Source organism: Inquilinus limosus DSM 16000 (genome assembly GCF_000423185.1).
GTDB lineage: Bacteria > Pseudomonadota > Alphaproteobacteria > DSM-16000 > Inquilinaceae > Inquilinus > Inquilinus limosus.
Window position 1 is genome coordinate 1 of the sequence record NZ_AUHM01000021.1, and the last position, 55,949, is coordinate 55,949.

Below are 55,949 nucleotides of genomic sequence, written 5' to 3' on the forward strand. Positions count from 1 at the left end.
AGCGGCTGGACCGGACGCCGGACGCCATGCGCGTCCGCCGACAGACGGCCGAGCACCCGTTCGGCACCCTCAAAGCCTGGATGGGCGCCACCCATTTCCTGACCCGAGGATTACAGCGGGTCAGCACCGAGATGAGCCTCCAGGTCCTCGCCTACAACTTCAAGCGCGTGATCTCGATCCTCGGCGTCGGCGGCCTGCTCCAGGCGATCCGGGCCTGATATCCGATCTGCCCAATCTGCTTTGCCGGTAGCACGCCGACACCCCCACCTGCCCTCACCAAACACGCGTTTCCACACAGCCTCGGTCGTTCCAGTACGTCACGCTGATCGGCGGCCAGCTGCTGGCGACGCTGGTCGTGGTGATGCTGGAGCTGAGCCTGTCCGAGGGCGAGATCCGGGCCTGGGGCTGGCGGATTCCCTTCGTGATCGGCGCCGCGGCGGCCGTCATCGCCTTCTATCTGCGCCGGTCGCTGGTCGAGACCAGCAGCGAGGATGTCCGCAGATCCCAGGATGCGGGCACGATCCGCGCCCTGTTCCAGCATCCGCGGGCCTTCCTGACCGTGCTGGGCTTCACCGCCGGCGGGTCGCTGATCTTCTACACCTACACCACCTACATGCAGAAATACCTGGTCAACACCGCCCATCTGGACACGAGGACGGTGAGCCTGGTGATGGCCGCGGTGCTGTTCGTCTACATGGTGGCCCAGCCGGTCTTCGGCGCCCTGTCCGACCGCATCGGCCGGCGCAGCAACATGCTGATCTTCGGCGCGCTGACGACGCTGACCACGGTGCCGCTGCTGCGCGCCATCGGCACGGTGGCGAGCCCGGTCGCGGCCTTCGGGCTGATCCTGTGCGGCCTGGCCGCGGTCAGCTTCTACACCTCGATCAGCGGGCTGGTGAAGGCCGAGCTGTTCCCGATGGGCGTGCGCGCCCTGGGCGTCGGCCTGTCCTACGCTATCGCCAACGCCGCCTTCGGCGGCAGCGCCGAATATGTGGCACTGTGGCTGAAGGATATCGGCGTCGAGGGCTGGTTCGCCTGGTACGTCACCGGTCTCTGCGCCATCGCCTTCGTCGTCGCCATCCTGATGCCCGACAATCGCCGCGAGAGCCTGATCGAGGACCAATGATCCACCGGCCGGCGGGAAAACCCGCCGGCCCTCGAGAAACGGGGAGGAACGAAGATGCATCGACGCCACGTCACCGCTGCGGCGCTGGCCGCAGCCTTGCTGGCGGCCCTGCCGGCCGCGGCGCAGGACACGGTCAGGATCGGCCTGATCCTGCCGATGACCGGCCCCTCCGCCTCCACCGGGCGGGAGATCGAGGCCGCGGCGCGCCTCTACATGCAGCAGAACGGCAGCCAGGTCGCCGGCAAGACGGTCGAGCTGATCGTTAAGGACGACACCGGCACCGCCGACGTCACCAAGCGCCTGGCGCAGGAGCTGGTGGTGAAGGAGAAGGTGTCGGTGCTGGCCGGCTTCGGCCTGACTCCGCTGGCCGCGGCGGCGGCGCCGATCGCCACCCAGGCCAAGGTGCCGCAGGTGATCATGGCCGCCGCCACCGCCGTCACCACCGAGGCCTCGCCCTTCATCGTCCGCACCAGCTTCACCCTGCCGCAGGTCACCGTGCCGCTGGCGGATTGGGCCGCCCAGAACGGCATCAGGACCGTGGTCTCGCTGGTCACCGACTACGCCCCCGGCCTGGACGCGCAGAAGGCCTTCGCCGAGCGCTTCGGCAAGGCCGGCGGCCGGGTGGTGGAGCAGCTGCAGGTGCCGCTGCGGAACCCGGATTTCGCGCCCTTCCTGCAGCGCGTCGCCGACGCCAAGCCGGACGCGCTGTTCGTCTTCGTGCCCTCGGGCCAGGGCGCCATCTTCATGAAGCAGTTCGTCGAGCGCGGGCTGGACAAGTCCGGCATCCGCCTGATCGCGACGGGCGACGTCACCGATGACGAGCTCTTGGACAAGATCGGCGACGTGGCGCTGGGCACCATCACCACCCATCACTACTCCGCCGCCCATGACAGCCCGGAGAACAAGGCCTTCGTCCAGGCCTTCCTGGCCGCCAGCGGCGGGATGCGGCCGAACTTCATGGCGGTCGGCGGCTATGACGGCATGCACCTGATCTACGAGGCGTTGAAGAAGACCGGCGGGTCGACCGACGGCCAGGCCCTGGTCGACGCCATGAAGGGCATGAGCTGGACCAGCGTCCGTGGTCCGGTCACGATCGATCCGGAGACCCGCGACATCATCCAGAACGTGTATGTCCGGAAAGTCGAGAAGCGGGACGGCGCGCTCTGGAACGTCGAGTTCGCGACCATCGAGGCGGTGAAGGACCCGGTCAAGGCGGCGAAGTAGCGCCATGGGGACGATCCTGTTCGACGGCATCGCCTACGGCATGCTGCTGTTCGTGCTGGCCTGCGGCCTGTCGGTGACGCTGGGGCTGATGAATTTCATCAACCTGGCGCACGGCGCCTTCGCCATGCTCGGCGGCTATGTCACCGCGATCCTGATGAACCGCTGGCAGGTGCCGTTCTTCCTGTGCCTGCCCGCCGCCTTCGCGATCGCGGCCCTGGCCGGGCTGGTGCTGGAGCGGACGCTGTACCGCCCGCTCTACCGCCGCAGCCACCTGGACCAGGTGCTGTTCTCGATCGGGATCGTCTTCATGGCGGTGGCCGCCGCCGACTACCTGATGGGGTCGGAGCAGCAGATCATCCGGCTGCCCGACTATCTTCGCGGCCGGGTCGAGGTTCTGGGCGTCGGCATCGGCATCTACCGCGCCCTGATCATCGCGGTCTGCGGCGTGCTGGTGCTGGCGCTGCAATGGGTGCTGGCCCGCACCCGCTTCGGCAGCCGGCTGCGCGCCGCGGTCGACGACCCGCGCGCCGCCCGCGGCCTGGGCATCCGGGTCGACACCGTCTTCGCCGTCACCTTCGCCGCCGGCAGCGGCCTCGCCGGGCTGGGCGGCGCGCTGGGGGCCGAGATCCTGGGCGTCGACCCGACCTTCCCGCTGAAATACATGATCTACTTCCTGATCGTGGTGACCGTCGGCGGCACCTCCAGCCTGACCGGACCGTTCCTGGCGGCGCTGCTGCTCGGCATCGCCGACGTCGCCGGCAAATACTACGTCCCCGCCTTCGGATCCTTCGTCATCTACACGGTGATGATCGTGGTGCTGATCCTGCGGCCGCAGGGGCTGTTCGCCCGCGGAGGGACCAGGTGACCGCCGCCCCGCTCTCCTCAGAGGCGGCGCAGATCCGCCCGGCAGCATCGCGCGCCCGCTGGCGGCTGCCGGAGCTGCTGTTCTGGCTGGCGGCCCTGGCCGCGCTGTTCCTGCTGCCGGACCAGCACCTGATCCTGAACGAGATCGCGATCCTGGCGCTGTTCGCCCTCTCGCTCGACCTGATCCTCGGCTATGCCGGCATCGTCTCGCTCGGCCACGCCGCCTTCCTCGGCCTCGGCGCCTATGTCGCCGGCCTCCTGACCATCCATGTCGACGGCGAGCCCGTGCTCGGCCTCATCGCCGCCGCGGCGGCGGGCGCCGCGCTGGGTTTCGCCACCGGCTTCCTGGTGCTGCGCGGCTCCGACCTCACCCGCCTCATGGTCACGCTCGGCGTCTCGCTGCTGCTGTTCGAGATCGCCAACCAGGCGGCCGGGCTGACCGGCGGGGCCGACGGGCTGAACGGCATGCTGGTCGGCCCGATCCTCGGCCTGTTCGAGTTCGACCTGTTCGGCACCACCGCCTATGCCTACAGCCTGGCGATGCTGTTCGTGCTGTTCCTCTTCGCCCGGCGCCTGGTGCATTCGCCCTTCGGCCTATCGCTCAAGGCGATCCGCGACAACCGGCTGCGCGCCGCCGCGGTCGGGGTGCCGGTGGCGCGGCGGCTGATCGGCATCTACACGCTGTCGGCTGCCTATGCCGCCGTTGCCGGCGCGCTGCTGGCGCAGACCACGCAGTTCGTCTCGCTCGACGTGTTCGACTTCCACCGCTCGGCCGATGTGCTGCTGGTGCTGGTGATCGGCGGCGCCGGCTATCTCTACGGCGGGCCGATCGGCGCCGTGCTGTTCCGCTTCCTGCAGGACTGGATCGCCGGCATCACGCCGCAATACTGGTCCTTCTGGCTCGGCGCCTTCCTGGTGCTGCTGGTTCTGGTCGGGCGCGACCGGCTGGTTCAGGGCCTGCGCCGGCCCTTCGCCTTCCTCCTCTCCCGCATCGGAGCCGGGCGATGACCGCGGCGCTTGAGACCATCGGCCTCGTGAAGCGCTTCGGCGGCCTGGTCGCCACCAGCGACGTGTCGCTGCGGCTCGAGGTCGGGGCGCGGCACGCGCTGATCGGCCCGAACGGCGCCGGCAAGACCACCTTCGTCAACCTGCTGACCGGCGTGCTGGCGCCGAGCGGCGGCCGCGTGCTGCTGGGCGGCGAGGACATTACCGGCCTGAAGCCGCATCTCCGCGTCCGGCGCGGCTTGGCGCGCACCTTTCAGATCAACCAGCTGTTCCCGGAGATCACGCCGCTCGACACCATCGGCCTCGCCGTCGCGGAACGCATGGGGCGCGGCGGCGACTGGTGGCGCGTGGCCGGCGGCAAGGCCGAGGTGATGGACGAGATCCTGGCCGTCGCCGAGCGCTTCCGCCTGACCGACGTGCTGCAGGCGCGCACCGCCACCCTGCCCTACGGCAAGCAGCGCCTCTTGGAGATCGCCACCGCCTTTGCCTGCCGGCCCCGCGTCCTGCTGCTGGACGAGCCGGCGGCCGGCGTGCCGGAGGCGGAGCGGCACGAGCTGCTGGCCACCATCGCCGAGCTGCCGCCGGATGTCTCGGTGCTGCTGATCGAGCACGACATGGACCTGGTGTTCAGCTTCGCCGACCGGATCTCGGTGCTGGTCAACGGCGCCCTCCTGACCGAAGGCCCGCCGGACGCCATCGCCACCGACCCGCAGGTCCGCGCCGTTTATCTGGGGGAGCCGGTGGATGGCTGAGCTGCTGGCCCTGAAGGATCTGGTCGCCGGCTATGGCGAGGCCGTCGTCGTCTCCGGCGTGTCGCTGACCCTGGCCGAGGGCGAGGCCTTGGCCCTGCTGGGCCGCAACGGCACCGGCAAGACCACGCTGCTGAACAGCATCATCGGCGTCACCCGCCGCTTCGGCGGCACCGTCGCCCTGGCCGGGCGCGACCTGACCCGGGCGCGGCCGGAGGACCGGGCCCTCGCCGGGATCGGCTGGGTGCCGCAGGAGCGCAACATCTTCAGGTCGCTGACGGTCGAGGAGAACATGACCGCGGTGGCCCGCCCCGGCCCCTGGACGCCGGAGCGCGCCTACGCCCTGTTCCCGCGGCTGAAGGAGCGGCGCGGCAACCTGGGCAGCCAGCTGTCGGGCGGCGAGCAGCAGATGCTGGCCATCGCCCGCGCTTTGATGCTGAATCCGAAGCTGCTGCTGCTGGACGAGCCGACCGAGGGCCTGGCGCCGATCATCGTCGAGGAGCTGCTGGCCGCGCTGAAGCGAATCCTGCGCGACGAGGGCGTGGCCGCGATCGTGGTCGAGCAGCACGCCCAGAAGATCCTGTCCGTCACCGACCAAGCGGTGATCCTGGAGCGCGGCGCTATCGTCCACGCCGCGCCCAGCGCCGCCCTCAAGGCCGACGAGGCCGCGCTGACCCGCCATCTCGGCGTGACCCGCAAGGAATCGATCCATGCTGCGTCGTAGCATCTCTCTTCATTGTCATTGCCGGGCTTGACCCGGCAATCCAGGGGCCACGGAGATCCGCTCTGGCGGTCCCTGGATCCTCGGGTCAAGCCCGAGGATGACAGTTCAAGAAAACTGCCATCTGAGGAGGAGCATTTCATGCCGCGCCAGACCCCGCCGTTCCGCGCCGACATGGTCGGCAGCCTGCTGCGCACCGCCCCCCTGAAGGCCGCGCGCGCCCAGCACGAGCAGGGGGCGATCTCTGCCGGCGAGCTGCGCGCGGTCGAGGATGAGGAGATCCGGAAGATCGTCCGCCGGCAGGAGGAGATCGGTCTGCAGGCCGTCACCGACGGCGAGTTCCGCCGCGCCTTCTGGCACTACGACTTCCTCGAGCATCTCGACGGCGTCGAAGGCTTCTGGATGGACCATGGCGTGCAGTTCCAGGGTGCGCAGTTGAAGCCCAAGGGCATCCGGGTCACCGGCAGGCTGGGCTTCACCGATCATCCGATGCTGGAGCATTTCCGCTTCCTGAAGGCGAACACCAGCCGGGTGCCGAAGATGACGATCCCGTCGCCCAGCATGCTGCACTATCGCGGCGGCCGGCAGATGATCGACGCCACGGTCTATCCCGAGATGGAGGAATTCTACGCCGATCTCGGCCGGGCCTATGCCGGCGCGGTCGCCGCCTTCGCGGCCGAGGGCTGCCGCTACCTGCAGCTCGACGATGTCAGCTTCGCCTATCTCTGCGACCCGGAGCAGCGGCGGATGCTGGCCGAGCGCGGCGACGACCCGGTGAAGCAGCCGGAGATCTATGCCGGCATGCTGAACGCCGCCATCGCCGGGCGGCCGAAGGATATGACCATCACCATGCATCTCTGCCGCGGCAATTTCCGCTCCACCTTCATCGCCTCGGGCGGCTACGAGCCGGTGGCGGAGCGGCTGTTCAACGAGATCGGCGCCGACGGCTATTTCATGGAATGGGACACCGAGCGCGCCGGCGGGTTCGAGCCGCTGCGCTTCCTGCCCAAGGGCAAGACCGTGGTGCTGGGCCTCGTCACCTCCAAGACCGGCACACTGGAGAAGAAGGACGACATCAAGCGCCGGATCGACGAGGCGGCGAAATTCGTCGATCTCGACCAGCTCTGCCTCAGCCCGCAATGCGGCTTCGCCAGCACCGAGGAAGGCAACGTCCTGGCCGAGGACGAGCAATGGGCGAAGCTGGCGATGATCGTGGAGATCGCAAGGGAGGTTTGGGGGTAAGTCCCTGCCTCCGCTCCCCCTTGTTGTCATGCCCGGGCTTGACCCGGGCATCCAGAGAGTGTCGACACCTTCTGGATTGCCGGGTCAAGCCCGGCAATGACAGAAAGGGGAATACGGCGGCCAAGAGCATTAACCAAGCCATTCCTTCCAAAACCCTCTTGACCTGAACCGCACTTGAACTTGTACCGATGGAGGCTCCCGACGAGAGGAGCATCCATCATGCCTATCGACACCGATCTGCGGCGGCTGCGCGTGGCGGTCACCGGCGGCACCTCCGGCCTCGGGCTGGCGCTGGTTCGGCTCTTGACCGCGATGGGCGCGCGGGTCGCCTTCGTCGCCCGCGGCGCCGAGGCCGTGGGCCGCACCGCGCGGGAGACCGGCGCCCAGGGCATCGTCGGCGACGTCGGGCGCAAGGAGGACGTCCATCCGATCGCGCTGCAGGTCACGGCCGGGCTGGGCGGGCTCGACGTGCTGATCAACAACGCCTCCAGCCTCGGCCCGGTCCCGCTCGCGCTCCTGGCCGACACCGAATGCGAGGACCTGGAACAGGCGCTGGCGGTCAACCTGGTCGGCCCGTTCCGGCTGACCAAGGCCCTGCTCGGCGCCCTCGCCGCCTCCGCCCGCGAGGGGCGCGGCGCGGTGGTGATCAACATCTCCAGCGACGCCGCGGTCAACGCCTATGCCGGCTGGGGCACCTACGGCGCCAGCAAGGCGGCGCTGCGCCATCTGACCGCGATCTGGGCCGAGGAGGCCAAGGCCGAGGGCGTGCGCTTCCTGTCGATCGATCCCGGCGACATGGACACGCCGCTGCACACGCTCGCCGTTCCGGATGCCGACCCATCGACCCTGAAAATGCCCGAGGCGTCCGCCGCCGAGATCGTGCAGGCCGTGCTGGCCGCCCTGCCGCAGCGTGCCTCCGAGCAGCGGGTCGGAGGGGCCGCATGATCGCCGCCGACCGACCCGACCGTCCCGCCGCCCGGCTCTGCGCCATCGACGCCGAAGGCCGAGTGCGGCATCTGCCCCGCGCGACCCTGGCGACGCTGCTGGCCGCCGGCGACCTGGTCGTCGCCAACGACGCCGCGACCCTGCCGGCGAGCCTCCATGGATTGCACGCCGCCACCGGTAGGCCGATCGAGATCCGGCTGGCCGGCTGGGTCGCGCCCGGCGACCCGACCCGCTTCGCCGCCATCGCCTTCGGTGGCGGCGACCACCGCATCCGCACCGAGGACCGGCCGGCGCCGCCGCCGCTCGCGGCCGGCGACCATCTCTCGCTCGGCCCGCTGAACGCCGTGGTCGAGCGCCGCCTCGGCCATCCGCGGCTGGTCCGGCTGCGCTTCCTCGGCCGCCGCGAGCAGGTCCTGGCCGGGCTGGCCCGGCACGGACGGCCGATCCAGTACGCGCATGTGCCGGAGCCGCTGGCGCTGTGGGACGTCTGGACCCGCATCGCCGCCGACCCGGTGGCGTTCGAGCCGCCCTCGGCCGGCTTCGCGCTGGACTGGGCGCTGCTCGCCGCCTGGCGCCGGAACGGCGTCGGCTTCGCCACGCTGACCCATGCCGCCGGCGTCTCATCGACCGGCGACCCGGCGCTCGACCGCCGCCTGCCCTTCGACGAGCCCTATCGGATCCCGGGGCAGACCGCCGCCGCGATCGCCTGGACGAAAGCTAGAGGCGGCCGCGTCGTCGCCATCGGCACCACCGTGGTCCGCGCCCTCGAAGCCGCGGCCGAGGCCGACGGCACGGTCCGGGCCGGCGACGGCGTCGCGACCAACCGCATCGGGCCCGGAACCCGGCCGCGCGTGGTCGATGCCCTCCTCACCGGGATGCACCAGCCGGGCGAGAGCCATTTCGAGCTGCTGCGCGCCTTCGCCCCGGACGAGGTGCTGGATCGGCTGCCGGCCGCCCTCGCCGCGGAGGGGTATCGCGGCCATGAGTTCGGCGATGTGATGCTGCTGGAGCGGCAGGCCCGCGCCGCGGGATCGATCGCGGCCGCCTGCGTGGCCTGAACGGCCGGCTCTCCCCCTCACCCTCCCGTCGCCTTCGGCGTCGGCCCCTCCCTCTCCCCGAGGAGAGGGGAATATGAGCCGGGCCTCCACACCTCTCCTTGGGGAGAGGTCGAAATCGCGAAGCGATTTCGGGTGAGGGGCGGCGCAGGTCGCGCCGTCACCCTGCCGCCGGCCAGGTCTCGATCGTCTCGACGAAGCGCGCCAGCCAGGCGTTGGTCTGGGCGCCGTCGAGGGCGCGGTGGTCGATGGTCAGCGAGACATAGGCCATCGGCCGGATCAGCATCGCGTCGGCGCCGTTCACCTCGCGCACCACCACCCGCTTCTCGACCTTGCCGACGCCGAGGATGGCGACCTGCGGCTGGTTGATGATGATCGGCGCGGCAAACAGCGAGCCCGAGACTCCGTGGTTCGAGATGGTGAAGGTGCCGCCCTGCACATCGGCCGGCGCCAACCTGCCGGCGCGGGCCAGCGCCGTCGCCTCCTGCAGCCGCGCGGCGATGCCGAGCAGCGACAGCGACTGCGCCCGGTGCACCACCGGCACCACCAGGCCCTTATCCCCCAGCGCCGTGCCGATGCCGATGTTGACGTCGTCGAACACCTCCAGCGCGTCGTCATGCCAGCGGCTGTTGACCGTGGGCACCGCCTTCATCGCCGCGACGCAGGCCTGGACCAGATAGGCGGTGACGGTCAGGGCCACGCCCTGGCGCTCGAACGCCGCCTTGTGCGCCTGGCGATGCGCCAGCACGGCGCCGAAATCCGCCTCGAAGACGGCGGTCACGTGCGGCGCCGTGGCGACGGACTGCGCCATGTGCTCGGCGATGCGCCGGCGCATGGAGTCGTGCGGGATGCGGTGGGAGCGAACAGAAACGCTCGGTTGCGCCTCGGCCTGCCGGCGGGCGACCTCCTGCTCGACATCCTGCCGGGTCAGCCGCCCGTCCTTGCCGCTGCCGGTCAGCCCGGCGGGATCCAGCCCGGTCTCGACCAGCAGCTTGCGCACCGAAGGCGACAGCCGCAGCGCCGGGTCGAAATCGGCGATGGATTTCCCGGCGGAACGGACGTCCACACCGCCTCTCCCGCTCGCCCCATCCGAGTCCCCCCTCCCCTCGCGGGAGGGGGGTAGGGGGTTGTCGCCGTCGGAGCCGATGCCGGGTTGATTCGATGAATCGAGGTTGTCGGCCTCTCGCGCGCGGACGCGCGCAGCCCCCTCCCCCTGCCCCCCTCCCGCAAGGGGAGGGGGGACCAACGAAGAGTCAGCGGCGGCAGCCCCGATCCGCCCCAGCACCGCGCCGGGCGCCGCATCCTGCCCGACCGGGACCAGGATCTCCGCCAGCGTGCCGGAGGCCGGGGCCGGGACCTCGACCGTAACCTTGTCGGTCTCCAGCTCGACCAGCGGGTCGCCTTCGCGCACCGCGTCGCCGACCGCCGCGAGCCAGCCCCGCACCGCCGCCTTGCTGCCTTCCTGCTGGACCGGCGCGAGCACGTCGACCGTGGTCGCCTCGATCGTGTCGGTCATGTCAGCCCCGCTGCTGTTCGCTTGCTTCATAAGCCTTGGAGGCGTTCCCCTTACTGTCATTGCCGGGCTTGACCCGGCAATCCAGTGGGCCTCGACATCCTCTGGATGCCCGGGTCAAGCCCGGGCATGACAATCTGGGGAAAAGCCCCGGCATCGCTATCAGAACCCGGTCAGCTCGAGGATCTTGTCACGGATGCGGTCGACCGACGGCACCGCGGCCTCCAGCAGCACCGGGCTGTGCGGGCTGGGGATGTCCGGCATGGTCAGCCGCGCCACCGGGGCGTCGAGGTCGAGGAAGGCCCGGTCCGCCACCACCGCCGCGATCTCCGCCCCGAAGCCGCCGGTGCGCAGGTCCTCGTGCACGATCAGGCAGCGCCGGGTGCGGGCGACCGAGGCCAGCACGGCCTCGCTGTCCCAGGGCATCAGCGTGCGCAGGTCGATCACCTCGACCGACTTGCCGCTGCTCCGCGCCGCCTCCTCCGCCCGCTCGACCATGGCGCCCCAGGTGACGATGGTGAGGTCCCGGCCCTCCATCGTGGTCCGGGCGCGGCCGAAGGGCAGCACGTAGTCGTCGCCCGGATAGGGCCGGCGGGCCCAAGCGGCGTCGAGCATGGCGCGATGCTCCAGGACCATCACCGGGTCGTCGCCGCGCAGCGCCGCCCGCAGCAGGCCGACCGCATCCTCGGCGTTGGACGGCACCGCCACCTTCCAGCCCGGCGCGTGCACGAACTGCACCTCGTTGGTCTGGCTGTGCCAGGGATCGCCGCATTTCAGGAAGCCGACCGGCATGCGCAGCACGATTGGCGCGGCGAAGCGGTTGCCGGTGCGCCAGCGGATCGTGCCGCAATCGTTGATCTGCTCCACCGCCGGATCGGCGTATTTGCGGAACTGGATCTCCGGCACCGGCAAGAGGCCGGCCAGCGCCATGCCGACGGCACGGCCGACGATGCCCTCCTCCGACAGGCTGGTGTCCATCACCCGGGCGGCGCCGAACTTCTCCTGCAGCCCCAGCGTCACGGCATGGACGCCGCCCTTTGCCCCGATGTCCTCGCCCAGCACCACCATCCGCGGATTGACGGACAGCTCGTGGTCCAGGGTGCGGCGGATGGCGGTGACCATGTTGATCCGCGGCCCCTCCGGCTGCGGCGTGTCGCTTCCGGCGGGCGGGACGATGCCCAGGCTGCGCAGCCCGCCCATGGCCGGCGGCTCGCCCTCGAAGAAGACATGGCGGGTCACCGCGGCGGGGTCGGGCAGCGGCCGCACCTCGGCCCGGGCCCGCGCCGCCTCCGCCGCCGCCTCGGCCTCGGCGGCCAGCGCCTGCCACTCCGCCTCCTCCAGCACCGCCGGGACCAGGAAATGCTTCAGCTTGGGCAGCGGGTCGCGGGCCCATTCCGCCGCCACCGTCTCGGCCGGCTTGTAGGCCTGGGTGTCCTGGAAGCTGTGGCCCTCCAGCCGCGGCACGCTGAGCCGCAGGAGGCAGGGGCCGCGGCTGTCGCGGACATGGGCGACGGCGGCGTCGATCAGCCGTGCCGCCTCGGCCGGATCGGTGCCGTCGCCGGCCATCACCTCGAGGCTGCGGAAGCTGGCGAGGTTGGCGGCGATGTCGCCGCCCGGGGTCTGGAACCGCGACGGCACCGAGATGCCGTAGCCGTTGTCCTCGATGAAGAACAGCAGCGGCAGGCGCTGGGTGGTGGCGATGGTCAGGGCCGACCAGAAGCCGTTGGTGGCGACCGAGGCGTCGCCGCCGAGCGCGACGGCGATGGCGCGGTCGCAGGCCGGGTCGTGCAGCACGGTGCGGCCGTATTCGATGGCCTGGGCCCAGCCGGCGGCCGGGGTGTACTGGGTGCCGACCCCGCCGCACATCGGCAGGGCCGAGGGGCCGGACGGGTTCGGGAAGTTGAACACCACGCCGATGTCGCGGCCGGCGGAATAACCCTGGTCCCGGGCCATCGAGGAGCCGAGCGCGTCGGCCGGGTCGACGCCGAGCGTCAGAAGGATCGGCCGCGACCGGTAATAGCCGGAGATCGCGTCGCGCGGGTCGGTCAGCCTCGTGCCCAGCAGGATCTGCGCCAGGTCGTGGCCGCGGGCGGAGAACTGGTAGAGCACCTTCTTCTGCGGCGCCAGCACCGTCTCCTCCAGCGCGTCGAGGGCGCGGGAGAGGTGCAGGAGCTGGGCGACGCGGCGCCAGTCGAAGCCGGGATCGGGCGCGTTCGCCAGCGGGCGCCGGGGCTGCGGAAAGGCGAGAGCGGTCACGGGGTCGTCCTTCTGCTGGGGGTTCCGACCGGACGCGCAGGGGCGCATCTCCAGAAGAAGGATGCGCCCGATCCGCGGAAAAGTTTTGCCGAAGTCGGCTCGGATCGCAGCCGCCTGAGGTATGATTTGCCCAGATTGCGAAGATCAAGGGGGATTCATGCCCACGGACGCCGAGACCCTGGACCGGTTCGAGCGCGCCATCCTGGAGGCGCTGCAGCGCAACGCCCGGCAGAGCGTGCAGGAGCTGGCCGACGCCATCGGCCTGTCGACCTCGCCGACCTGGCGGCGGCTGAAGGCGCTGGAGGAGCGCGGCGTGATCAAGGACTACGTCGCCCGGGTCGACCCGGCGAAGCTGGGTTACGGCGAGACCGCCTTCGCCCATGTCACCCTGGCCAAGCACGACGCCGAGCAGATCGCGGCCTTCGAGCAGCGGATCGCCGAGCGGCCGGAGGTGCTGGAGTTCTATTCCATGACCGGGTCGGCCGACTACATCCTCAGGATCGTGACCCGCAGCCCGCTTGACTATGAGAAGTTCCTGAAGGAGGTGGTGTTCACCAGCCCGGCGGTGCAGCACATCAGCTCGAACTTCGCCCTGCGCGAGATCAAGAACAGCGTGGCGATCCCGGTGTAGGCCGCCCTTGCCCGCCCGCCCGCACCAAGGCATCGTGGCGGCCGCAGCCTGACGGGAGGAGCGCGGCCGTGAGCATCGAGTTCCTGATCACCTCGTTCATCATCGTCGCCTCGCCCGGCACCGGCGCACTCTTCACCATCGCGGCCGGGCTGACCCGCGGGTCGCGTGCCAGCATCGTCGCCGCCTTCGGCTGCACCCTCGGCATCGTGCCGCACATGGCCGCGGCGATCCTGGGCTTGGCCGCCCTCCTCCACACCAGCGCGCTGGCCTTCGAGATCTTCAAGTATCTCGGCGTCGCCTATCTGCTGTGGATGGCCTGGAACACGCTGCGCGAGCACGGCGCGCTGAAGGTGGAGAAGGAGGTCGGCGGCCGCTCGGCGCTGCAGGTCACGGTGACCGCGGTGCTGATCAACATCCTGAACCCGAAGCTGTCGATCTTCTTCGTCGCCTTCCTGCCGCAATTCGTCAGCGCGAACGAGGCCTATCCGCTGGCCCGGATGCTGGAGCTGAGCGGCGTGTTCATGCTGATGACCTTCCTGGTCTTCGCCGCCTACGGCCTGTTCGCCGCCGCGATGCGCGACCACGTGATCTCGCGCCCGCGGGTGCTGACCTGGATGCGCCGCAGCTTCGCCGCCGCCTTCGTCGCCCTCGGCGCCAAGCTGGCCCTGGCCGAGCGGTAAGCCGCATCTCGGCCCGGCGGAACGCCGCCGCTCCCCCTGCCGTTCGATCTTAGAGGTCCGGTGTCGGTTGGGGAGCCCGATGACGACGTCGCCGTCGACGGAGGACAGGCACGGCCGCGGCGCGCGCTCGCCGCCCGAGATCCCGCGGCGCGGCTGGCTGGACATCCTGTGGCGGGTCTGGGCCGAGATCGACGACGACCGCGTCTTCGCCCTCGCGGCCGGCGTCGCCTATTACGCCCTGCTGGCGCTGTTCCCCGCGATCGGCGTGATCGTGTCGCTGTACGGCTTCGTGGCCGACCCCGCGACCGTCGAGCGGAACATCGCCGACCTCGCCTTCATCCTGCCGAGCGGCGGGATGGAGGTGATCGGAGAGCAGCTGCACCACATCGCCGGGCAGCCCCGCCAGTCCCTCGGCATCGCCTTCTTCATCGGCCTCGCCATCTCGCTGTGGAGCGCGAATGCCGGGATGAAGGCGCTGTTCGACGCGCTGAACGCCGTCTACGACGAGACGGAGAAGCGCGGCTTCTTCCGGCTCAACGCCGTCTCGCTTCTGTTCACCGCCCTTGCCCTGGTCTTCGTCGTCCTCGCCCTGGTCGGCGTCGTGGTCGTGCCGGTCGTCCTCAACTTCGTCGGTCTCGGATCCGTGGCCGGCACGCTGGTCTGGCTGCTGCGCTGGCCGGCGCTGCTGGTGCTGACGATCGTCGGGCTGTCGCTGCTGTACCGCTTCGGCCCGAGCCGCCGGGAGGCGCGCTGGCAGTGGATCAGCTGGGGCAGCGCGGTCGCGGCCCTGGTCTGGATCGGCGGCTCGATGCTGTTCTCCTGGTACGTCGCCCGCTTCGGCGACTACGACGCCACTTACGGGTCGCTCGGGGCGGTGATCGGCTTCCTGACCTGGATCTGGCTGTCGACCGTAGTCTTCCTGATCGGCGCCGAGCTGAATGCCGAGATGGAGCACCAGACCGCCCGCGACAGCACCGTCGACGGCGAGAAGCCGATGGGCCGGCGCGGCGCGGTTATGGCCGACACGCTCGGGGCGACCAAGCCCTGGCGCCGTGATTCATCGGAACAGGACCGCCCCACCGGCGGCGACGCCTCGGGCATTCATTGATCGAACGCTCAGAGAATTCTTGATCTGCGGCGGCGATGCCCTAAGGCTGGTCCGGTTGACGACTCGCGAACGGACCGGAGGTCATGGCCCGCACCCGCGCCCATGATTACGACGACAAGCGGCGGGCGATCCTGCATCGGACGGCGGAGCTGTTTGCCCGGCACGGCTTCACCGGCGCCTCGATCACCAAGATCGCCGAAGCCTGCGGCATGTCGAAGGCGCTGCTGTACCACTACTACCGCGACAAGGACGCGGTGCTGTTCGACATCCTGGACGACCATCTGTCGATGCTGGTCGCGGTGGTGGAGGAGGCGGCGGCCGCGCCCGCCGGCGCCCGCGACCGGCTGCATGCCATCGTCGCCGCGCTGCTGGACGCCTATCGCGACGCCGATGCCGAGCATCAGGTGCAGATCACCAGCCTGAAGCTGCTGCCGCCGGACCGGCAGGAGCAGCTGAAGGAGCTGGAGCGGAGGCTGGTGCGGATCTTCGCCGACGCGCTGGCCGCGGCGGTGCCGCCATTGGCCGCCGACCGCACCCTCTTGATGCCGCTGACCATGTCGCTGTTCGGCATGCTGAACTGGCACTATCTCTGGTTCCGCGAAGGCAAGGGGCTGAGCCGCGCCGACTACGCCCGGCTGGCGACCGAGCTGATCCTGTCCGGCGCCGCGGATGCGCTGGCGGCGGTGCAGGGCAAGGCCGCCCCCAGCCGGCGGATGGAAACCGCCTGACCGGCGCCGTCATGCCCCGCACCGCCCTGCGCCGGGCCCTGGAGAGCCTGAAGGCCGAGCCGTCGCGCACCTGGTCGATCATCATCACGGTCTACGGCGACGCGATCGTGCCGCGCGGCGGGTCGCTGTGGGTCGGCACGCTTTCCACCTTCCTGCATGCGCTCGGCATCGGCGACGGGGTGGTGCGGACGGCGATGTCGCGGCTGGCGGCCGATGGCTGGCTGGAGCGCAGCCGGATCGGCCGCAACAGCTTCTACCGCCTGGCCGAGCGCGGGCGGGAGACGTTCCGGACCGCCACCGAGCACATCTACAACGCCCATCCTCCGCCCCCGGGCGGCGGCTTCGTGCTGGTGCTGCCGGGCAATGGCGAGAACCGCGAGACCGCGCGCGTGGCCCTGCAGGCCGCCGGTTTCGGCAGTGCCGCCCCGGGCGTCTGGGTGGCGCCGGCCGGCGCCGCGATCCCGTCGGAAGCGGCCGAGGCGCTGCGCCTGGAGGCCTCGGCCGATGCCGAGACCCGGCGTCGGCTGGCGGCGCTGAGCTGGCCCCTGGACCGGACCGCCGCCGCCTATCGCCGTTTCCTCGAGACCTTCGAGCCGCTGCGGGCGGCGCTGGCCGCGGGCGGCGCGCTGTCGGACCTCGACAGCTTCATCGCCCGCATCCTTCTGATCCACGCCTGGCGCCGCATCGTCCTGCGCGACCCGGTGCTGCCGGCCGACCTGCTGCCGCCGGACTGGCCCGGCACCGCCGCCCGTGCGCTCTGCGCCGATCTCTACCACCGGCTGCTGCCGGCCTCGGAGCGCTGGCTGGACGAGAACGGCCAGGCCGAAGCCGGCCCCCTGCCCCCGCCGGGGCCAGAGCTCCGGGCGCGGTTCAGGTAAGGACGGCCTTCTCGATTCGTCATCGCGAGGACCCCGGCCTTGAGCCGGGGGACGTGGCGATCCAGGGCCGCTCGGGCTGCCCTGGATCGCTTCGCCTTCGGCTCGCGATGACGATGAAGGACGCTTATATATGTTACAAAAATCATTGACCGAGAATTTTTCTGTCACATATTATTTGAAGGCCAAGGGAGGCTGGACGCCATGTACACGCAGGCCCTCAACACCACCGATACGGCCCGCCCGGTCGAGGACGCCGCCCTCGCCGCCCGGTTCCAGGAGCGGATCGACGCCGAGGAGCGGATCGAGCCGAACGACTGGATGCCCGAGGCCTATCGCAAGACCCTGACCCGCCAGATCTCCCAGCACGCCCATTCCGAGATCGTCGGCATGCTGCCGGAGGGCAACTGGATCACCCGGGCGCCCACCCTGCGGCGCAAGGCGGCCCTGCTGGCCAAGGTGCAGGACGAGTGCGGCCACGGCCTCTATCTCTACGCCGCGGCGGAGACGCTGGGCGTCACGCGCGAGGAGCTGGTCGATCAGCTCCTGACGGGGAAGGCGAAGTACTCGTCGATCTTCAACTACCCGACCCTGACCTGGGCCGATATCGGCGCCATCGGCTGGCTGGTCGACGGCGCCGCGATCATGAACCAGATCCCGCTGTGCCGCTGCTCCTACGGGCCTTACGCCCGCGCCATGATCCGGGTGTGCAAGGAGGAGTCCTTCCACCAGCGCCAGGGCTACGAGATCATGGTCACGCTGGCCCGCGGCACGCCGGAGCAGAAGGCGATGGCGCAGGACGCGCTGGACCGCTGGTGGTGGCCCTGCCTGATGATGTTCGGCCCGCCCGACGCGGCGAGCCAGCACAGCGACACCTCGATGAGGTGGAAGATCAAGCGCTTCTCCAACGACGAGCTGCGCCAGAAATTCATCGACGCCACCGTGCCGCAGGCCCAGTTCATCGGCCTGTTCCCGCCCGACCCCGACCTGAAGTTCAACGCCGAGACCGGCCATTGGGAGCACGGGGCCATCGACTGGGACGAGTTCAAGCGGGTCCTGGCCGGCAACGGCCCGTGCAACCGCGACCGGATGGCGGCGCGGCGCAAGGCGCATGACGACGGCGCCTGGGTGCGCGAGGCCGCGCTGGCCTATGCCGAGAAGCGCCGCGCCCGGGCGGCGGCGTGATGGAGGACATGCCATGACCGGCCAGACCTTTCCCCTCTGGGAAGTCTTCATCCGCAGCCGCAACGGGCTGGCGCACAAGCATGTCGGGTCGCTGCACGCGGCGGATGCGACCATGGCGCTGCAGGCGGCGCGCGACCTCTACACCCGCCGCGGCGAGGGGCTGTCGATCTGGGTGGTGCCGTCCAATGCCATCACCGCTTCCGACCCCGCCGACAAGGGCATGATGTTCGAGCCGGCGGCGAGCAAGATCTATCGCCACCCGACCTTCTACGACGTGCCCGACGAGATCGGGCATATGTGACATGACCGCCGGCTCCATCACCGTCGCCGAGACGCCGCTGGTCCGCTATCTGCTGGCGCGGGCCGACGACGCCCTGATCCTGGGCCACCGCCTGTCGGAATGGTGCGGCCACGCGCCGATGATGGAGGAGGACATGGCGCTGGCCAATATCGGGCTCGACCTGATCGGCCAGGCCCGCGCCCTCTACGGCTATGCGGCGGAGGTCGAAGGCGCCGGCAACGACGAGGACCGCTACGCCTATCTGCGCGACGTGCGGCAATACCGCAACCTGCTGCTGGTCGAGCGGCCGAACGGCGACTTCGCCCACACCATCGTGCGGCAGCTGTTCTATTCCGCCTTCGCCGATCCCTATTGGCGGGCCATGACCGGCTCCGCCGACCCGACCTTGGCGGCGATCGCCGCGAAGTCGGAGAAGGAGAGCGCCTATCACTTGCGCCATGCCGCGGAATGGGTGATCCGCCTCGGCGACGGCACCGAGGAAAGCCATGACCGGGCGCAGGCGGCGGTGGAGGAGCTGTGGCCCTACACCGGCGAATGGTACGAGCCGGACGAGGGCGAGCGCGCGCTGATCGCGCAAGGCATCGCGGTCGATCCCGAGAGCCTGCGCGAGACCTGGTCGCGCACCGTGGCCGAGATCCTGGCCGAGGGGACTCTGGCCGTCCCGCCCGCCGGCTGGGCCCAACGCGGCGGCCGCGACGGAAGGCACAGCGAGCATCTCGGCCATCTGCTGAGCGAGCTGCAAGCCCTGCAGCGGACCTATCCGGGGGCGAAGTGGTGACGGCGCGGATCCATCCCCCTCACCCTCCCGTCGCTTCGCGCCGGGCCCCTCCCTCTCCCCAAGGAGAGGGGAATAGGAGCCGCGGCCTTCACACCTCTCCTTGGGGAGAGGTCGAAATCGCGCCAGCGATTTCGGGTGAGGGGGTGGCCCCGGCCTCGGCCGATGCCGAGACCGAACCCCTCCGGCAGCGCGCCTGGAACGCGGCCGCCGCGGTCGCCGATCCGGAGCTGCCGGTGCTGACCATCGCCGATCTCGGCATCCTGCGGGACGTCACGGTCCAGGACGGACGGGTCGAGGTGGCGATCACCCCGACCTATTCCGGCTGCCCGGCGATGAGCGCGATCGCGCTGGAGGTCGGGCTGGCGCTGGAGCGCGCGGGGATCGGCGGCGCCCGGGTCCGTACCGTGCTGTCGCCGGCCTGGACCACCGCCTGGCTGACGCCGGAGGGGCGGCGCAAGCTGGCGGAATTCGGCATCGCCCCGCCGCAGGACGGCGCCGGCCGGCGCGCCCTGTTCGGGGCCGACACCGTGCCCTGCCCGCATTGCGGGTCGACCCGCACCGAGCGCCTGTCGGAATTCGGCTCCACCGCCTGCAAGGCGCTGTGGCGCTGCACCGACTGCCGCGAGCCCTTCGACTATTTCAAATGCCACTGACCACCCCGCCGCGCTTCCACCGCCTGACCGTCCGGGACGTGCGGCGCGAGACCGCCGACGCCGTCTCGATCGCCTTCGACGTGCCGCCGGATTTGGCCGCCGATTACCGCTTCGATCCGGGCCAGTACCTGACCCTGCGCGCCACCGTCGACGGCGAGGATCTGCGCCGCTCCTACTCGATCTGCTCCGGTCCCGAGGACGGCGAGCTGCGGATCGCGGTGAAGCGGGTCGAGGGCGGCGTCTTCTCCGACTGGGTCAACCGCGCGCTGCGGCCCGGCGACGCGATCGAGGTGATGACCCCGACCGGCCGCTTCGGCGCGCCCCGCGTCCCGGACCGGGCGCGCGTCCATGTCGGCTTCGCCGCCGGGTCGGGCATCACCCCGGTGCTGTCGATCCTGCGCGGCGTGCTGGCGCGCGAGCCGGAGAGCCGCTTCTTCCTGTTCTACGGCAACCGCTCCACCGGGGAGATCCTGTTCCGCGAGGCGCTGGAGGAGCTGAAGGACCGCTTTCTCGGCCGGCTCTCGGTGTTCCACGTGCTGTCGCAGGAGGAGCAGGACCTGCCGATCCTCAGCGGCCGGCTGGACGGCGACAAGGTGCGGCGCCTGCTGCGGCTGGTGGTGCCGGCCGAGGCGGTCGACGAGGTCTATCTCTGCGGCCCGGAGGGGATGAGCCGGGAGATTCAGGCGGTGCTCACGGAACTCGGCATCGCTCCGGAGAAGGTGCATGTCGAGCTGTTCGTCTCCGCCCTCGGCGGCCGGCCGCGGCCGAAACCCGCGACGCCCGCCCCGGAGACGCCGAGCCGCACCGCCGTGCTGACCGTCGACGGCAAGCGTCGCGAGGTGCCGGTGGCGGACGGCGAGAGCATCCTGGACGCGGCGCTGCGCGCCGGCATGGACCTGCCCTACGCCTGCAAGGGCGGCATGTGCTCGACCTGCCGTGCCCGGCTGGTCGAGGGCGAGGCGGCGATGGACCTCAACTACTCGCTGGAGCCCTGGGAGCTCGAAGCCGGCTTCATCCTGACCTGCCAGTCCCACCCGAAGACCGAACGGGTGGTGGTGGATTACGATCAGGTGTGAGGGCGAGGAGCCTTCTTCCTCTCGATTGCCGGCCTAGGTCCGAGGCGCATCCTTCGCCAGATGTTCCACCAGCCGCCGGGCATGCGCCGGCAGCGCGTCGAGGCGGCGGACGCAGATCGACAGCCGGCGCAGCGCCCAGGGGTCGGACAGCGGCACCGCCCGGATCGCCATGCTGCGGCGGCAGCGCCGGGCCGCCGTCTCCGGCACCACCGCCAGGCCGACGCCCTGCTCCACCATCCGGCACACCGCGTCGAAGCCGCCGAGCCGGACCCGCAGCTTGAGCGGCCGCCCGGCCCGGGCGGCGTGGCGGGCGAGGTGGTCCTGCAGCGCGCTGCCGGGGCCGAGCCCCACGAAATCCTCGCCCAGCACCTCGGCGAAGGCGACGCGGCGCCGGGCCGCCAGCGGATGGCCGCGCGGCACCGCCAGCACCAGCCGGTCGATCCGGAACGGGAGGCTCTCCAGGCCGCCGCTCTCGATCCCGCCGCCATCCGCCGCGTCGGCGACGATGCCGAGATCGGCCAGGCCGGCGGCGACAGACTCGACGATGGCATGGCTCGGCCGCTCCTCCAGGTCGATGTCGATCCGGGGATGGGCGGCGAGCCATTCGGCCAGCGGCCCGGGCAGGAATTCGGTGAGGGCCGCGGTGTTGCTGAGGATCCGGACATGGCCCTTGAGGCCGCGGGCGTAGTCGCCGAGCTCGCCGCGCATCCGCTCCATCTGCTGCAGCACCAGCCGGGCATGGTGCAGCACCGCCTGGCCGGCCGGGGTCGGCGCCACGCCGCGGCGGCCGCGCCGCAGCAGCGCCGTGCCCGCCGCCGCCTCCATGCCGCGGATGCGGGCGCTGGCCGAGGCCAGGGCCAGGGCGGCCCGCTCGGCGCCGGCGGTGATGCTGCCGGCCTCCGCGACATGCAGGAACAGGCGCAGATCGGTCAAATCGAAACGCATCGACGGTCCCTTCCGGAGCAGCCACAGCCTTCGTCCGGGCCGAAGGCTGGCTCCGCCACTCCCACATTGTGACGCAGGCCGGCGCCGGGCAAGGTCCGCCCATGACCGATCCGCTCCTTCTCGTCGCCCTCACCTTTCTCCTCGCCGGCTTCGTCAAGGGCGTGGTCGGGCTCGGCCTGCCGACCGTGGCGATGGGGCTGCTCGGCCTGGTCATGGCGCCGGCCCAGGCGGCGGCGCTGCTGGTCGTGCCGTCGCTGGTGACCAATTTCTGGCAGCTCTTCGCCGGGCCGCGCTTCGGCGGCCTGCTACGCCGGCTGTGGCCGATGATGGCGGGGATCTGCCTCGGAACCTGGGCCGGGGCCGGCCTGCTGACCGGTGCCGATGCCGGGCGCGCCACCATCGCCCTCGGCACGGCGCTGGTGGCCTACGCCGTGTTCGGCCTCGTCGGCCCGCGCTTCTCCGTGCCGCCCCGGGTGGAGCGCTGGTGGTCGGCCCCGGTCGGCGCCGCCACCGGCCTCGTCACCGCCGCCACCGGGGTCTTCGTCATCCCGGCGGTGCCGTTCCTGCAAGCGCTGGGGCTGGAGAAGGAGGATCTGGTGCAGGCGCTGGGCCTGTCCTTCACCGTCTCCACCCTGGCGCTGGCCGCCGGGCTGGCGCGGGACGGCGCCTTGCCGCTGGCCGCGGCCGGCACCTCGCTTCTGGCCCTCGCCCCGGCGCTGGCCGGCATGGCGGCCGGGCAGTGGCTGCGCCTCAGGGTGCGGCCGGAGGTGTTCCGGCGCTGGTTCTTCATCGGGCTGCTGCTGCTCGGCCTCGACCTGGCGCTGCGGCCGCTGCTGTGACGCAGCCCGTCACAGCGGCAGGTTGTCGTGTTTCTTCCAGGGGTTCTCCAGCTTCTTCTCGGCCAGCATCGCCAGCGCCTTGCAGATCCGCCGCCGGGTGTTGTGCGGCATGATCACGTCGTCGACATAGCCGCGGGCCGCGGCGACGAAGGGGTTGGCGAATTTCTCGCGGTACTCCTCGGTCCGTGCCGCGATCTTCTCGGCGTCGCCGAGATCGGCGCGGAAGATGATCTCGACCGCGCCCTTCGGCCCCATGACCGCGATCTCCGCCGTCGGCCAGGCGTAGTTGACGTCGCCGCGCAGATGCTTCGACGCCATCACGTCATAGGCCCCGCCATAGGCCTTGCGGGTGATCACCGTGACCTTCGGCACCGTCGCCTCGGCATAGGCGAACAGCAGCTTGGCACCGTGCTTGATGATGCCGCCGTATTCCTGGCTGGTGCCGGGCAGGAAGCCGGGCACGTCGACGAAGGTGACGATCGGGATGTTGAAGGCGTCGCAGAAGCGGACGAAGCGCGCCGCCTTGCGGCTGGAATCGATATCCAGGCACCCGGCCAGCACCATCGGCTGGTTGGCGACGATGCCGACGGTGCGGCCCTGCATCCGCGCCAGGCCGATGACGATGTTGCCGGCGAAGGCCGGCTGCAGCTCGAAGAAGTCGCCCTCGTCCACCACCTTCCCGATCAGCTCCTTCATGTCGTAGGGCTTGTTCGGGTTGGCCGGGATCAGGGTGTCGAGCGACATCTCCGGCCGGTCGGCCGGGTCCTCGGTCGGCCGGATCGGCGCCGGCGCGCGGTTGGAGGACGGCAGGAAGCCGACGAAGTCGCGCAGCCGCAGCAGCGCCTCGACATCGTCCTCGAAGGCCAGGTCGGCGACGCCGGACCTGGCGGTGTGGGTGACGGCGCCGCCGAGATCCTCGGCCGTCACCACCTCATGCGTCACCGTCTTCACCACGTCCGGGCCGGTGACGAACATGTAGGAGCTGTCCTTCACCATGAAGATGAAGTCGGTCATCGCCGGGGAGTAGACGGCGCCGCCGGCGCAGGGCCCCATGATCAGCGAGATCTGCGGCACGACGCCGGAGGCCAGGACGTTGCGCTGGAACACCTCGGCATAGCCGCCGAGCGAGGCCACCCCCTCCTGGATCCGGGCGCCGCCCGAATCGTTCAGGCCGATCACCGGGGCGCCGACCTTCATCGCCTGGTCCATGATCTTGCAGATCTTCTCGGCATGCGCCTCGGACAACGAGCCGCCGAACACCGTGAAGTCCTGGCTGAAGACGAAGACCAGCTTGCCGTCGATGGTGCCGAAGCCGGTGACCACGCCGTCGCCCGGCACCTTCTGCTCGGCCATGCCGAAATCCGCCGAGCGGTGCTCGACGAACATGTCCCATTCCTCGAAGGAGCCGGGATCGAGCAGGACGTCGAGCCTTTCGCGCGCCGTCAGCTTGCCCTTGGCGTGCTGGGCCTCGACCCGCTTCTTGCCGCCGCCGAGGCGCGCCGCCGCGCGCTTCTTCTCGAGCACCTCAAGGATCTCGCGCATTCTCTCCCCGCGGATGTCCGCACAGCGTCATCCGTCTGCAATAGCACGCGGAGCGGAGCCGGGCGAGATCGGGGCTTGCCAGCCGGGTGGGCCTTGGGTCCTGATATCGTCTGACATTCCGCGCGAAGGACCAGCCATGAAGATCGATCCGATGATCGCCGGCTTCGCCGACGAGCTGACCGCGTGGCGGCGCGACATCCACGCCCATCCCGAGCTGGGCTTCGAGGAGAACCGCACCAGCGCCCTGGTGGCGGAGCGGCTGCGCGCCTTCGGCTGCGAGGTGGCGACCGGAATCGGCCGCACCGGCGTGGTCGGCACCCTCCGGGTCGGCAACAACCCGCGGGCGATCGCGCTGCGCGCCGACATGGATGCGCTGCCGATGCCGGAGGCGAACGGCTTCGGCCACCGGTCGCAGACTCCCGGCGTGATGCATGCCTGCGGCCATGACGGCCACACCACCATGCTGCTGGGCGCGGCCCGCTACCTGGCGACGACGCGGAATTTCGACGGCACGGTGCATTTCATCTTCCAGCCGGCGGAGGAAGGCCGCGGCGGGGCGCAGGCGATGATCGCCGACGGGCTGTTCCGGCAGTTCCCCTGCGAGGCGGTGTTCGGCATGCACAACTTCCACACGCTGGAGGCCGGCCGGGTGGGGGTGCGTCCCGGCCCGGCGATGTCCGGCGGCGGCGTCTTCGATATCGAGATCGCCGGCCGCGGCGCCCATGGTGCGCTGCCGGAGACCGGCGTCGACCCGGTGCTGATCGCGGCGCATCTGGTGACGGCGCTGCAGAGCGTCGTCGCCCGCAACGTCTCGGCGCTCGACTCCGCCGTGGTCAGCGTCACCCAGATCCATGCCGGCGACGCCTACAACGTGATACCGGACACGGCGGTGCTGCGCGGCACCTTCCGCGCCCTGCGGCTGGACGTGCTGGAGGCGGTCAAGGCCCGGATCGAGACGATCACCCGAGACGTCGCCGCCGCCTTCGGCGGCCGGGCCGAGCCGAAGGTGCAGATCCGGGTGATCCCGCTGGTCAACGACGCGGCCGAGGCCGCCTGGGCCGCCGGCGCCGCCGCCGAGGCGCTGGGCGGCGACGCGGTCGAGCCCGACCCCGGCATCATCATGGCCTCGGAGGATTTCGCCTATATGCTGGCGGAGAAGCCGGGCGCCTTCCTGTTCATCGGCAGCGGCAAGGGCAGCGTGCCGGTGCACAACCCGCATTACGACTTCAACGACGACATCCTGCCGGTCGGCGCCACGCTGTGGGCCCGGCTGGTGGAGGCCCGGCTGAAGAAGGCGGAGTGATCCCGCTTCCGGACGCCGGGTTCCCCCAACTCGTCAGATCAGCAGGACGGGGCGTGGAGGCGAGAGCAGATGGCCTCTCCCGCCTGCGGGAGAGGTCGGGCTCGCGAAGCGAGACCGGGTGAGGGCAGGATACGGTCTCACCGAAAATCCGGCTTTGCTGCAGGCGAGCAAATGATCTGCTCGATTTCCGAAGCTATGGCTCCTGTCATCGGGGCCGTTGGCCCTCACCCGGAGCCGCTGACGCGGCTCCGACCTCTCCCGCAAGCGGGAGAGGCATCGGACTGCACTGGGGAGAAGTGTAATGCCGTAGCGCGCTTCCGAGAGGATGCGACCCGGGCATCACGGGCCGTCGCCGCCGATGTTGCCGTGTGAGGCGCGGATCTCGAGGATCTGGACCCGGTCCGGCAGCTCGATCAGGAATTCCGGATCGCGGTCCAGATGATGGATGCGGGTCGGGTCGCCGCCCGTGAACCGCGACATCGCCTCGATGCTCTCCCAATAGGAGATCGTGACGAACTCCGTCTCGTTCTCGCGATCCTCGCGCAGGGTCTGGACGCCCATCGCCTTCTCGATCAGGGGCCTGATCCCGACCTCGTAGTTGTAGGCCTCGTATTCATCCGCCCGTGCCCGCGTCGTGCGGCCGCGCCAGATCCGGGCGATTGCGGGTCGCTTGGCGTTGTCGCTCATCGTCTTCCTCCTCACGCGCCATGCACGCGGCCGAGAAAGTCCCGCGCCAGGGCCGCGATCTCGTCGAGATTGGTTTCGAGCGCCCAATGCCCGCCGTCGAGCAGGTGGAGCTCCGACTCCGGCAGGTCGCGCAGATACGCCTTCGCCGACGCCTCCGGCATGTAGCCGTCCTGCGGGCCCCAGGCGATCAGCGTCGGCGGCCGGTGCTCGCGCAGATAGGCCTGGTATCGGGGGAACCAGCCCAGATTCTCCTTCAGCCCCTCCATCAGCCCGACCGCGATCCCGCGGCGCTTGGGCGTGCCCATCAGCGACCAGTGCAGCTTCCACAGATCCGGCGGGATGCGCTCGGCGAGATCGTCGCGGACGTCGTTCAGGAACTCGTCGCGGAACCCCTCCTCGCTCACCGCTGCGACGAGCCTGGCGCGCGCCCCGGCCGTCGGGTTTGCGAAATAGCCCGTCAGATAGGCGTATTTCGGCCCGAGCGCGTCCTCGTAGATATCGCCGTTCTGGATGATGAGGGCCGCGATGCGGTCCGGCCGCCGGATCGTCAGGCGCAGGCCGATCTGCGAGCCGTAGTCGTGCAGATAGAGGGCGAAGCGGTCGAGCTTCAGCGCCTGCGTGAACCGCTCGAGGAACGCAGCATAGCCGTCGAAGTCATAGGCGAATCCCTCGGGCGTGTCGCTGTAGCCGAAACCGGGGAAGTCCGGCGCGACGAGGCGCCAGCGGTCGGCCAGCGCCGCCATGAAATTGCGGAACTGGTACGAGGAGCAGGGATAGCCGTGCGGCAGCAGCACGGCGGGCGCGTCCGCCCGGCCCGCTTCGCGATAGAAGATGCGGATCCCGTCGATCGCGACGTGCCGGTGCCGGACGCTCCGGTCGGCGGATGGTGGTATCTGGGACATGGCAGCCGTCTCCATCGAAGAGGGGACGAGGCGCGGTCTTCCGCACCGCTTGCCGAGAGCTAGGCAGCCGCGGCGGCCCCCGCTTGCAAAAACTTGCTCATCTGCCGCAGCCCGGGGCCTCGCAGCGCCTCGCGCAGCGCGCTCGGGGTCGTTCCGAAGGTCTTCCGGAACGATCCGGTCATATGGCTGTGGTCGGAGAACCCCGTCCGGACGGCCAGGCCGCTGAGATCGGCCGCACCGTCGGCCAATTCCTCCAGCGCGACGGCGAGGCGAAGCCGCAAGCGGTACTGGCGGATCGTCATGCCGGTCTCGCGCCTGAACAGCCGCGCCAGGTGGAAGGGCGAGCAGGCCGCGGCATCGGCGACGGCCTCGAGGCCGTGATCGGCCGCCGGATTTGCGGCGATGAAAGCACGTGCCCGGGCGACGCGTCGGCGCGCCGCGGCGGTGGCACGGCGGTCGTCCGGCAGAAGGTCGAAATCGCCCGCGACCGCCCGCACGAGGCCGACCGCCACCTCCTCGGCGGCCAGCCGCTCCCGCCCGTTCGCCGCGATCTCGGACATGACCCGCAGGTTGAGCGCCTGGGTACGGGGGCGGAGATGGGTCCCGAGATCGCGCGCCAGCGGCTTCGGGCCGAAGGCCTCCTCCAGCAGCCCGGGACCGAACTCGATGCAGGTCGACCGGTCCGGCGCCTCCCGGTCGTAGGGATGGCTCAGGCAATAGGCCTCGCCGCTCCGGTAGAGCAGCGCCAGCCCCGGCTCCGCCAGCGCCGTGGTTCCGCGCGCATGGTAGGCATGGACGCCCCGGCGCACGATGGTGATCGACGACAGCCGGCCGCAATGCTCGCAGCCCCGCCCGGATTTCGGCGTGCGGCAGGTGACGTCCGCGACCGTCAGAAGCGGAGAGGACAGCAGGACGCGCGAGGTTGCAGCCATGGGCTTGTCCCGATCTGACTCGTCGTCAGCCGGACAAGATAGATCGCCTGTCCAGAGGCTCCAGTCAGCAGGCCGCCAACTCGACCAGCCGCGCGGCTGCCTGCAGCTCGGCCCTGAGCGTCGCGCGCCGGGCCGCGGCCTCCGCATCCTCGCCCCAGCGCTCGATCTGGAAGCTGGCGTCGAGCTCCGCCAGCTCGAAGGCGGTGTCGGCATCGATCCGGCCGGCCAGCAGGGCCAGGCCGAGCACGAGCGATCCGGTCAGCGCCGTCGCCTGGTGCAGCGCCGTCAGCCGCCAGTCGTCCTGCGCCGCCACCGCCGCGCGCAACGCCGCCAGGCTCGAGTCCGGCTGGGCCTGGTGGACGATGCCGGAGGTCGCGGTGAGCGGCGCGTCGAGTGCGGTCATCGCCCAGTCGAGCAGCGGCTGCCAGGCGGCCTTCTGCCGCTCGGCCAGCGCCGCCGGCGCCTCGGCGCGGTAGCACAGCAGGTCGGTGCCGCCGTAGCCGGCGACGGTGTCGACGATGTGCTCGCGATTCGGCGCCACCCGGTCGATCGCCGTCGCCGCGAGCTGCATCAGCGGCATGGTCGCGGGCACGACGTCGTCGGCCTGCGCCGCCCATTCCGCCGCCACCGCGTCGGCCAGGGCGCGGCTGGGCAGGACGAACCCGGCCTTGGCCGGGCTCCGGATCGGCTTGCCGTCGAGCGCGACACCGAAGCCGTCACCCACCGGTACCACCGTCACCGTCTTGTAGAACCGCTTCATGCTCCGCCCCCTTCCCGCGTGGCGCCGATATCGGCAATCGCGGCCGCGGATGCAACCCACCTTCCGTCGGGGCCGCGGGAATGCTACCGCGGTGCCGCGATGCAGCTCGACCTGACCAACACCCTGATCATCCTGGCCGTCGCCACGGCGGTGGTCGCCGCCATGGCGGTGATGGACCGGCGCAAGCCGCCGCCGGGCGAGGTGCGGCTGTTTCCGGTGATCCCGGTGATGATGGCGGCGGCGCTGGTCGTGATCCTGATGCTGGCGCATCTGGTCTCGCTGCTGACCGGGCAGCCGTTCCAAGGCCGCGGGTTCTGAGCCCGCGGCCCGGTGCCGTGGTTACTGCCCGTTCCAGGGCGTCAGCGCCTCCATCTTCAATCGCCGCTGCTCCTCCTTCGGCAGCTTGTAGTCGCCCTTGTAGGGCGCCGATTCGAAGGAGCCGTAGGTCGGGTTGGCGATCGCGATCCAGTCGCGGCCCCAATGGTCCTTCGCCGCCTCGAACGCCTTCTGCCGCTCCTCCAGCGAGCCTTTGTAGGCGTCGGTGAAGTCGCCGAAATTGTCGCCGATCAGCAGCAGGATCCGGTAGTCCTTGGCGATGAAGGCGCGGCGCGTGCCCTTGGCCGAGCTCCAGTCCGGCTGCTCCTTGGCGCTGAGGAAGGTGTCGACATTGTCGCCCATCGGGAAGCCCAGCGCCTTCATGTGCTCGACCGTCGCCGGCTCCTCCTCCTTGGTGCGGTTGGTGACGTAGAACACCTTCACGCCCTTGGACGCCGCGTATTGGGTGAACTCGACCGCGCCGGGGATCGGGGTGTCGATCTTGGCGTTGACGTATGTCGTCCAGGTCTTGGGGTCGAAGCCGGTGCCCTCGATCACGTTGCGGGCCTGGTAGGGCGAGGTGTTCAGCACCGTGTCGTCGACATCGAGCACCACCGCCGGCGGCAGGTTCTTGAAGTCGCCGGTCTGCTCGGCCGGCGCCGCGGTGCGGGACGCATCCGCCAGCGCCTCGTCGAGCCGGATCCGGGCCAGCGCATAGGCGCCGAGCGCATTGGCCTGAGCTTCGACCGAGGTCTGGTCCCACAGCACGGCGTTGAGATTGTCGTCCGGCTCGGGGCCCTGCTGCGCCTGCGCCGCGCCCGCCAGCGCCATCACCGCAAGGGCCGGGGCCCATCCGTACCGCATCATCCGAAGCCTCCGACTGTTACAGTTTCTTGACAGCATTTGAGCAAGCCCGGCCGGGCCGCCGCAACCCCGTTCGCACCGGATGTCGCGCGCCGCTGCGGCGTGTTAGGAGTGCCAGGCGCGACGAAGGGGAAGACCGATGTACACGCTCTACGCCACCTCGCTCACCGGTTCGGCGATCACCGAGATCATGCTGGCCCTGGCCGGCGTGCCCTACCAGATCAAGTCGATCGATCCCTGGGAGAACGAGGCCGACCGCGAGGCGCTGCGGCGGCTCAATCCCCTGACCCAGCTGCCGGTGCTGATCCTGCCCGACGGCACGGTGATGACCGAGAGCGGGGCCATCACCCTGCACCTCGCCGATGTGGCGCCGCAGGCCGGGCTGGCGCCGCCGCCCGGCCATCCGGACCGGCCGGCCTTCCTGCGCCGGCTGGTCTTCCTGGTCGCCGCGCTGTATCCGACCTGGACCTTCGGCGACGACCCCGGCCGCTGGGTGTCCGGCGATGAGGCCAAGGCCGAGCTGCGTGCCTCGACCGACGAGCACCGCAAGGTGCTGTGGCGGCAGATGGAGGCGGTGGCGGGCGCGCCCTGGTTCCTGGGCGAGACGCGGTCGGCCATCGACATCTATATCGCGGTGATGAACCGTTGGCGCCCGGGCAGCCAATGGTTCCGAGACGAGTGCCCGAAGCTGTCCGTCATCGCCGAAAGACTGCGCGCCGACCCCGCCCTGGCCGCGGTGTGGCAACGAAACGAAGCCTGAGCCGTTCTTCCTCCCGATCCCGATCTTCCGACCGAGGCCCGACGTGAAGAAGCTGATCAACAATCCGCGCCATGTCCTGCGCGAGATGCTGGAAGGGTTCGTCGACCTGCATTCCGGCCTGGCGCTGCTGGAGGAGGCCGTGGTGGTCCGCGCCGACCTGCCGGTGCCGGCGTCGCGCCCGGTCGCCATCCTCTCCGGCGGCGGCAGCGGGCATGAGCCGGCCCATGCCGGCTATGTCGGCCCCGGCATCCTGGCCGGCGCCGTGGCCGGCGACGTTTTCACCTCGCCCAGCGTCGACGCCGTGCTGGCCGGAATCCGCGCCGCTGCCGGCCCGGCCGGCGTGGTGCTGGTGGTCAAGAACTACACCGGCGACCGGCTGAACTTCGGCCTGGCCGCCGAGCTGGCGCGGGACGAAGGCATCCCGGTCGAGATCGTGGTGGTGGCCGACGACGTGGCGCTGCGCGACACGGTCGAGCCGGCGCGCCGCCGCGGCATCGCCGGCACCGTGCTGATCCACAAGCTGGCCGGCGCCGCGGCGGCGGCCGGCAGGCCGCTGGCCGAGGTCGCCGCCATCGCCCGCGCCGCCGCCGCCGATCTCGGCACCATGGGCGTGGCGCTGGACGGCTGCACGGTGCCGGCCAATGGCCGCCCCGGCTTCACCCTGGGCGAGAACGAGATCGAGCTGGGCCTCGGCATCCACGGCGAGGCCGGGGTGCGGCGCGGGCCGATGCAGCCGGCCGACGCCCTCGTGGCCGAGATGCTGGAGGCGATCGTGTCCGACCGCGGCCTCGGCCAGGGCGACCGGGTGGCGCTGCTGGTCAACGGCCTTGGCGCCACGCCGCCGATGGAGCTGTCGATCGTCGCCCGCGCCGCCCTGGCCGACCTCGCCGCGCGGGGCATCACGGTGGAGCGGGCCTGGGCCGGCAACTTCCTGACCGCGCTGGACATGCCCGGCTGCTCGCTGAGCCTGCTCAAGCTCGATGACGAGCGGCTCGCCCTGCTCGACGCGCCGGCCCAGGCCCCTGCCTGGCCGGGCGGCGGCCGGATCGGGCCGAAGCGGCGAATCCACGCGCCGGAACCGGCGCCGGCGGCCCAGGCCGAAGCCGCCCCCTCGCCGCTCGCCCCTGCCCTGAAGACCGCCGGTCTCGCGGTGGCGGAGGCGCTGGTCAAGGCCGAGCCGCATCTGACCGATCTCGATTCCCGCGCCGGCGACGGCGACCTGGGCGCCAGCATGGTGCGGGCGGCTGAGGCGATCCAGGCCCTGCCCGACACCGCCTGGGCCGACCCGTCACGGGCGCTGGCCGCGATCGGCGACGCGCTGCGCCGGGCGATCGGCGGCAGCTCCGGCCCGTTCTACGCCACGGCCCTGCTGCGCGCGTCGCGGCGGCTGGCCTGCGACCCGGCCCCTGCCCCGGCCGCCTGGGCCGAGGCCTTCACGGTCGCCGTGCAGTCGATCGCCGAGCTGGGCGGCGCCAAGGCGGGCGACCGCACCATGCTGGACGCGCTGCAGCCGGCGGCCGAAGCCTTCTCGGCCGGCCTGGCGGAAGGCAAGTCGCCGGAGGAGGCCTGGGCCGCCTGCGTCGCCGCTGCGGCCGCCGGCACCGACGCCACGGCGCGGATGCTGCCGCGCCTCGGCCGGGCCAGCTATCTCGGCGAACGCGCCATCGGCGTCCCCGACGCCGGCGCCGCCGCCGCCCTGGTCTGGCTGCAGGCGCTGACGCCGTCAATCCGATAGAGCCGTCGTTCGTTACCTCTCCCGCCTGGCGGGAGAGGTCAGGCGTCCGCCAGGACGACCGGGTGAGGGCTGGCCCAGGCCTCGACGGGCTCCCCTCACCCGGAGCCGCTTCGCGTCTCCGACCTCTCCCGCAAGCGGGAGAGGCCGTGTCAACTTCAGCTCAGCCCGCCCGCCTTCTCGATGAAGGACGCGATCTCCGCCACGCCGTCGCCGCTGCGCACCCGGGCGAAGACGAAGGGGCGCTCGCCGCGCATCTTGCGGGCGTCGCGGTCCATCACCTCGAGCGAGGCGCCGACCAGTGGCGCCAGGTCGGTCTTGTTGATCACCAGGAGGTCGGAGCGGGTGATGCCCGGTCCGCCCTTGCGCGGGATCTTGTCGCCGGCCGAGACGTCGATGACGTAGATGGTGATGTCCGCCAGCTCCGGGCTGAAGGTGGCGGCCAGGTTGTCGCCGCCGGATTCGATCAGCACCAGGTCGAGGTTCGGGAAGCGGCGCCGCATCTCCGCCACCGCCGCCAGGTTGATCGAGGCGTCCTCGCGGATCGCGGTGTGCGGACAGCCGCCGGTCTCCACCCCCAGGATGCGGTCGGAGGACAGCGACCCGGCGCGGTTCAGGAACTCCGCATCCTCCTTGGTGTAGATGTCGTTGGTGATGGCGGCGATATCGTAGCGGTCGCGGAAGGCCTTGCAGAGCGCGTCCATCAGCGCCGTCTTGCCGGAGCCGACCGGGCCGCCGATGCCGACGCGCAGGGGTCCGTTCTGGGTCATGTTCGGAACAACCTCGTATACTGGGTCTCGTGCTGCATCGATGCGATGTCGGCGGCGACCGCCAGACCGCCGCATTGGCTGAAGGGGTCGTCGTCGGACAGTTCGGCCGCCCGGGCCGCCGTTGCTTCCACCGCCGGCATCAGCGCGGCGATGGCGCGCTGGCCGTCGGTCTGGCCCAGCGGCACCAGGCGCTGCGCCGCCGACACCAGATTGGCGGCGACGGCGTGCAGGAAGGCGGTCAGCGCCGGGCCCAGGGCGATGCCGTGACCGGCGGCGCAGGCGGCGACCGCGACCGGGTAGGCGACGCTCTCGCCGATGCGGGCGGCCAGCCGCTCCAGCCCCGGCACCGGCCAGGCGGCACGGGAGATGGTCAGGAAGGCCGTGCCCTGGGCCAGGGTCTCGACCTGCCGCTCGCGCGAGGCCGCCAGCGCCGCGGCGAGGTCGGCGACCTCCGCCAGCCGGTCGTCGTCCCCTGCTGCGGCGGCGCGGTGGGCGTGGACGAACAGCACGGCGTCGTTCCAGCCGGCGCCGTTCGCCAGCGCATCCTCGATCCAGGCGACCAGGCACGGCCGGTCCGTGACCCAGCCGGCCTCGTTCGCCCATTCCAGCCCGCTGGAATGGCTGAAGGCGCCGACCGGGTAGGAGGGCGACAGCCAAGCCATCAGCCGGTAGAGCGCCGCGTCAGCCATGGTGGTGATGGTGTCCGTGCACCGCGCCATGGCCATAGGCGCCGCCCTCGGGGTCGAAGGGCGCCTCGATGGCAGTGATCGTGCCGCCGAGGCCGCGCACCATCTCCTCGATCACGTGGTCGGCGCGGATGCGCAGCGCGTCGGGCAGAAGCTGGGTCGGCAGGTGCCGGTTGCCGAGATGCCAGGCGATGCGGATCAGCTCCGCCTGGCTGCCGGCGCGGATCTCGACCAGCCGCTCCGGCGCCGCCCGGACCAGGACCAGGCTGCCGTCCTCGCCCTCGAGCGCATCGCCGTCGCGCAGATGCGCCGCCTCGGACAGGTCGAGCAGCACCACCGTCCCGGCTTCGCCATACAGCACGATGCGGCGGCGATGGCGGGAGTCGTAGTCCAGCACCACCTTGTCGGAGACGGCCGCCGGATCGAAGCTCCCGACCGGGACGACGGCGGTGAAGCGCTTCATGGCCGGGTCCCGTTGTAGGTTGGGTTCGCCGTCGGCGAACCCAACATTGGGGCCGCATCACCGGCATGTTGAGTTCGCATCCGCGAACCCAACCTACGAAGTCTGTGCGACGTCGTGATCACAGCCATCTCAGAACAGGAAGTACCGCTGCGCCATCGGCAGCACCGCCGCCGGTTCGCAGGTCAGGAGCTCGCCGTCGGCGCGGACTTCGTAGGTCTCGGGGTCGACCTCGATCAAAGGCGTCGCGGAATTGTGGATCATGTCGGCCTTGCCGATGCTCCGCGTGCCTTCGACCGCCACCACCTCGCGCGCCAAGCCCAGGCGCTCGCCGATGCCGTCCTCCAGCGCCGCCTTCGACACGAAGGTGATGGCCGAGGCCGGCATGGCACGGCCGAAGCCGCCGAACATCGGCCGGTAGTGCACCGGCTGCGGCGTCGGGATCGAGGCGTTGGGGTCGCCCATCAGGGCCATCGAGATGGTGCCGGCCTTCAGCACCAGGTCCGGCTTCACCCCGAAGAAGGCCGGCGACCACAGCACCAGATCGGCCAGCTTGCCGGGCTCGACCGAGCCGACATGCCGCGACAGGCCCTGCGCGATCGCCGGGTTGATCGTGTATTTGGCGACATAGCGCTTGGCCCGGACATTGTCGTTCTGCCCCGTCTCCTGCGCCAGCCGGCCGCGCTGCAGCTTCATCTTGTGGGCAGTCTGCCAGGTGCGCAGGATCACCTCCCCCACCCGGCCCATGGCCTGGCTGTCGGAGGAGATGATCGAGAAGGCGCCGAGGTCGTGCAGGATGTCCTCGGCCGCGATCGTCTCGCGGCGAATCCGGCTTTCAGCGAAGGCCACGTCCTCCGGGATCCCGGCATCGAGGTGATGGCACACCATCAGCATGTCGAGATGCTCGTCGAGCGTGTTGACGGTGAAGGGCCGGGTCGGGTTGGTCGAGGACGGGATGACATTGGCCAGGCCCGCCACCCGGATGATGTCCGGCGCATGGCCGCCGCCCGCGCCTTCGGTGTGGAAGGCGTGGATGGTGCGGCCCTTGAAGGCGGCGATGGTGTCCTCGACGAAGCCGCTCTCGTTCAGCGTGTCGGTGTGGATCATCACCTGCACGTCCATCGCGTCGGCGACGGCGAGGCAGCAGTCGATCGCGGCCGGCGTCGTGCCCCAGTCCTCGTGGAGCTTGAGGCAGGAGGCGCCGGCGCGGATCTGCTCGATCAGCGCGTCCGGCCGGCTGGCATTGCCCTTGCCGGCGAAGGACAGGTTGACCGGCAGCCCCTCCGCCGCCTGCAGCATCCGGGCGATGTGCCAGGGGCCGGGCGTGCAGGTGGTGGCCTTGGTGCCGGTGGACGGGCCGGTGCCGCCGCCGACCAGGGTGGTGACGCCGCTGGCGATCGCCTCCTCCACCTGCTGCGGGCAGATGAAGTGGATGTGGCAGTCGATGCCGCCGGCGGTCAGGATCTTGCCCTCGCCGGCAATGATCTCGGTGCCCGGGCCGATGACGATGTCGACGCCGGGCTGGATGTCCGGGTTGCCGGCCTTGCCGATGGCGGCGATGCGGCCGTCGCGGATGGCGACATCGGCCTTGACGATGCCCCAGTGGTCGAGGATCACGGCGTTGGTGATCACGGTGTCGGCCGAGCCTTCGGCCCGGGTGGCCTGGCCCTGGCCCATGCCGTCGCGGATCACCTTGCCGCCGCCGAACTTGACCTCCTCGCCATAGATCGTGTGGTCGCGCTCGATCTCGATGAACAGCTCGGTGTCGGCCAGGCGCAGCCGGTCACCGGTGGTCGGGCCGAACATGTCGGCATAGGCGGCGCGGGAGATGGAAACGGGCATGCTCTCGGCCTCCTCAGCCCTGGACCGGATCGAGCGGCCCCATGACCGCCTGGCGGAACCCGACCGCGACGCGCGCGCCGGACAGGGGGATGAGGCGCACCTCGCGGCTCTGTCCCGGCTCGAACCGCACCGCGGTGCCGGCCGGGATGTCGAGGCGCCGCCCCCGCGCGGCCGCCCGGTCGAAGGACAGGGCCGGGTTGGTCTCGAAGAAATGGTAGTGGCTGCCGACCTGGACCGGCCGGTCGCCGGTGTTGGCCACGGTCAGGACGATGCTGTCGCGCCCGGCGTTCAGCTCGATCTCGCCCAGCGCCGGAATGAGTTCGCCCGGGATCATGCTGCGGCTCCATCGCTCTTTTTGAGTCCCCCCTCCCCTCGCGGGAGGCGGGCAGGGGGAGGGGGTTCGCGCAGCGAGAACCGGCGAAGAGAAACAGCAGAGACGTGGTCATCGAACACGGATCTGCGTCGACGGAGTCCTTCGATCGACAACCCCCTCCCCCTACCCCCCTCCCGCGGGGGGAGGGGGGACTCGTGAGGCTTGGCGGTGGAGTGTTGCATCCCCTTCCTCCTCACCTGATCGGCTGATGGACGGTCACCAGCTTGGTGCCGTCGGGGAAGGTGGCCTCGACCTGGACGTCGTGGATCATCTCGGCCACGCCCTCCATCACCTGGTCGCGGGTCAGCACCGTGGCGCCGGCCGCCATCAGCTCGGCCACCGGGCGGCCGTCGCGGGCGCCTTCGGTGACGAAGTCGGAGATCAGCGCCACCGCCTCCGGATAGTTCAGCTTCACGCCGCGCTCCAGCCGCCGGCGCGCCACCATCGCGGCCATGGCGATAAGGAGCTTGTCCTTCTCCCGCGGGGTCAGGTTCAAGGGGTGTCCTCCCGGTCCTTCGTCAACAGTGCCAGACGCGCGGCAGCGGGCGCCCCGCCCGCAGCACGCCGAGCGCCGAGATCAGGTCGCGCCGCAGCACGGCGCCGTCCGGCGCGGCGAAGCGGGCGACCAGGATGCCGTTCCAGGCGCTGGCGCCAGCCAGTCCTTCGGCCTCGGCCAGGACCGCGCGCAGCGGTTCCACCAGAGCCTCCGCCTCGGGCGCGGCATGGAGCAGCGTCGCCACCGCCCGGGCGCCGCGGCCGAGGCCCGGCCGGTCCAGCGCCGCCGCCGGATCGCCGTCGACCGCCAGCGCATCGGCATAGACCAGCCGGCCGTCGCGCCGGACCCGCCAGGCGTCGCGCAGAGTGCCCTGCCGCACCACCTCGCCCATCGCCGCCCGGCCGAACACGATCGCCTCGACCCCGAGGAAGGCCGCATCGCCGCGCAGATCCACCTGCAGGTCGCGGTCGAGCCGGGCGCGGTCGAACAGGATCGTCTCCTGCGGCAGCCATTCCGCGGCGGCGCCGGGCTCGACCACCAGCCGGCTCTCGATCCGCGCCGCGTCGCCGAGCGAGCGGTAGATCCGCTCCGCCGCCTGCCCCGCCACTGTCGCCGCCGTGCCCTCGCCCCAGCGGATCGCCTGGCGCAGCCGGTCGCCGCCAGTCAGCCCGCCGGCGGTGTTCAGCAGCACGGCGCCGGTGAAGGCCCCGGCCTCGCGCCGCGGGAAACGCGCCTTGGCGCAGCCCTCCTGGAACAGGGCGGCCAGCACCGTCTCGGCCCCGCGCCGCTTGAAGCCGAGGTCGAGCCGGCCGCGGGCGCGCGCCAGCGGCACGGGCGACACCGCCGGCTCCGCAGGGGCCGGGACATCAGACCGTAAGGTGACGACGGACGCTGTCTTCATCGAGTGCGGTCTTGTCCCCGTCCAGCACCACCTCGCCGCGATCCATCACGACGAGGCGCTGGCCCAGCGCATGGGCGAAATCGAAATACTGCTCGACCAGCAGGATCGCCATGGTGCCGCGGTCGCGCAGTATCGCGATAACGCGGCCGATGTCCTTGATGATCGATGGCTGGATGCCCTCCGTCGGCTCGTCCAGGATCAGGAGGCGCGGCCGGGTCACCAGCGCCCGACCGATCGCCAATTGCTGCTGCTGGCCGCCGGACAGGTCGCCGCCGCGCCGTCCCAGCATCGACTTCAACACCGGGAACAGCTCGAAGATCTCCTCCGGAATCTTCCGCTCGCGCCGCGGCAGCACGGCGAAGCCGGTCTCCAGATTCTCCTTCACCGTCAGCAGCGGGAAGATCTCACGCCCCTGCGGCACGAAGGCGATGCCGCGCCGCGCCCGCTCCGCCGTCGGCAGCCGGGTGATGTCCTCGCCCTCCCACAGGATCTTGCCGGCGGCCACCGGCTGCTGGCCGACGATGGCGCGCAGCGTGCTGGTCTTGCCGACGCCGTTGCGGCCCATCAGGCAGGTCACCTGCCCCCTGCCGACGCCGAGCGAGACCCGGCGCAGCGCCTGGGCCGCGCCGTAGAACAGATCGATGCCCTCGACCGACAGCATCGCCTAGCGCCCCAGATACACGTCGATGACACGCGGATCGGCGCTGACGACGTCGAGCGGCCCTTCGGCCAGCACCGAGCCCTCGTGCAGCACCGTGACCTTGACGTCGAGGGCGCGGACGAAATGCATGTCGTGCTCCACCACCACCACGGAGCGGGTCTTGTTGATCTCGCGCAACAGGATCGCCGTCTCCTCGGTCTCGGCGTCGGTCATGCCGGCCACCGGTTCGTCCACCAGCAGCAGCGCCGGCTCCTGCGCCAGCAGCATGCCGATCTCCAGCCACTGCTTCTGGCCGTGCGACAGCGCCCCGGCCAGCCGGTCGCGATGCGCCGTCAGCTTGGTCGTCGCCAGGATCTCGTCGATCCGCTCCGCCGTGTCGGCGCGGGATCGGCCGAACAGCAGGCTGGTCGGCGATCGCGGGCCGGCCAGGGCGAGGAGGAGATTGTCCCCGACCGTGTGGCTGTCGAACACCGTCGGCTTCTGGAACTTTCGTCCGATGCCGAGGCCCGCGATCGCCGTCTCGTCCAGCCGGGTCAGGTCGTGGGTGCCGCGGAACAGCACCTCGCCCTGGTCCGGCCGGGTCTTGCCGGTGATGACGTCCATCATCGTCGTCTTGCCGGCCCCGTTCGGGCCGATGATCGCCCGCATCTCGCCCGGCTCGACCACCAGCGACAGGGCGTTGAGCGCCCGGAAGCCGCTGAAGGTGACGGTCACGCCGTCGAGATAGAGCAGCGCCTGGGTGGCGGCGTCGTGCGCAGTCATCGCGGCGTCTCCGTCGCCACTTCGGCCGTGCGGCGGCTGGGGCGGACGCGCCGGGACCGCCAGGCCGCCTGCACCGCGCCGACGATGCCCTTGGGCAGGACGAGCGTCACCAGGATGAACAGCCCGCCCAGGGCAAACAGCCAGAATTCGGGCAGCAGGTTGGTGAAGACGGTCTTGCCGAGATTGACCGCGACCGCGCCGATGATCGGCCCGACCAGCGTGCCGCGGCCGCCGACCGCGACCCAGATCACCGCCTCGATCGAATTGGCCGGGGCGAATTCGCCCGGGTTGATGATGCCGACCTGCGGCACGTAGAGGGCGCCGGCCACGCCCGCCATCATCGCCGACAGGGTGAAGACCACCAGCTTGTAGGATTCGACCCGGTAGCCGAGGAAGCGGGTGCGGCTTTCGGCGTCGCGGATCGCCACAAGCACCTTGCCGAAGCGCGACCGGGTGATCGCCCGGCAGAGCAGGAAGGCGGCGGCGAGGGCGACGGCGCTGGCCAGGAACAGCCCGGCGCGGGTGGCGTCCGCCTGCAGCGAGAAGCCGAGCAGGTCCTTGAAGTCGGTCAGGCCGTTGTTGCCGCCGAAGCCCATGTCGTTGCGGAAGAAGGCCAGCAGCAGGGCGTAGGTCATGGCCTGGGTGATGATCGAGAGGTAGACGCCGGAGACGCGGCTGCGGAAGGCGAACCAGCCGAAGACGAAGGCCAGCGCGCCCGGCACCACCAGCACCATCAGCGCCGCGAACCAGAACTGGTCGAAGCCGTGCCAGTACCAGGGCAGCTGCTGCCAGTTCAGGAACACCATGAAGTCCGGCAGCACCGGGTTGCCGTAGACGCCGCGCGGGCCGATCTGGCGCATCAGATACATGCCCATGGCGTAGCCGCCGAGGGCGAAGAAGGCGCCGTGGCCGAGGCTGAGAATGCCGACATAGCCCCAGACCAGATCGATCGCCAGGGCCAGCAGCGCGTAGCACAGATACTTGCCCATCAGGCTGACGGCGTAGCCGGGCACGTGGAACGGCGACTCCGGCGGCAGCGCCAGGTTGGCCAGCAGCACCAGCACCGCCACGGCGACGAGGCCGAGGGCGAAGGCCGGGCCGCCGGAGGCGCGGAGGAGACGGGCCGTGATCATGACTCCACCGCCCGGCCCTTCAGCGGGAACAGCCCGCGCGGCTTGCGCTGGATGAACAGGATGATCCCCACCAGGATGGCGATCTTGCCCAGCACGGCCCCGGCGAAGGGCTCCAGCAGCTTGTTGGCGACGCCGAGCGACAGCGCGCCGACCAGCGTGCCCCAGAGATTGCCGACGCCGCCGAACACCACGACCATGAAGCTGTCGATGATGTAGCCCTGGCCGAGATTGGGGCTGACATTGTCGATCTGGCTGAGCGCCACCCCGGCGATCCCTGCGACGCCGGAGCCGATGCCGAAGGTCAGCATGTCGACCCGGCCGGTGCGGATGCCCATCGCCGCGGCCATGCGCCGGTTCTGCGTCACCGCCCGCATCTGCAGGCCCAGCGCCGTGTAGCGCAGCACCGCCATCAAGGCGGCGAAGACCAGCAGGGCGAAGACGATGATCCAGAGCCGGTTCCAGGTCAGGGTCAGCCCGCCCAGGTCGAAGGCGCCGGCCATCCAGCTGGGGTTGCCGACCTCGCGGTTCGACGGGCCGAAGCCGGTGCGCACCGCCTGCTGCAGGATCAGCGACAGGCCGAAGGTGGCGAGCAGCGTCTCCAGCGGCCGGCCGTAGAGGAAGCGGATGATGCCGCGCTCGATCGCGACGCCGGCCAGGGCCGCGACCAGGAAGGCCAGCGGCAGGGCCACCGCGAGCGAGTAGTCGAACAGGTTCGGTGCCCAGCTGCGGAACGCCTCCTGCACCATGAAGGTGGTGTAGGCGCCGAGCATCACGATCTCGCCATGCGCCATGTTGATCACGCCCATCACCCCGAAGGTGATGGCGAGGCCGATGGCGGCGATCAGCAGCACCGAGCCGAGGCTGAGCCCGTAATAGAGGCTCTGCACCCCGTTCCAGACCGCGAGCCGGGTGTCGATCCGGCCGATCGCGGCCTCGGCCGCGGCGGCCACGGCCGGGGACGGGGTCGGAATGCCGGACAAGAGCGCCCGCGCCTCCTGGTCGCCGCGGGCAGCGACGATGTCGATCGCCGGCAGCAGCGCGTCGTCAGCGCCGCCCTGGGCCAGGAGGATGGCGGCGCGGGCCTCGGCGAAGGCTTGCTTCACCGCCGGATCGGTCTCACGCGCCAGCGCCGCCTCCAGGGCGGGCAGCGCCTTCTCGTCGCGCGACTTGAACACGGCCGATGCAGCGGCGAGGCGCTTGCCCGGGTCGGGCGCCAGTAGGGTCAGCGACCCCATCGCCGCGTCGATCGCCCGCCGCACCCGGTTGTTGACCCGGACCGGCTTGCCGCCCGCCGGCGCTGCGGTCAGCGCGGCCCCGGTCGCGGCATCGGCATAGCCGGCCTCGGTCTTGATCGCGACCGCTCCGCCCGGCGCCGCGATCAACCGGCCGGCCGCCAGCGCCTCCAGCACCGCCGGCGCCTGCGCATCGCCCGAGGCGGCGACGCCGTCCACCCCCGCGGCGATGTCGTCGTAATTGGTCGAGGCGAACCGCGCCAGCACCTCCGCCGGGATCTCGGCCCGGGCGGAGAGCGGAAGGAGGATCAGGAGGAAAGTTACAGCAGCGAGGACAGATGGAGTCCCCCCTCCCCTCGCGGGAGGGGGGTAGGGGGAGGGGGTTGCCGCAGCAAGGACCCAAGCTGGCCGTCGCGCTCCGAAGACACGGAGACGGATAAGCCTGCACATTCCGACGAGGGTCCGTTCGGGCTGCACAAACCCCCTCCCCCTATCCCCCTCCCGCGGGGGGAGGGGGGACTTGTTTGTGTTGTCCGCCCTATGCTCTGCGACCATTCGAAACCCGATTATCAACGCCTGCGATTGAATGCCGGGAGGCGCCCCCCCGGCGCCTCCCGGCCTCCCCTCCATCCCGCGGTCAGGAGCCGGAGCCGCCGCACTTGCCGGTCTTGACGTTGAAGTTCCCGCAGGCCAGCGGCTTGCGCCAATCGGCGATCAGGTCCTTCGAGCCGTCGAGGTAGTCCGACCACTCGTCGCCCACGACCTCGGGGGTCTCCGAGACCGTCTGGATCTGGCCGTCGGCCTGGATCTCGCCGATCAGCACCGGCTTGGTGATGTGGTGGTTCGGCATCATGGTGGCATAGCCGCCGGTCAGGTTCGGCACGGTGACGCCGACCATCGCGTCGATCACCTTGTCGGGGTCGGTGGTGCCCGCCTTCTCGACCGCCTTCACCCACATGTTGAAGCCGATGTAATGGGCCTCCATCGGGTCGTTGGTGGTGCGCTTGTCGTTCTTGATGAAGGCGTGCCACTTGGCGATGAAGTCCTGGTTCGCCGGCGTGTCGACGCTCTGGAAGTAGTTCCAGGCGGCGAGGTGGCCGACCAGCGGGCCGGTGTCGAGCCCGGCCAGCTCCTCCTCGCCGACCGAGAAGGCCACGACCGGGATGTCGGTCGCCTTGATGCCCTGGTTCGCCAGCTCCTTGTAGAAGGGCACGTTGGCGTCGCCGTTGATGGTCGAGACCACCGCCGTCTTCTTGCCGGCCGAGCCGAAGGCCTTGATCTTGCCGACCTCGGTCTGCCAGTCGGAGAAGCCGAACGGCGTGTAGTTGACGACGATGTCCTCGGGCGCCACGCCCTTGGCCTTGAGATAGGCCTCGAGGATCTTGTTGGTGGTGCGCGGATAGACGTAGTCGGTGCCTTCCAGCACCCAGCGCTCCACCCCCTCCTCGTTCATCAGATAGTCGACCGCCGGGATCGCCTGCTGGTTCGGCGCGGCGCCGGTGTAGAAGATGTTGCGCGAGCTCTCCTCGCCCTCGTACTGCACCGGGTAGAAGAGGATGCCGTCCAGCTCCTCGAACACCGGCAGCACCGATTTGCGCGACACCGAGGTCCAGCAGCCGAAGGTGGCCGCGACCTTGTCGACCGAAAGCAGCTGCCGCGCCTTCTCGGCGAAGAGCGGCCAGTCGGACGCCGGGTCGACCACCACCGGCTCCAGCTTCTTGCCGAGCAGCCCGCCCTTCTTGTTCTGCTCGTCGATCAGCATCAGCATCACGTCTTTCAGCGTGGTCTCGCTGATCGCCATGGTGCCGGACAGGGAATGGAGGATGCCGACCTTGATCGTGTCCTCGGCCCGGGCGGCGCTGGTGACGCCCAGCCCCATGGCCACCGCCAGCGCGGCGCCGATCACCCAGTGTTTTTGCGACAATGCCATCGTGAGCTCCCCGTTCGCGCTCGTTTGCGTCCGCATCCCCGATCGCTAGGCAAGTTCCGGGCCAGTGGCGGAACTCCGCCATCGGCCTCTGCCCAAGAGGGCAGCAGATGCCTCCCCTGCCCATTCCCTGCGCAGCGGCCCCATATCTGATGTGGTCCGGAACTTGCTGAGGCCCGATCAGTCCCGCTGCCCCTGTTGTCCCGCGAATGGTCCTGCGCATCCTCCTGGTCGATGAGAACGCCGAGCGCTGCCGCGTGGTCGAGGCGGCGCTGACCGCGGCCGGCCACGGCGTGGTCGCGACCGCCAGCGGCACCGAGAACCTGCTGGCCCGGGTGCGCGAGATCGAGCCGGATGTGATCATCGTCGACCTCGACGCGCCCAACCGCGACGCGCTGGAGCATATGCGCAGCGTCAGCCGCGAGCGGCCGAAGCCGATCGTGATGTTCGTGGACCAGAGCGACGACGCCGCGATCGGCGAGGCGATCCGTGCCGGGGTCAGCGCCTATGTCGTCGATGGCCTCAGCCCGCATCGGGTGAAGCCGGTGCTGGAGGCCGCGATCGCCCGGTTCCAGGCCTTCCAGGCGATGCGCGACGAGCTGGAGAAGACCCGCGCCACGCTGGCCGAGCGCAAGCGGATCGAGCGCGCCAAGGGCATCCTGATGCAGCAGCGCGGCATGACCGAGGACGAGGCCTATAAGGCCCTGCGCAAGCTGGCCATGGACCGGGGCAAGCCCCTGGCCGAGATCGCCGAGCAGGTGATCAGCATCAGCGAGCTTCTGACCAAAAATTAGGCATGCCTATTTTCGCCGCTTTCTTGTGCATTGCACAACAGGCGGGCAGAGTCATGCTGCGCTGCAACGGCCCGGTTCCGTCCTCCTCCGAACCCTGAATCGGGCCGCACCGCTCCATCTCCGATGTCCAGACCGGGCAGTCAGGCAGTTGGCACGCCGCTTGCGTATCATTTGAGTGACGACGGGCAATGGCGTCCGTCCGACCATATTTCTGGCGGCCCGATGCTGGGCCGTCGAACCGGGCAAAGGCGTCCGAGGGTTGCGGATCTTCCGCAGGCTCTCGGACGCCTTTTCGTTTTGGAGCACCTGATGACGGACCAGACGGACCGCACAGATCTGACCCTCGGCTTCGTGCCGCTGGCCGACTGCGCGCCCCTGATCGTGGCGGAGCGGAAAGGCTTCTTCCGCGAGGAGGGGCTGTCGGTCCGGCTGTCGCGCGAGGCCAGCTGGGCCAGCCTGCGCGACAAGCTGGTCTGCGGCCTGCTCGACGGCGCCCATATGCTGGCGCCGCTGCCGCTGGCGATCTCGCTGGGGCTGAGCGGCCCGAAGACGCCGATGCTGGTCGGCCTGTCGCTGAACCTGAACGGCAACGCCGTCACCGTCTCGCGCGCCCTGGCGGCGGAGATGGCGGCGGCCGACCCGGAGGGCACTGCCGCCGGGTCCGCCACGGCGGTCGCGGCTGTCGTCGCCGCGCGGCGCCGCGCGGGGGCCCCGCCCTTGGTCTTCGCCATCGTCTTCCCGGTGTCGAGCCATCACGACCAGCTGCGCTACTGGCTGGCGGCCGGCGGGGTCGACCCGCAGCGCGACGTCCGCATCGTCGTGGTGCCGCCGCCGCAGATGGTGGCGCATCTCTCGGCCGGCCGGGTCGACGGCTTCTGCGTCGGTGCGCCCTGGGGCGATGTCGCGGTCGACCAGGGCGTCGGCGTCATGGTCACCACCGGCTGGCGGATCTGGAACAACGCGCCCGAGAAGGTCTTCGCCGTCACCCGCGCCTGGGCCGAGGCCCGGCCGGACGCCTACCGCGCCCTGCTGCGCGCCCTGATCCGCGCCGCCGCCTGGCTGGACCGGCCGCGGCACCGGCCGGAGGCGGTGGCGATGCTGGCGACGCCGGAGGTGCTGAACGCCCCGGCCGCGTCGATCGCCGCCAGCCTGATCGGCCGCCCGGGCGAGCTGATGATCGACGGGCTGCCGGCGCGCGGCCCGGTCTATCACCGCCGCGCCGCCGGCCTGCCCTGGCGGTCCCACGCCGCCTGGTTCCTGGCCCAGCTGCGGCGCTGGGGCGAGCTGCCGGACAGCGTCGACATCGCCGCTGCGGCCGCCGCCGTCTACCGGCCGGAGCTGTACCGGGAGGCGGCCTGGGACCTCGGCTATCCGGCCCCGGCCGCCGACAGCAAGACCGAGGGCGATCACGACGCCCTGTGGGTGCTGGCCGACGCGGCCGGCGGCGTGGCGCTGGGCGCCGACCACTTCTGCGACGGCAGGATCTTCGATCCCGCCGGGATCGACACCTATCTCGCCGGGCTCGGCCTCACCGCCGAAGCCGGCGCAACCGCCGCGGCAAAACGCGGCTGACGGAACAGAAGGGGGCTTTCATGACCGGACGCGACCGCACCACCACCACAGCGATCAGCCGCCGCGACCTGCTGCAGGGTACGGCGAAGCTGACCGGCGCCGCGGCGACCATCGCCGCGATCCGCGCCGCCTTCCCGTCCGGCGCCTTCGCCCAGGGCGCCGGGCCGGAGACCGCCAAGGCGATGCTGGGCTTCATCGCCCTGACCGATTCCGCCCCCCTGATCATCGCCAAGGAGAAGGGGCTGTTCGACAAGGTCGGGCTGACTGAGATCACGGTATCGAAGCAGGCCTCCTGGGGCACCACCCGCGACAACCTGGTGCTCGGCTCGGCCGGCGGCGGCATCGACGGCGCCCACATCCTGACGCCGATGCCCTATTTGATGACGCTCGGCACCATCACCGCCGAGAACAAGCCGCTGCCGATGCAGATCCTGTGCCGGCTGAACACCAACGGCCAGGCGATCTCGGTGGCCAAGGACCTGATGCCCGCCGGCGCCACGGTCGACGCCAGGCCGCTGAAGGCCGCCTTCGCCGAGATGAAGGCGAAGGGGCAGGAGGTGAAATGCGCCGTCACCTTCCCCGGCGGCACGCACGACCTGTGGATGCGCTACTGGCTGGCGGCGGCCGGCATCGACCCGAACAAGGACGTCAGCACCATCGTGGTGCCGCCGCCGCAGATGGTGGCCAACATGAAGGTCGGCAACATGCAGGCCTTCTGCGTCGGCGAGCCGTGGAACGACCAGCTCGTGCACCAGGGGATCGGCTATTCCGCCTGCGTCACCGGCGAGCTGTGGAAGGATCATCCGGAGAAGAGCCTGGCGCTGCGCGCCGACTGGATCGACGCCCACCCGAAGGCGGCGGAAGCGCTGCTGCAGGCGGTCCTCGAAGCCCAGCGCTGGGCCGACAAGCCGGAGAACAAGGAGGAAATGGCCCAGATCATCGGCCGGAGGGCATGGTTCAACGTGCCCCCGGCCGACATCCTGCCGCGCTCGCTCGGCACCATCGACTACGGCGACGGCCGCAAGGTCGAGAACAGCCCGCTGCTGATGAAGTTCTGGCGGGATTTCGCCTCCTATCCGTTCCAGAGCCATGAGCTGTGGTTCCTGACCGAGGACCGCCGCTGGGGCTTCGTCGCCCCCGACGTCGACCTGAAGGGCCTCATCACACGGGTCAACCGCGAGGATCTGTGGCGCCGGGCCGCCCAGGCGATCGGCGTGCCGGCCGAGGAGATCCCGGCCGGCACCTCGCGCGGCCGGGAGACCTTCTTCGACGGCAAGGTCTTCGACCCCGACGCCCCCGACGCCTACCTCGCCAGCCTCGCCATCAAGACCGTCGCCTGACGCCCGACGACAGCCAGCCGGAGCCAGCCTCGTGCCTCAGACAGCCCAGATCATATCCAAAGCGCCCGCCCCGGCCGGCGGGCCGAAGCCGGCCGGGCAGGTCCTGTCCCTGCCGGTGGCGCGGGCGCCGCTCGCCCCCATCCTCGTCCGCCTCGCCACCCAGGCCGCCGCCCGGGTGATCCCGCCGCTGATCGTGCTGGCGCTGCTGCTGCTGGCCTGGCAGCTGCTGTGCTCCAGCCCGACCTCCAGCCTGCCGTCGCCGCTCAAGGTGCTGGACGACACCTGGGAGTTCATCATCGACCCGTTCTACGACAATGGCGGGGTCGACAAGGGCGCCTTCTGGCAGATCGCCACCAGCCTGTCACGGGTGGCGATGGGCTTCGCCCTGGCCGCCGTGGTCGGGGTCGCGCTCGGCGTCCTGATCGGCCAGAGCGTCTGGGCGATGCGCGGGCTGGACCCGATCTTCCAGGTGCTGCGCACGATCCCGCCGCTGGCCTGGCTGCCGATCTCGCTGGCCGGGTTCCAGCAGGCGGAGCCGTCGGCGATCTTCGTGATCTTCATCACCTCGATCTGGCCGATCGTGATCAACACCGCGGTCGGGGTGCGCAACATCCCGCAGGACTATCGCAACGTCGCCGCGGTGCTGCGCCTGTCCTGGTGGGAGGTGTTCACCAGGATCACCCTGCCCGCCACCGTGCCCTACATCTTCACCGGCCTCCGGATCGGCGTCGGCCTGTCCTGGCTGGCGATCATCGCGGCCGAGATGCTGATCGGCGGCGTCGGGATCGGCTTCTTCATCTGGGACGCGTGGAACAGCTCGCGCATCAGCGACATCGTCGTGGCCCTCGTCTATGTCGGGCTGGTCGGCTTCGTCCTCGACCGCCTGATCGGCATCGCCGGCGCGCTCGTCGCCCGCGGCACCGCGGCCTGAGGAGGCGGTCATGGACAGCTATCTCTCGATCGAGCAGGTCGGCATGCGCTTTGTCCGCGGCGGCGCGGTCAGCGAGGTGCTGGTCGACGTCAACCTGGGCATTTCCCGCGGCGAGTTCGTGTCGATCATCGGCCATTCCGGCTGCGGCAAGTCGACCCTGCTGAACATCGTCGGCGGCCTGGTCCGCTCCACCACCGGCGAGGTGCTGCTGGACGGCCAAGTGGTCGACAGCCCGGGCCCGGACCGCGCCATCGTGTTCCAGAACCATTCGCTGCTGCCCTGGCTGACCGTCTACGGCAATGTCCGGATCGCCGTCGACAAGGTGTTCGGCCGGGCCAAGAGCGCGGCCGAGCGGCACGACTGGGTGATGCACAATCTGGCGCTGGTCCACATGGCGCATGCCAAGGACAAGCGGCCGGGCGAGATCTCGGGCGGCATGAAGCAGCGCGTCGGCATCGCCCGGGCGCTGGCGATGCAGCCGAAGCTGCTGCTGATGGATGAGCCCTTCGGCGCGCTCGACGCCCTGACCCGGGCGCATCTGCAGGACTCGGTGATGGAGATCCACGCCGCGCTCGGCAACACGGTGCTGATGATCACCCATGACGTCGACGAGGCGGTGCTGCTGTCCGACCGCATCGTGATGATGACCAACGGCCCCAGCGCCACCATCGGCGAGGTGCTGGAGATCCCGCTGGAGCGGCCGCGCCGCCGCCTGGCGCTGGCCGGCGATCCGACTTACGCCGCGTGCCGGGTGCAGGTGCTGCGCTTCCTCTACGAGCGCCAGCGCTTCACCACCGCGGCCGCCTGAGGGGGGAGGGAAGGATGCCCGAAGGAAGCTGGGGCCCGAAGGAGAGCCTCGTCGTCATCGGCAACGGCATGGCCGGGATGCGGGCGGTGGAGGAGCTGCTGGCCCGCGCGCCAAGCCGCTACGCCGTCACCGTGTTCGGCGCCGAGCCGCAGGTGAACTATAACCGCATCATGCTGTCGCCGGTTCTGGCGGGCGAGAAGCGGTTCGACGACATCGTCATCAACGACCGCGCCTGGTACGACGCCAACGGCATCGACCTGCGCGCCGGCGTGCGGGTGACGGCGATCGACCGCGAGGCGCGCGAGGTGGTCGCCGCCGACGGCAGCCGCTGCCGCTACGACCGGCTGCTGCTGGCCACCGGGTCGGACCCGATCGTGATCCCGGTGCCGGGCCGCGACCTGCCCGGCGTCGTCACCTTCCGCGACATCGCCGATGTCGAGGCGATGCTGGCGGCGGCGCGCGAGGGCCGCACCCGCGCCGTGGTGATCGGCGGCGGCCTGCTCGGCCTCGAAGCCGCCAACGGCCTGCGCGCCAACGGCATGGAGGTCACCGTCCTGCACCTGATGCCGGTGCTGATGGAGCGGCAGCTCGACCCCGCCGCCGGCTACCTGCTGAAGCGCGAGCTGGAGCGGCGCGGCTTGACCGTGCTGACCGAGGCCGACACCGCCGCGATCGAGGGCGACGGCAAGGTCGAGGCGGTGCGGCTGAAGGACGGGCGGGTGATCCCGGCCGATCTGGTGGTGATGGCGGTCGGCATCCGCCCGGCCACCGCGCTGGCCCGCGAGGCCGGCCTCCTGGTCGAGCGCGGCGTCGTGGTCGACGACCGGATGATCACCTCCGACCCCTGCATCCTGGCGGTCGGCGAATGCGTCCAGCACCAGGGCCGGACCTACGGCCTGGTGGCGCCGCTCTACGAGATGGCCCGGATCTGCGCCGACCAGCTGGCCGGCACGGCGGAGAGCGAATATCGCGGCTCGGTCACCTCAACCAAGCTCAAGGTCACCGGCATCGACGTGTTCTCGGCCGGCGACTTCCAGGGCGGCGAGGATTGCGAGGACATCGTGTTCCGCGACGCCGCCCGCGGCGTCTACAAGCGGCTGGTGCTGAAGGACAACCGCATCGCCGGCGCCGTGCTGTACGGCGACACCGCCGACGGCGCCTGGTTCTTCCAGATGCTGCGCGAGGCCCAGGACGTCACGCCGCTGCGCGACGGGCTGATCTTCGGCCAGGCGCTGGCCGCCGCCGGAGGTGCGGCGCCGGACCCTAAGCAGGCCGTTGCCGCCCTGCCGCCGGAGGCGGAGATCTGCGGCTGCAACGGCGTCTGCAAGGGCACCATCGTCCAGGCGATCGGCGAGAAGGGGCTGACCAGCCTCGACGCGGTGCGGGCCCACACCAAGGCCTCGTCCTCCTGCGGCTCCTGCACCGGGCTGGTCGAGAGCCTGCTGGCGGTGACGCTGGGCGACGGCTACGAGGGCGGGCCGAAGATCAAGGCGGTCTGCGGCTGCACCGATTTCGGCCATGACGAGGTGCGGCGGCTGATCCTGGCGCGCGAGCTGCGCTCGATCCCTGCGGTGATGCAGGAGCTGGGCTGGCGCACGCCGCAAGGCTGCGCCAAGTGCCGGCCGGCGCTGAACTACTACCTGCTCTGCGCCTGGCCGGGCGAGTACCGCGACGACCAGCAGTCCCGCTTCATCAATGAGCGGGCGCACGCCAACATCCAGAAGGACGGCACCTATTCGGTGGTGCCGCGGATGTGGGGCGGCGTCACCACCGCCAAGGAGCTGCGGGCCATCGCCGACGTGGTCGACCGCTACCAGATCCCCTCGGTGAAGGTGACCGGCGGCCAGCGCATCGACCTGCTGGGCGTGAAGAAGGAGCAGCTGCCGGATGTCTGGCGCGACCTGAACGCCGCCGGCATGGTCTCCGGCCACGCCTACGGCAAGGCGCTGCGCACGGTGAAGACCTGTGTCGGCTCCGAATGGTGCCGCTTCGGCACCCAGGATTCGACCGCCATGGGCATCGCCATCGAGAAGATGACCTGGGGCGCCTGGACGCCGCACAAGGTGAAGATGGCGGTCTCCGGCTGCCCGCGGAACTGCGCCGAGGCGACGATCAAGGATTTCGGCGTGATCGCGGTCGACAGCGGCTGGGAGCTGCATGTCGGCGGCAATGGCGGCATCAAGCTGCGCGGCACCGACTTCCTGTGCAAGGTCGAGACGCCGGAGGAGGTGCTGGAATATTGCGGCGCCTTCCTGCAGCTGCATCGGGAGGAGTCACACTATCTCGAGCGCACGGCGCCCTGGATCGAGCGGGTCGGCCTCGACCACGTCAAGCGCCGGATCGTCGAGGACGCGGATTCGCGCAAGCGGCTCTACGCCCGCTTCCTGCACGCGCAGCAATTCGCCCAACAGGACCCCTGGGCCGAACGCGCCGCCGGCGCCGAGGCGCATGAGTTCCGCCCACTGGCCGCGGTGGAGTGACGAGGATGAGCTTGCCGCTTTGGATCGATGTCGGCGGGATCGAGGACATCCCGCCGATGGGCGCGCGGGTGGTGAAGAGCCCGGAGGGCGACATCGCCCTGTTCCGCACCGCCGACGACCGCGTCTTCGCCCTCTACGACCGCTGCCCGCACAAGGGCGGGCCGCTGTCTCAGGGTATCGTGCACGGCACCAGCGTCACCTGCCCGCTGCACGCCTGGGTGATCAGCCTGGAAACCGGCGAGGTCGAAGGCCCGGACGAGGGCTGCGTCCACCGCATCGCGGTCGAGCTGCAGGGCGGCCGCATCCGCCTCGGCCTGCCCGCGCCGCAGCTGGTCGCCAATGGCTGAGCCGGTCCGCACCACCTGCCCCTATTGCGGCGTCGGCTGCGGCGTCGCCGCGGTGCCGGACGGACGGGTGACCGGCGACCCCGCCCACCCGGCGAATTTCGGCCGGCTCTGCTCCAAGGGCGGAGCGCTGGGCGAGACGCTGGGGCTGGACGGGCGCCTGCTCGACCCGATGATCGGCGGCCGGCCCGCGAGCTGGGACGAGGCGCTGGACCGCGTCGCCAGCGGCTTCAGCGACGCGATCGAACAGCACGGGCCGGATGCGGTCGCCTTCTACGTCTCCGGCCAGCTGCTGACCGAGGACTACTACGTCGCCAACAAGCTGATGAAGGGCTTCATCGGCTCCGGCAACATCGACACCAATTCCCGGCTGTGCATGGCCTCCTCGGTCGCCGGCCATCGTCGCGCCTTCGGCGAGGATGTGGTGCCGGGCTGCTACGAGGATTGGGAGCAGGCGGACCTTGCCGTCTATGTCGGGTCCAACGCCGCCTGGTGCCACCCGATCCTGCATCGCCGCCTGCTGTCGGCGCGCGAGCGCCGCGGCACCAGGATCGTGGTGATCGACCCGCGCCGCACCGCGACCTGCGACGAGGCCGACCTGCACCTCGCCATCGCGCCCGGCACCGACGTGCTGCTGTTCAACGGCCTGCTGGCCCATCTGGTGCGCGAGGGGGTGCTGGACCGCGGCTGGATCGCCGCCCATGCCTCGGGTTTCGAGGAAGCCGCCCTGGCCGCGGCCGAGGACGCGCCCGACATCGCCGCCGTGGCCCGGGGCTGCCGCCTGCCGGAGGAGGCGGTGCGGCGCTTCTACGCCTGGTTCGCCCACACTCCGGCGACGCTGACGATCTATTCCCAGGGCGTGAACCAGTCGACCCAGGGCACCGACAAGGTCAACGCCATCATCAACTGCCACCTCGCCACCGGACGGATCGGCCGGCCGGGCATGGGCCCCTTCTCGGTCACCGGCCAGCCCAACGCCATGGGCGGGCGCGAGGTCGGCGGCCTGGCCAACCAGCTGGCCGCGCATATGCAGATCGAGGACGAGGCGGCGCGCGACCGGGTGCGCCGCTTCTGGCAGGCGCCGCGCATGGCGCAGCGGCCGGGGCTGAAGGCGGTGGAGCTGTTCGAGGCCGTCGCCGCCGGCCGGATCAAGGCGCTGTGGATCATGGCGACCAACCCGGCGGTCAGCGTGCCGGAGGCGGAGCGGCTGCGCCGCGGCCTGTCCCGCTGCGATCTGGTCGTCGTCTCCGACGTCACCGCCGAGACCGACACCGCCCGCCTGGCCGATGTGCTGCTGCCCGCCGCCGGCTGGGGCGAGAAGGACGGCACCGTCACCAATTCCGAGCGCCGGATCTCGCGCCAGCGCGGCTTCCGCCCCCTGCCCGGCCAGGCCCGACCGGACTGGTGGATCGTCACCCAGGTGGCCCGCCGCATGGGCTTCGCCGAGGCCTTCCCCTATGAGGACCCGGCCGCGATCTTCCGCGAGCACGCCGCCCTCTCCGCCTTCGAGAACGGCGGCGAGCGCGCTTTCGATCTCGGCGCCCTGGTGGCGCTGGACGGGGCGGACTACGAGAGGCTGGAGCCGGTGCAGTGGCCGGCGCCTGAGGGCCGGCCGGAGGGTACGGCGCGGATGTTCGCTGACGGCCGCTTTCCGACGCCGGACGGCCGCGCCCGCTTCGTCCCCGTTCGCCATCGGCCGCCGGCCCACCGCCCCGACCAGAACCGGCCGATGCTGCTGAACACCGGCCGGCTGCGCGACCAGTGGCACACCATGACCCGCACCGGCGCGGTGCCGCGCCTGGCCGCCAACAGCCCGGAGCCGGCGGTCGAGCTGCATCCGGACGACGCCCGCCGCCACGGCCTGGCCGAGGGCGACCTGGCGCGGCTGAGGAGCGGCTGGGGCCGCGCCCTGGCCCGGGTGCGGATCACGCCCGACCAGGCGCCCGGCCAAGCCTTCCTGGCGATGCACTGGAACGACCGCTTCACCACCGACTGCGTCGTCGGCAAGCTGGCCAACCCGGCCGTCGACCCGGTCTCCGGCCAGCCGGAGCTGAAGCACACGCCGATCGCGCTCGACCGCGTCGCGCTGGGCTGGGAGGGGTTCCTGGTCTCGCGCCGGCGGATGCGCCCGACCGGTCTCGTCTACTGGACCCGCCGGGCCGCCGCCGGCTGCCAGATCTACACCCTGGGCGGACCGGAGCCGCCGGCCGACGGCATCATTCTCGGCCGAACGCTGCTGGCGCCGGGCAAGGGCCGCGAGACGATCGAATTCGCCGATGCGAAGCGCGGCCTGTTCCGCCTGGCCACTCTCGATGCATCAGGGCTGGCCGAATGCCTGTTCGTCGCCCCGCCTGGCAAGCTGCCCGACCCGGAATGGCTGATGGCCCGCTTCGCCGCGGACACGCTGCAGCTGGACGAGGCCGACCGCCGCGCCCTGCTCTCCGGCCGCGCCCCGGTCGGCGCCCCCGCCGAGGGCCGCATCGTCTGCGCCTGCCTCGGCGTCGGGATCGAGCGGATCCTCCGCACGATTCGAGAAGGCGGGGGCCGGGACGGCCAGGGCATCGGGGTCAAGGAGCTCGGCGCGCTGCTCGGCGCCGGGACCAATTGCGGCTCCTGCGTGCCGGAGCTGAAGGAGATCGTCGCCCATGCCGCCCTTCCTGCAGCAGGCTGAGCCGGAATCCGGTTTCCTTTTGAGTCCCCCCTCCCCTTGCGGGAGGGGGGCAGGGGGAGGGGTCTGCGCGCGTCCGTGCGCGAATGCTGAGTCAATCCCCTCCGACGAGGGTTGCCTCACCGATGAGGACGGCCGGTTCAGTCGGCACGAACCCCCTCCCCCTATCCCCCTCCCGCAAGGGGAGGGGGGACTCAAAAGGAAGCAGCCGGAAAAATCTGGGAAGGCTCCGGCCCATCCGGTTGCGCAGGATCATGCTCCCCTGCCCCACCTGCCCGTCTTCCTGACCGTGCGCGGGCGGGTCTGCGTGCTGGTCAGCGGCGGCGACGCGGCCCCGCCGAAATTCGAGCTGCTGCGCCGCGCCGGCGCCGCGATCCGGCTGGTCGGCGCCGATGCGACCTTCGCCGAGACGGCGGAAGCGGCCGGCGCCGAGATCCTGCCCGGCCCGCTGGAGGCCGACCATCTGACCGAGGCCTGCCTGGTCATCGACGCCTCCGGCGACGATCAGGCCAACCGGCGCAGCGCCGCCCTGGCGCGGGCGGCGGGCGTGCCGCTGAACGTCGTCGACCGGCCGGAATTCTGCGATTTCATCCTGCCGGCGATCCTCGACCGGTCGCCGGTGGTGGTGGCGGTCTCGACCGGCGGCGCGGCGCCCGCTTTGGCCGGGCTGATCCGGCAGGAGCTTGAGGCGCTGATCCCGCCGGGCCTCGGCCGCCTCGCCGCCCTGTCCGGCACGCTGCGGCACGAGATCCGCCGGCGCCTCGCCGACCCGGCCCGCCGCCTCGCCTTCTGGCGCCGGCTGTACCGCAGCGGCACCGCCGACCGGGCGGGGGCGCTGGGCCTGCTGGACCAGGTGGCGGCGGAACGCCCCTCCGCCGGCTCCCTGACCCGGATCACGGTCGGGCCGGGGGGCGAGCAGGACCTGACTCTGCGCCAGGTGGCGGCGCTGCGCCGGGCCGATCTGCTGCTGGTCGGGGACCGCGTCGACCCGGCCGTGCTCGACCACGCCCGCCGCGACGCGCCGCGCCGGGCCCCGGTGCGGACCCCGGCCGAGGCCGCCGCCTTGCGCGGCGAGCTGGAGCGCGGCCTGCAGGTGGTGCAGCTGGTCGCCGAAAAGCTTCAAAGACCCGTGCCGCAGCTGGCGGCGGAGTAGCGCGCCAGCGACGCTCTTGCCGCATGGCGTCGCCTCGCCCGTCTGCTTAGCTTGGGCCGGTCGTTGCCCCCGCGAATGCCGATGATGATCCGTCGCCTGTTCCTGATCGCAGCCCTGACCCTGGCCGGCGCCGCGCCGGCCCTGGCCGCGCCCGAATTCCATGTTGGGACCTGCGGCTTCACGGTGCCGGAGGGCCGGGCCGCGACCTGCGGCACCGTCACCCTGCCCGAGAACCGCGACAAGCCCGACGGCGCCGCCGTGACGCTGGCGGTCGCCATCCTGACGACGCCGGACAAGCTCGGCGACGCGCCGCCCATCCT

56 protein-coding genes (1 of these 56 running past the window's edge) are annotated in these 55,949 nt (G+C 70.9%); 35 read left to right on the forward strand and 21 right to left on the reverse strand.

Annotated elements, in window-relative coordinates:
- The 10 genes from G537_RS38630 to G537_RS38645 all read left to right on the forward strand — a co-directional run.
- A partial coding sequence (locus G537_RS38630; RefSeq protein ID WP_034852192.1) for a transposase occupies positions 1-218 on the forward strand: 218 nt, incomplete at its 5' end.
- 143 nt (positions 219-361) lie between these two features.
- The gene (locus G537_RS38635) at positions 362-1,126 is read left to right on the forward strand and encodes an MFS transporter (RefSeq protein ID WP_051248597.1); all 765 of its coding nucleotides are present in this window, start codon (positions 362-364) and stop codon (positions 1,124-1,126) included.
- Between the two features lie 54 nt (positions 1,127-1,180).
- The gene (locus G537_RS0118475; protein WP_026871389.1) at positions 1,181-2,350 is read left to right on the forward strand and encodes an ABC transporter substrate-binding protein; all 1,170 of its coding nucleotides are present in this window, start codon (positions 1,181-1,183) and stop codon (positions 2,348-2,350) included.
- A gap of 4 nt (positions 2,351-2,354) precedes the next feature.
- Positions 2,355-3,215 carry a branched-chain amino acid ABC transporter permease gene (locus tag G537_RS0118480; protein ID WP_026871390.1) on the forward strand — a complete coding sequence of 287 codons (861 nt, stop codon included), beginning with the start codon at positions 2,355-2,357 and terminating at the stop codon, positions 3,213-3,215.
- Positions 3,212-4,222, forward strand: coding sequence for a branched-chain amino acid ABC transporter permease (locus G537_RS0118485; protein WP_026871391.1), 1,011 nt, complete (start codon positions 3,212-3,214; stop codon positions 4,220-4,222). The genes G537_RS0118480 and G537_RS0118485 overlap by 4 nt, the downstream gene beginning before the upstream one ends.
- Entirely contained in the window at positions 4,219-4,971 is a 753-nt protein-coding gene (locus G537_RS0118490) for an ABC transporter ATP-binding protein (RefSeq protein WP_026871392.1), read from the forward strand. The genes G537_RS0118485 and G537_RS0118490 overlap by 4 nt, the downstream gene beginning before the upstream one ends.
- Positions 4,964-5,692, forward strand: coding sequence for an ABC transporter ATP-binding protein (locus G537_RS0118495; RefSeq protein WP_026871393.1), 729 nt, complete (start codon positions 4,964-4,966; stop codon positions 5,690-5,692). Before G537_RS0118490 ends, G537_RS0118495 begins: the two co-directional genes overlap by 8 nt.
- 138 nt (positions 5,693-5,830) lie before the next feature.
- Entirely contained in the window at positions 5,831-6,931 is a 1,101-nt protein-coding gene (locus tag G537_RS0118500; protein ID WP_026871394.1) for a 5-methyltetrahydropteroyltriglutamate--homocysteine S-methyltransferase, read from the forward strand.
- 219 nt (positions 6,932-7,150) lie between these two features.
- Complete coding sequence (locus G537_RS38640; RefSeq protein ID WP_034852195.1) at positions 7,151-7,876, forward strand: SDR family oxidoreductase; 726 nt, start codon at positions 7,151-7,153, stop codon at positions 7,874-7,876.
- A complete protein-coding gene (locus tag G537_RS38645) occupies positions 7,873-8,934 on the forward strand; it encodes an S-adenosylmethionine:tRNA ribosyltransferase-isomerase (protein WP_034852197.1) in 1,062 nt (353 codons plus the stop codon). The genes G537_RS38640 and G537_RS38645 overlap by 4 nt, the downstream gene beginning before the upstream one ends.
- Positions 8,935-9,091: 157 nt before the next feature.
- Here the strand turns inward: G537_RS38645 and G537_RS0118515 are convergent, their stop codons facing one another.
- Both G537_RS0118515 and G537_RS0118520 read right to left on the reverse strand, forming a co-directional pair.
- Positions 9,092-10,447: a dihydrolipoamide acetyltransferase family protein gene (locus G537_RS0118515; RefSeq protein ID WP_026871395.1), complete on the reverse strand. Its 1,356-nt coding sequence runs from the start codon at positions 10,445-10,447 to the stop codon at positions 9,092-9,094.
- A gap of 159 nt (positions 10,448-10,606) precedes the next feature.
- On the reverse strand, positions 10,607-12,700 hold the full coding sequence (locus G537_RS0118520; protein WP_026871396.1) for a transketolase C-terminal domain-containing protein: 2,094 nt from the start codon (positions 12,698-12,700) through the stop codon (positions 10,607-10,609).
- A gap of 157 nt (positions 12,701-12,857) precedes the next feature.
- Between G537_RS0118520 and G537_RS0118525 the strand changes: the two genes are divergently transcribed.
- The 10 genes from G537_RS0118525 (at position 12,858) to paaE (ending at position 20,715) form a co-directional block, all read left to right on the forward strand.
- Positions 12,858-13,331 carry an Lrp/AsnC family transcriptional regulator gene (locus tag G537_RS0118525; protein WP_026871397.1) on the forward strand — a complete coding sequence of 158 codons (474 nt, stop codon included), beginning with the start codon at positions 12,858-12,860 and terminating at the stop codon, positions 13,329-13,331.
- A gap of 68 nt (positions 13,332-13,399) precedes the next feature.
- A complete protein-coding gene (locus G537_RS0118530) occupies positions 13,400-14,011 on the forward strand; it encodes a LysE family translocator (protein WP_026871398.1) in 612 nt (203 codons plus the stop codon).
- Between the two features lie 79 nt (positions 14,012-14,090).
- The gene (locus G537_RS38650; protein ID WP_064742166.1) at positions 14,091-15,119 is read left to right on the forward strand and encodes a YihY/virulence factor BrkB family protein; all 1,029 of its coding nucleotides are present in this window, start codon (positions 14,091-14,093) and stop codon (positions 15,117-15,119) included.
- A gap of 83 nt (positions 15,120-15,202) precedes the next feature.
- Positions 15,203-15,847: a TetR/AcrR family transcriptional regulator gene (locus tag G537_RS0118540; RefSeq protein WP_026871399.1), complete on the forward strand. Its 645-nt coding sequence runs from the start codon at positions 15,203-15,205 to the stop codon at positions 15,845-15,847.
- An 11-nt stretch (positions 15,848-15,858) separates the two neighbouring features.
- Positions 15,859-16,725: a phenylacetic acid degradation operon negative regulatory protein PaaX gene (gene paaX / locus G537_RS0118545; protein ID WP_034852200.1), complete on the forward strand. Its 867-nt coding sequence runs from the start codon at positions 15,859-15,861 to the stop codon at positions 16,723-16,725.
- A gap of 201 nt (positions 16,726-16,926) precedes the next feature.
- Complete coding sequence (paaA, locus tag G537_RS0118550) at positions 16,927-17,907, forward strand: 1,2-phenylacetyl-CoA epoxidase subunit PaaA (RefSeq protein ID WP_026871401.1); 981 nt, start codon at positions 16,927-16,929, stop codon at positions 17,905-17,907.
- 13 nt (positions 17,908-17,920) lie between these two features.
- Positions 17,921-18,208 carry a 1,2-phenylacetyl-CoA epoxidase subunit PaaB gene (gene paaB, locus G537_RS0118555; RefSeq protein ID WP_026871402.1) on the forward strand — a complete coding sequence of 96 codons (288 nt, stop codon included), beginning with the start codon at positions 17,921-17,923 and terminating at the stop codon, positions 18,206-18,208.
- 1 nt (position 18,209) lies between these two features.
- On the forward strand, positions 18,210-18,986 hold the full coding sequence (gene paaC / locus G537_RS43725) for a 1,2-phenylacetyl-CoA epoxidase subunit PaaC (protein WP_026871403.1): 777 nt from the start codon (positions 18,210-18,212) through the stop codon (positions 18,984-18,986).
- Between the two features lie 143 nt (positions 18,987-19,129).
- The gene (gene paaD, locus G537_RS43730; RefSeq protein ID WP_026871404.1) at positions 19,130-19,639 is read left to right on the forward strand and encodes a 1,2-phenylacetyl-CoA epoxidase subunit PaaD; all 510 of its coding nucleotides are present in this window, start codon (positions 19,130-19,132) and stop codon (positions 19,637-19,639) included.
- On the forward strand, positions 19,630-20,715 hold the full coding sequence (paaE, locus tag G537_RS0118570) for a 1,2-phenylacetyl-CoA epoxidase subunit PaaE (protein ID WP_155888664.1): 1,086 nt from the start codon (positions 19,630-19,632) through the stop codon (positions 20,713-20,715). The genes paaD and paaE overlap by 10 nt, the downstream gene beginning before the upstream one ends.
- Before the next feature lie 33 nt (positions 20,716-20,748).
- Here the strand turns inward: paaE and G537_RS0118575 are convergent, their stop codons facing one another.
- The gene (locus G537_RS0118575; protein ID WP_026871406.1) at positions 20,749-21,660 is read right to left on the reverse strand and encodes a LysR family transcriptional regulator; all 912 of its coding nucleotides are present in this window, start codon (positions 21,658-21,660) and stop codon (positions 20,749-20,751) included.
- A gap of 101 nt (positions 21,661-21,761) precedes the next feature.
- On the opposite strand from G537_RS0118575, the gene G537_RS0118580 reads away from it, so the two are divergent.
- The gene (locus G537_RS0118580) at positions 21,762-22,499 is read left to right on the forward strand and encodes a sulfite exporter TauE/SafE family protein (protein ID WP_026871407.1); all 738 of its coding nucleotides are present in this window, start codon (positions 21,762-21,764) and stop codon (positions 22,497-22,499) included.
- Positions 22,500-22,508: 9 nt separating this feature from the next.
- On the opposite strand, the gene G537_RS0118585 is transcribed toward G537_RS0118580, so the two are convergent.
- Positions 22,509-24,041, reverse strand: coding sequence for an acyl-CoA carboxylase subunit beta (locus G537_RS0118585; RefSeq protein WP_026871408.1), 1,533 nt, complete (start codon positions 24,039-24,041; stop codon positions 22,509-22,511).
- A 136-nt stretch (positions 24,042-24,177) separates the two neighbouring features.
- On the opposite strand from G537_RS0118585, the gene G537_RS0118590 reads away from it, so the two are divergent.
- Positions 24,178-25,344 (forward strand): M20 aminoacylase family protein, encoded by a 1,167-nt coding sequence (locus G537_RS0118590; RefSeq protein ID WP_026871409.1) that lies wholly within the window; start codon positions 24,178-24,180, stop codon positions 25,342-25,344.
- Between the two features lie 339 nt (positions 25,345-25,683).
- Here G537_RS0118590 and G537_RS0118595 read toward each other — a convergent pair whose 3' ends face one another.
- From G537_RS0118595 to G537_RS0118610, 4 genes are all read right to left on the reverse strand, one after another.
- On the reverse strand, positions 25,684-26,031 hold the full coding sequence (locus tag G537_RS0118595) for an antibiotic biosynthesis monooxygenase family protein (protein ID WP_026871410.1): 348 nt from the start codon (positions 26,029-26,031) through the stop codon (positions 25,684-25,686).
- A gap of 11 nt (positions 26,032-26,042) precedes the next feature.
- The gene (locus G537_RS0118600; protein WP_026871411.1) at positions 26,043-26,933 is read right to left on the reverse strand and encodes an alpha/beta fold hydrolase; all 891 of its coding nucleotides are present in this window, start codon (positions 26,931-26,933) and stop codon (positions 26,043-26,045) included.
- 59 nt (positions 26,934-26,992) lie between these two features.
- The gene (locus tag G537_RS0118605) at positions 26,993-27,865 is read right to left on the reverse strand and encodes a helix-turn-helix transcriptional regulator (protein WP_026871412.1); all 873 of its coding nucleotides are present in this window, start codon (positions 27,863-27,865) and stop codon (positions 26,993-26,995) included.
- Between the two features lie 64 nt (positions 27,866-27,929).
- Positions 27,930-28,625 (reverse strand): ATP12 family chaperone protein, encoded by a 696-nt coding sequence (locus tag G537_RS0118610; protein ID WP_026871413.1) that lies wholly within the window; start codon positions 28,623-28,625, stop codon positions 27,930-27,932.
- A gap of 99 nt (positions 28,626-28,724) precedes the next feature.
- Between G537_RS0118610 and G537_RS0118615 the strand changes: the two genes are divergently transcribed.
- A complete protein-coding gene (locus G537_RS0118615; protein WP_026871414.1) occupies positions 28,725-28,943 on the forward strand; it encodes a hypothetical protein in 219 nt (72 codons plus the stop codon).
- Between the two features lie 21 nt (positions 28,944-28,964).
- Here G537_RS0118615 and G537_RS38655 read toward each other — a convergent pair whose 3' ends face one another.
- Positions 28,965-29,807 (reverse strand): 5'-nucleotidase, lipoprotein e(P4) family, encoded by an 843-nt coding sequence (locus G537_RS38655; protein ID WP_034852203.1) that lies wholly within the window; start codon positions 29,805-29,807, stop codon positions 28,965-28,967.
- Between the two features lie 136 nt (positions 29,808-29,943).
- Between G537_RS38655 and G537_RS0118625 the strand changes: the two genes are divergently transcribed.
- Positions 29,944-30,564 carry a glutathione S-transferase family protein gene (locus G537_RS0118625; protein ID WP_026871415.1) on the forward strand — a complete coding sequence of 207 codons (621 nt, stop codon included), beginning with the start codon at positions 29,944-29,946 and terminating at the stop codon, positions 30,562-30,564.
- A gap of 43 nt (positions 30,565-30,607) precedes the next feature.
- A complete protein-coding gene (locus tag G537_RS0118630) occupies positions 30,608-32,299 on the forward strand; it encodes a dihydroxyacetone kinase family protein (protein WP_026871416.1) in 1,692 nt (563 codons plus the stop codon).
- A 155-nt stretch (positions 32,300-32,454) separates the two neighbouring features.
- Here G537_RS0118630 and ureG read toward each other — a convergent pair whose 3' ends face one another.
- The 12 genes from ureG to urtA all read right to left on the reverse strand — a co-directional run bounded on the left by ureG (position 32,455) and on the right by urtA (position 43,491).
- Entirely contained in the window at positions 32,455-33,066 is a 612-nt protein-coding gene (gene ureG, locus G537_RS0118635; RefSeq protein ID WP_026871417.1) for an urease accessory protein UreG, read from the reverse strand.
- The gene (locus G537_RS0118640; protein ID WP_081688910.1) at positions 33,063-33,785 is read right to left on the reverse strand and encodes an urease accessory protein UreF; all 723 of its coding nucleotides are present in this window, start codon (positions 33,783-33,785) and stop codon (positions 33,063-33,065) included. The genes ureG and G537_RS0118640 overlap by 4 nt, the downstream gene beginning before the upstream one ends.
- Entirely contained in the window at positions 33,748-34,215 is a 468-nt protein-coding gene (locus tag G537_RS38660; protein ID WP_034852205.1) for an urease accessory protein UreE, read from the reverse strand. Before G537_RS38660 ends, G537_RS0118640 begins: the two co-directional genes overlap by 38 nt.
- Positions 34,216-34,344: 129 nt before the next feature.
- The gene (gene ureC / locus G537_RS0118650; protein ID WP_026871419.1) at positions 34,345-36,054 is read right to left on the reverse strand and encodes an urease subunit alpha; all 1,710 of its coding nucleotides are present in this window, start codon (positions 36,052-36,054) and stop codon (positions 34,345-34,347) included.
- A 13-nt stretch (positions 36,055-36,067) separates the two neighbouring features.
- Positions 36,068-36,388 carry an urease subunit beta gene (locus G537_RS0118655; protein ID WP_026871420.1) on the reverse strand — a complete coding sequence of 107 codons (321 nt, stop codon included), beginning with the start codon at positions 36,386-36,388 and terminating at the stop codon, positions 36,068-36,070.
- A gap of 232 nt (positions 36,389-36,620) precedes the next feature.
- Positions 36,621-36,923 carry an urease subunit gamma gene (locus tag G537_RS0118660; RefSeq protein WP_026871421.1) on the reverse strand — a complete coding sequence of 101 codons (303 nt, stop codon included), beginning with the start codon at positions 36,921-36,923 and terminating at the stop codon, positions 36,621-36,623.
- A 22-nt stretch (positions 36,924-36,945) separates the two neighbouring features.
- A complete protein-coding gene (locus G537_RS0118665; RefSeq protein WP_026871422.1) occupies positions 36,946-37,764 on the reverse strand; it encodes an urease accessory protein UreD in 819 nt (272 codons plus the stop codon).
- Positions 37,765-37,789: 25 nt separating this feature from the next.
- Positions 37,790-38,485: an urea ABC transporter ATP-binding subunit UrtE gene (gene urtE, locus G537_RS0118670; RefSeq protein ID WP_026871423.1), complete on the reverse strand. Its 696-nt coding sequence runs from the start codon at positions 38,483-38,485 to the stop codon at positions 37,790-37,792.
- A gap of 3 nt (positions 38,486-38,488) precedes the next feature.
- Positions 38,489-39,247 carry an urea ABC transporter ATP-binding protein UrtD gene (gene urtD / locus G537_RS0118675; RefSeq protein WP_026871424.1) on the reverse strand — a complete coding sequence of 253 codons (759 nt, stop codon included), beginning with the start codon at positions 39,245-39,247 and terminating at the stop codon, positions 38,489-38,491.
- Positions 39,244-40,380, reverse strand: coding sequence for an urea ABC transporter permease subunit UrtC (gene urtC, locus G537_RS38665; protein WP_051248604.1), 1,137 nt, complete (start codon positions 40,378-40,380; stop codon positions 39,244-39,246). Before urtC ends, urtD begins: the two co-directional genes overlap by 4 nt.
- Positions 40,377-41,879 (reverse strand): urea ABC transporter permease subunit UrtB, encoded by a 1,503-nt coding sequence (gene urtB, locus G537_RS0118685; protein ID WP_245579051.1) that lies wholly within the window; start codon positions 41,877-41,879, stop codon positions 40,377-40,379. The genes urtC and urtB overlap by 4 nt, the downstream gene beginning before the upstream one ends.
- Positions 41,880-42,249: 370 nt before the next feature.
- Complete coding sequence (gene urtA, locus G537_RS0118690; protein ID WP_051248619.1) at positions 42,250-43,491, reverse strand: urea ABC transporter substrate-binding protein; 1,242 nt, start codon at positions 43,489-43,491, stop codon at positions 42,250-42,252.
- A gap of 257 nt (positions 43,492-43,748) precedes the next feature.
- Here urtA and G537_RS0118695 point away from each other — a divergent pair, with 257 nt between their 5' ends.
- The 10 genes from G537_RS0118695 to G537_RS0118740 all read left to right on the forward strand — a co-directional run.
- Complete coding sequence (locus tag G537_RS0118695; protein ID WP_026871427.1) at positions 43,749-44,333, forward strand: ANTAR domain-containing response regulator; 585 nt, start codon at positions 43,749-43,751, stop codon at positions 44,331-44,333.
- Between the two features lie 309 nt (positions 44,334-44,642).
- Complete coding sequence (locus G537_RS38670; protein WP_034852207.1) at positions 44,643-45,905, forward strand: CmpA/NrtA family ABC transporter substrate-binding protein; 1,263 nt, start codon at positions 44,643-44,645, stop codon at positions 45,903-45,905.
- Between the two features lie 20 nt (positions 45,906-45,925).
- Entirely contained in the window at positions 45,926-47,245 is a 1,320-nt protein-coding gene (locus G537_RS0118705; RefSeq protein ID WP_026871428.1) for a CmpA/NrtA family ABC transporter substrate-binding protein, read from the forward strand.
- Between the two features lie 31 nt (positions 47,246-47,276).
- Complete coding sequence (ntrB, locus tag G537_RS0118710; RefSeq protein ID WP_026871429.1) at positions 47,277-48,176, forward strand: nitrate ABC transporter permease; 900 nt, start codon at positions 47,277-47,279, stop codon at positions 48,174-48,176.
- 10 nt (positions 48,177-48,186) lie between these two features.
- Positions 48,187-48,984, forward strand: a complete 798-nt coding sequence (locus G537_RS0118715) for an ABC transporter ATP-binding protein (protein ID WP_026871430.1) — start codon at positions 48,187-48,189, stop codon at positions 48,982-48,984.
- A gap of 14 nt (positions 48,985-48,998) precedes the next feature.
- Positions 48,999-51,464 (forward strand): nitrite reductase large subunit NirB, encoded by a 2,466-nt coding sequence (gene nirB, locus G537_RS0118720; protein WP_026871431.1) that lies wholly within the window; start codon positions 48,999-49,001, stop codon positions 51,462-51,464.
- A 5-nt stretch (positions 51,465-51,469) separates the two neighbouring features.
- On the forward strand, positions 51,470-51,811 hold the full coding sequence (gene nirD, locus G537_RS0118725; RefSeq protein WP_026871432.1) for a nitrite reductase small subunit NirD: 342 nt from the start codon (positions 51,470-51,472) through the stop codon (positions 51,809-51,811).
- Positions 51,804-54,479, forward strand: a complete 2,676-nt coding sequence (locus G537_RS0118730; protein WP_026871433.1) for a nitrate reductase — start codon at positions 51,804-51,806, stop codon at positions 54,477-54,479. Before nirD ends, G537_RS0118730 begins: the two co-directional genes overlap by 8 nt.
- Positions 54,454-55,629, forward strand: a complete 1,176-nt coding sequence (locus tag G537_RS38675; protein WP_081688900.1) for a precorrin-2 dehydrogenase/sirohydrochlorin ferrochelatase family protein — start codon at positions 54,454-54,456, stop codon at positions 55,627-55,629. The genes G537_RS0118730 and G537_RS38675 overlap by 26 nt, the downstream gene beginning before the upstream one ends.
- Positions 55,630-55,710: 81 nt before the next feature.
- Positions 55,711-55,949, forward strand: the start of a protein-coding gene (locus G537_RS0118740; RefSeq protein ID WP_026871434.1) for an alpha/beta fold hydrolase. 1,207 nt of this gene lie beyond the right edge of the window; the window shows 239 of its 1,446 coding nt (coding positions 1-239); the start codon lies at positions 55,711-55,713; its stop codon lies beyond the right edge, outside the window.

Coding starts and splice junctions, on each gene's coding strand:
- nirD (WP_026871432.1), top strand. CDS start 51,470: ATGAGCTTGCCGCTTTGGATCGATGTCGGCGGGATCGAGGACATCCCG.
- paaA (WP_026871401.1), top strand. CDS start 16,927: ATGTACACGCAGGCCCTCAACACCACCGATACGGCCCGCCCGGTCGAG.
- G537_RS38660 (WP_034852205.1), bottom strand. CDS start 34,215: ATGAAGCGCTTCACCGCCGTCGTCCCGGTCGGGAGCTTCGATCCGGCG.
- G537_RS0118525 (WP_026871397.1), top strand. CDS start 12,858: ATGCCCACGGACGCCGAGACCCTGGACCGGTTCGAGCGCGCCATCCTG.
- urtA (WP_051248619.1), bottom strand. CDS start 43,491: ATGGGGCTGGGCGTCACCAGCGCCGCCCGGGCCGAGGACACGATCAAG.
- G537_RS38650 (WP_064742166.1), top strand. CDS start 14,091: ATGACGACGTCGCCGTCGACGGAGGACAGGCACGGCCGCGGCGCGCGC.
- G537_RS0118585 (WP_026871408.1), bottom strand. CDS start 24,041: ATGCGCGAGATCCTTGAGGTGCTCGAGAAGAAGCGCGCGGCGGCGCGC.
- G537_RS0118655 (WP_026871420.1), bottom strand. CDS start 36,388: ATGATCCCGGGCGAACTCATTCCGGCGCTGGGCGAGATCGAGCTGAAC.
- G537_RS0118580 (WP_026871407.1), top strand. CDS start 21,762: ATGACCGATCCGCTCCTTCTCGTCGCCCTCACCTTTCTCCTCGCCGGC.
- ureG (WP_026871417.1), bottom strand. CDS start 33,066: ATGACCCAGAACGGACCCCTGCGCGTCGGCATCGGCGGCCCGGTCGGC.
- G537_RS0118705 (WP_026871428.1), top strand. CDS start 45,926: ATGACCGGACGCGACCGCACCACCACCACAGCGATCAGCCGCCGCGAC.
- G537_RS38670 (WP_034852207.1), top strand. CDS start 44,643: ATGACGGACCAGACGGACCGCACAGATCTGACCCTCGGCTTCGTGCCG.
- G537_RS0118590 (WP_026871409.1), top strand. CDS start 24,178: ATGAAGATCGATCCGATGATCGCCGGCTTCGCCGACGAGCTGACCGCG.
- urtD (WP_026871424.1), bottom strand. CDS start 39,247: ATGACTGCGCACGACGCCGCCACCCAGGCGCTGCTCTATCTCGACGGC.
- G537_RS0118480 (WP_026871390.1), top strand. CDS start 2,355: ATGGGGACGATCCTGTTCGACGGCATCGCCTACGGCATGCTGCTGTTC.
- G537_RS38655 (WP_034852203.1), bottom strand. CDS start 29,807: ATGATGCGGTACGGATGGGCCCCGGCCCTTGCGGTGATGGCGCTGGCG.
- G537_RS0118475 (WP_026871389.1), top strand. CDS start 1,181: ATGCATCGACGCCACGTCACCGCTGCGGCGCTGGCCGCAGCCTTGCTG.
- G537_RS0118730 (WP_026871433.1), top strand. CDS start 51,804: ATGGCTGAGCCGGTCCGCACCACCTGCCCCTATTGCGGCGTCGGCTGC.
- paaE (WP_155888664.1), top strand. CDS start 19,630: ATGCCACTGACCACCCCGCCGCGCTTCCACCGCCTGACCGTCCGGGAC.
- urtE (WP_026871423.1), bottom strand. CDS start 38,485: ATGCTGTCGGTCGAGGGCATCGATCTGTTCTACGGCGCGGCCCAGGCG.
- nirB (WP_026871431.1), top strand. CDS start 48,999: ATGCCCGAAGGAAGCTGGGGCCCGAAGGAGAGCCTCGTCGTCATCGGC.
- G537_RS0118515 (WP_026871395.1), bottom strand. CDS start 10,447: ATGACCGACACGATCGAGGCGACCACGGTCGACGTGCTCGCGCCGGTC.
- G537_RS0118500 (WP_026871394.1), top strand. CDS start 5,831: ATGCCGCGCCAGACCCCGCCGTTCCGCGCCGACATGGTCGGCAGCCTG.
- G537_RS0118695 (WP_026871427.1), top strand. CDS start 43,749: ATGGTCCTGCGCATCCTCCTGGTCGATGAGAACGCCGAGCGCTGCCGC.
- G537_RS0118595 (WP_026871410.1), bottom strand. CDS start 26,031: ATGAGCGACAACGCCAAGCGACCCGCAATCGCCCGGATCTGGCGCGGC.
- G537_RS0118610 (WP_026871413.1), bottom strand. CDS start 28,625: ATGAAGCGGTTCTACAAGACGGTGACGGTGGTACCGGTGGGTGACGGC.
- G537_RS0118490 (WP_026871392.1), top strand. CDS start 4,219: ATGACCGCGGCGCTTGAGACCATCGGCCTCGTGAAGCGCTTCGGCGGC.
- G537_RS0118600 (WP_026871411.1), bottom strand. CDS start 26,933: ATGTCCCAGATACCACCATCCGCCGACCGGAGCGTCCGGCACCGGCAC.
- G537_RS0118605 (WP_026871412.1), bottom strand. CDS start 27,865: ATGGCTGCAACCTCGCGCGTCCTGCTGTCCTCTCCGCTTCTGACGGTC.
- G537_RS38640 (WP_034852195.1), top strand. CDS start 7,151: ATGCCTATCGACACCGATCTGCGGCGGCTGCGCGTGGCGGTCACCGGC.
- G537_RS0118615 (WP_026871414.1), top strand. CDS start 28,725: ATGCAGCTCGACCTGACCAACACCCTGATCATCCTGGCCGTCGCCACG.
- G537_RS38675 (WP_081688900.1), top strand. CDS start 54,454: ATGCCGCCCTTCCTGCAGCAGGCTGAGCCGGAATCCGGTTTCCTTTTG.
- G537_RS0118640 (WP_081688910.1), bottom strand. CDS start 33,785: ATGGCGCGGTGCACGGACACCATCACCACCATGGCTGACGCGGCGCTC.
- paaX (WP_034852200.1), top strand. CDS start 15,859: ATGCCCCGCACCGCCCTGCGCCGGGCCCTGGAGAGCCTGAAGGCCGAG.
- paaC (WP_026871403.1), top strand. CDS start 18,210: ATGACCGCCGGCTCCATCACCGTCGCCGAGACGCCGCTGGTCCGCTAT.
- G537_RS38645 (WP_034852197.1), top strand. CDS start 7,873: ATGATCGCCGCCGACCGACCCGACCGTCCCGCCGCCCGGCTCTGCGCC.
- G537_RS0118575 (WP_026871406.1), bottom strand. CDS start 21,660: ATGCGTTTCGATTTGACCGATCTGCGCCTGTTCCTGCATGTCGCGGAG.
- G537_RS38635 (WP_051248597.1), top strand. CDS start 362: ATGCTGGAGCTGAGCCTGTCCGAGGGCGAGATCCGGGCCTGGGGCTGG.
- G537_RS0118540 (WP_026871399.1), top strand. CDS start 15,203: ATGGCCCGCACCCGCGCCCATGATTACGACGACAAGCGGCGGGCGATC.
- G537_RS0118715 (WP_026871430.1), top strand. CDS start 48,187: ATGGACAGCTATCTCTCGATCGAGCAGGTCGGCATGCGCTTTGTCCGC.
- paaB (WP_026871402.1), top strand. CDS start 17,921: ATGACCGGCCAGACCTTTCCCCTCTGGGAAGTCTTCATCCGCAGCCGC.
- G537_RS0118625 (WP_026871415.1), top strand. CDS start 29,944: ATGTACACGCTCTACGCCACCTCGCTCACCGGTTCGGCGATCACCGAG.
- G537_RS0118495 (WP_026871393.1), top strand. CDS start 4,964: ATGGCTGAGCTGCTGGCCCTGAAGGATCTGGTCGCCGGCTATGGCGAG.
- ureC (WP_026871419.1), bottom strand. CDS start 36,054: ATGCCCGTTTCCATCTCCCGCGCCGCCTATGCCGACATGTTCGGCCCG.
- urtC (WP_051248604.1), bottom strand. CDS start 40,380: ATGATCACGGCCCGTCTCCTCCGCGCCTCCGGCGGCCCGGCCTTCGCC.